61 protein-coding genes, 1 pseudogene and 1 riboswitch (2 of these 63 only partly in view) are annotated in these 55792 nt (G+C 44.9%); of the genes and pseudogenes, 31 read left to right on the forward strand and 31 right to left on the reverse strand.

Translation table 11 applies throughout. The features are described 5' to 3' along the window. Positions 1–639, forward strand: partial view of a hypothetical protein gene (locus ACE1CM_RS47845; RefSeq protein WP_374886678.1) — the 3' portion only. The gene continues 594 nt to the left of window position 1, outside the view; only the last 639 of its 1233 coding nucleotides appear in the window; its start codon lies beyond the left edge, outside the window; the stop codon is at positions 637–639. Positions 640–688: 49 nt separating this feature from the next. Here ACE1CM_RS47845 and ACE1CM_RS47850 read toward each other — a convergent pair whose 3' ends face one another. The 3 genes from ACE1CM_RS47850 to ACE1CM_RS47860 all read right to left on the reverse strand — a co-directional run bounded on the left by ACE1CM_RS47850 (position 689) and on the right by ACE1CM_RS47860 (position 3561). Continuing rightward, on the reverse strand, positions 689–1396 hold the full coding sequence (locus tag ACE1CM_RS47850; protein WP_374886679.1) for an RNA-guided endonuclease TnpB family protein: 708 nt from the start codon (positions 1394–1396) through the stop codon (positions 689–691). A 127-nt stretch (positions 1397–1523) separates the two neighbouring features. Further along, a complete protein-coding gene (locus ACE1CM_RS47855; protein ID WP_374886680.1) occupies positions 1524–1910 on the reverse strand; it encodes a hypothetical protein in 387 nt (128 codons plus the stop codon). 217 nt (positions 1911–2127) lie between these two features. After that, a complete protein-coding gene (locus ACE1CM_RS47860) occupies positions 2128–3561 on the reverse strand; it encodes an NADP-dependent isocitrate dehydrogenase (protein ID WP_374886681.1) in 1434 nt (477 codons plus the stop codon). A 200-nt stretch (positions 3562–3761) separates the two neighbouring features. Between ACE1CM_RS47860 and ACE1CM_RS47865 the strand changes: the two genes are divergently transcribed. From ACE1CM_RS47865 to ACE1CM_RS47875, 3 genes are all read left to right on the forward strand, one after another. Beyond that, positions 3762–4250: an adenylyltransferase/cytidyltransferase family protein gene (locus ACE1CM_RS47865; RefSeq protein WP_374886682.1), complete on the forward strand. Its 489-nt coding sequence runs from the start codon at positions 3762–3764 to the stop codon at positions 4248–4250. 34 nt (positions 4251–4284) lie between these two features. Beyond that, positions 4285–4989, forward strand: coding sequence for a GUN4 domain-containing protein (locus ACE1CM_RS47870; protein WP_374886683.1), 705 nt, complete (start codon positions 4285–4287; stop codon positions 4987–4989). 104 nt (positions 4990–5093) lie between these two features. Continuing rightward, positions 5094–6626 carry a GAF domain-containing protein gene (locus ACE1CM_RS47875; protein WP_374886684.1) on the forward strand — a complete coding sequence of 511 codons (1533 nt, stop codon included), beginning with the start codon at positions 5094–5096 and terminating at the stop codon, positions 6624–6626. Here the strand turns inward: ACE1CM_RS47875 and ACE1CM_RS47880 are convergent. Next, entirely contained in the window at positions 6585–6737 is a 153-nt protein-coding gene (locus ACE1CM_RS47880) for a hypothetical protein (RefSeq protein ID WP_374886685.1), read from the reverse strand. The genes ACE1CM_RS47875 and ACE1CM_RS47880 overlap by 42 nt on opposite strands. Before the next feature lie 35 nt (positions 6738–6772). On the opposite strand from ACE1CM_RS47880, the gene ACE1CM_RS47885 reads away from it, so the two are divergent. Then, complete coding sequence (locus tag ACE1CM_RS47885) at positions 6773–8173, forward strand: IctB family putative bicarbonate transporter (protein WP_374886686.1); 1401 nt, start codon at positions 6773–6775, stop codon at positions 8171–8173. Positions 8174–8288: 115 nt separating this feature from the next. Here the strand turns inward: ACE1CM_RS47885 and smpB are convergent, their stop codons facing one another. Then, entirely contained in the window at positions 8289–8756 is a 468-nt protein-coding gene (gene smpB / locus ACE1CM_RS47890) for an SsrA-binding protein SmpB (RefSeq protein ID WP_374886687.1), read from the reverse strand. Positions 8757–9007: 251 nt separating this feature from the next. Beyond that, positions 9008–9079: riboswitch (Glutamine riboswitch) on the forward strand. A gap of 37 nt (positions 9080–9116) precedes the next feature. Between smpB and ACE1CM_RS47895 the strand changes: the two genes are divergently transcribed. Next, positions 9117–9257 carry a hypothetical protein gene (locus ACE1CM_RS47895; RefSeq protein ID WP_226573630.1) on the forward strand — a complete coding sequence of 47 codons (141 nt, stop codon included), beginning with the start codon at positions 9117–9119 and terminating at the stop codon, positions 9255–9257. Between the two features lie 94 nt (positions 9258–9351). Here ACE1CM_RS47895 and ACE1CM_RS47900 read toward each other — a convergent pair whose 3' ends face one another. From ACE1CM_RS47900 to ACE1CM_RS47910, 3 genes are all read right to left on the reverse strand, one after another. Then, on the reverse strand, positions 9352–9960 hold the full coding sequence (locus ACE1CM_RS47900; protein ID WP_374886688.1) for a cytochrome b N-terminal domain-containing protein: 609 nt from the start codon (positions 9958–9960) through the stop codon (positions 9352–9354). Between the two features lie 137 nt (positions 9961–10097). Continuing rightward, positions 10098–10319: a helix-turn-helix domain-containing protein gene (locus ACE1CM_RS47905; RefSeq protein ID WP_374886689.1), complete on the reverse strand. Its 222-nt coding sequence runs from the start codon at positions 10317–10319 to the stop codon at positions 10098–10100. 92 nt (positions 10320–10411) lie between these two features. Next, positions 10412–11803 (reverse strand): RNA-guided endonuclease InsQ/TnpB family protein, encoded by a 1392-nt coding sequence (locus ACE1CM_RS47910; RefSeq protein ID WP_374886690.1) that lies wholly within the window; start codon positions 11801–11803, stop codon positions 10412–10414. A gap of 43 nt (positions 11804–11846) precedes the next feature. Between ACE1CM_RS47910 and tnpA the strand changes: the two genes are divergently transcribed. Both tnpA and ACE1CM_RS47920 read left to right on the forward strand, forming a co-directional pair. Next, positions 11847–12257 (forward strand): IS200/IS605 family transposase, encoded by a 411-nt coding sequence (gene tnpA / locus ACE1CM_RS47915; RefSeq protein ID WP_374886691.1) that lies wholly within the window; start codon positions 11847–11849, stop codon positions 12255–12257. Continuing rightward, the gene (locus tag ACE1CM_RS47920) at positions 12254–12442 is read left to right on the forward strand and encodes a hypothetical protein (protein WP_374886692.1); all 189 of its coding nucleotides are present in this window, start codon (positions 12254–12256) and stop codon (positions 12440–12442) included. Before tnpA ends, ACE1CM_RS47920 begins: the two co-directional genes overlap by 4 nt. A gap of 612 nt (positions 12443–13054) precedes the next feature. Here the strand turns inward: ACE1CM_RS47920 and ACE1CM_RS47925 are convergent. Both ACE1CM_RS47925 and msrA read right to left on the reverse strand, forming a co-directional pair. After that, entirely contained in the window at positions 13055–14242 is a 1188-nt protein-coding gene (locus tag ACE1CM_RS47925; protein ID WP_374886693.1) for an MFS transporter, read from the reverse strand. A gap of 89 nt (positions 14243–14331) precedes the next feature. Then, positions 14332–14802, reverse strand: a complete 471-nt coding sequence (gene msrA / locus ACE1CM_RS47930; protein WP_374886694.1) for a peptide-methionine (S)-S-oxide reductase MsrA — start codon at positions 14800–14802, stop codon at positions 14332–14334. Positions 14803–14866: 64 nt separating this feature from the next. Between msrA and ACE1CM_RS47935 the strand changes: the two genes are divergently transcribed. From ACE1CM_RS47935 to ACE1CM_RS47950, 4 genes are all read left to right on the forward strand, one after another. Next, complete coding sequence (locus tag ACE1CM_RS47935) at positions 14867–15520, forward strand: hypothetical protein (RefSeq protein WP_374886695.1); 654 nt, start codon at positions 14867–14869, stop codon at positions 15518–15520. A 2-nt stretch (positions 15521–15522) separates the two neighbouring features. Continuing rightward, a complete protein-coding gene (locus ACE1CM_RS47940; protein WP_374886696.1) occupies positions 15523–16902 on the forward strand; it encodes an FAD-binding oxidoreductase in 1380 nt (459 codons plus the stop codon). Positions 16903–16983: 81 nt separating this feature from the next. Next, a complete protein-coding gene (locus tag ACE1CM_RS47945; protein ID WP_374886697.1) occupies positions 16984–18333 on the forward strand; it encodes a (Fe-S)-binding protein in 1350 nt (449 codons plus the stop codon). 677 nt (positions 18334–19010) lie between these two features. Beyond that, a complete protein-coding gene (locus ACE1CM_RS47950; RefSeq protein ID WP_374886698.1) occupies positions 19011–19793 on the forward strand; it encodes a Uma2 family endonuclease in 783 nt (260 codons plus the stop codon). A gap of 168 nt (positions 19794–19961) precedes the next feature. On the opposite strand, the gene ACE1CM_RS47955 is transcribed toward ACE1CM_RS47950, so the two are convergent. Beyond that, positions 19962–20609: a PEP-CTERM sorting domain-containing protein gene (locus ACE1CM_RS47955; protein WP_374886699.1), complete on the reverse strand. Its 648-nt coding sequence runs from the start codon at positions 20607–20609 to the stop codon at positions 19962–19964. 586 nt (positions 20610–21195) lie between these two features. Beyond that, a complete protein-coding gene (locus ACE1CM_RS47960) occupies positions 21196–22587 on the reverse strand; it encodes a cytochrome P450 (RefSeq protein ID WP_374886700.1) in 1392 nt (463 codons plus the stop codon). Positions 22588–22711: 124 nt separating this feature from the next. On the opposite strand from ACE1CM_RS47960, the gene ACE1CM_RS47965 reads away from it, so the two are divergent. After that, positions 22712–23968, forward strand: coding sequence for a cation:proton antiporter (locus ACE1CM_RS47965; protein ID WP_374886701.1), 1257 nt, complete (start codon positions 22712–22714; stop codon positions 23966–23968). A 389-nt stretch (positions 23969–24357) separates the two neighbouring features. Here the strand turns inward: ACE1CM_RS47965 and ACE1CM_RS47970 are convergent, their stop codons facing one another. Continuing rightward, positions 24358–25947, reverse strand: coding sequence for a mechanosensitive ion channel family protein (locus tag ACE1CM_RS47970; protein WP_374886702.1), 1590 nt, complete (start codon positions 25945–25947; stop codon positions 24358–24360). Between the two features lie 294 nt (positions 25948–26241). Here ACE1CM_RS47970 and gor point away from each other — a divergent pair, with 294 nt between their 5' ends. After that, positions 26242–27642: a glutathione-disulfide reductase gene (gor, locus tag ACE1CM_RS47975; protein ID WP_374886703.1), complete on the forward strand. Its 1401-nt coding sequence runs from the start codon at positions 26242–26244 to the stop codon at positions 27640–27642. 179 nt (positions 27643–27821) lie between these two features. Here gor and ACE1CM_RS47980 read toward each other — a convergent pair whose 3' ends face one another. The 7 genes from ACE1CM_RS47980 to ACE1CM_RS48010 all read right to left on the reverse strand — a co-directional run bounded on the left by ACE1CM_RS47980 (position 27822) and on the right by ACE1CM_RS48010 (position 32921). Further along, a complete protein-coding gene (locus ACE1CM_RS47980; RefSeq protein WP_374886704.1) occupies positions 27822–28013 on the reverse strand; it encodes a hypothetical protein in 192 nt (63 codons plus the stop codon). A 137-nt stretch (positions 28014–28150) separates the two neighbouring features. Continuing rightward, the gene (locus ACE1CM_RS47985; protein ID WP_374886705.1) at positions 28151–29293 is read right to left on the reverse strand and encodes an AAA family ATPase; all 1143 of its coding nucleotides are present in this window, start codon (positions 29291–29293) and stop codon (positions 28151–28153) included. Between the two features lie 206 nt (positions 29294–29499). Further along, positions 29500–29859 (reverse strand): aspartyl protease family protein, encoded by a 360-nt coding sequence (locus ACE1CM_RS47990; RefSeq protein WP_374886706.1) that lies wholly within the window; start codon positions 29857–29859, stop codon positions 29500–29502. After that, a complete protein-coding gene (locus ACE1CM_RS47995) occupies positions 29852–30079 on the reverse strand; it encodes a hypothetical protein (protein WP_374886707.1) in 228 nt (75 codons plus the stop codon). The genes ACE1CM_RS47990 and ACE1CM_RS47995 overlap by 8 nt, the downstream gene beginning before the upstream one ends. A 100-nt stretch (positions 30080–30179) precedes the next feature. Next, entirely contained in the window at positions 30180–30923 is a 744-nt protein-coding gene (locus ACE1CM_RS48000; protein ID WP_374886708.1) for a DUF1995 family protein, read from the reverse strand. Positions 30924–31049: 126 nt separating this feature from the next. After that, complete coding sequence (locus tag ACE1CM_RS48005; protein ID WP_374886709.1) at positions 31050–31730, reverse strand: Uma2 family endonuclease; 681 nt, start codon at positions 31728–31730, stop codon at positions 31050–31052. A 24-nt stretch (positions 31731–31754) separates the two neighbouring features. After that, a complete protein-coding gene (locus tag ACE1CM_RS48010) occupies positions 31755–32921 on the reverse strand; it encodes a cysteine desulfurase family protein (protein ID WP_374886710.1) in 1167 nt (388 codons plus the stop codon). A 152-nt stretch (positions 32922–33073) separates the two neighbouring features. Here ACE1CM_RS48010 and ACE1CM_RS48015 point away from each other — a divergent pair, with 152 nt between their 5' ends. From ACE1CM_RS48015 to ACE1CM_RS48040, 6 genes are all read left to right on the forward strand, one after another. Further along, positions 33074–34678, forward strand: a complete 1605-nt coding sequence (locus ACE1CM_RS48015; protein WP_374886711.1) for an AAA family ATPase — start codon at positions 33074–33076, stop codon at positions 34676–34678. A gap of 324 nt (positions 34679–35002) precedes the next feature. Next, a complete protein-coding gene (locus ACE1CM_RS48020; RefSeq protein ID WP_374886712.1) occupies positions 35003–35416 on the forward strand; it encodes a DUF1257 domain-containing protein in 414 nt (137 codons plus the stop codon). 155 nt (positions 35417–35571) lie between these two features. Beyond that, the gene (locus ACE1CM_RS48025; RefSeq protein WP_374886713.1) at positions 35572–35946 is read left to right on the forward strand and encodes a DUF1257 domain-containing protein; all 375 of its coding nucleotides are present in this window, start codon (positions 35572–35574) and stop codon (positions 35944–35946) included. Between the two features lie 111 nt (positions 35947–36057). After that, entirely contained in the window at positions 36058–36327 is a 270-nt protein-coding gene (locus ACE1CM_RS48030; protein WP_374886714.1) for a type II toxin-antitoxin system ParD family antitoxin, read from the forward strand. A gap of 133 nt (positions 36328–36460) precedes the next feature. Beyond that, entirely contained in the window at positions 36461–36622 is a 162-nt protein-coding gene (locus ACE1CM_RS48035) for a hypothetical protein (RefSeq protein WP_374886715.1), read from the forward strand. A 119-nt stretch (positions 36623–36741) separates the two neighbouring features. After that, on the forward strand, positions 36742–36876 hold the full coding sequence (locus tag ACE1CM_RS48040; protein ID WP_374886716.1) for a hypothetical protein: 135 nt from the start codon (positions 36742–36744) through the stop codon (positions 36874–36876). Between the two features lie 85 nt (positions 36877–36961). Here the strand turns inward: ACE1CM_RS48040 and ACE1CM_RS48045 are convergent, their stop codons facing one another. The 5 genes and pseudogenes from ACE1CM_RS48045 to ACE1CM_RS48065 form a co-directional block, all read right to left on the reverse strand. After that, entirely contained in the window at positions 36962–38056 is a 1095-nt protein-coding gene (locus tag ACE1CM_RS48045) for a formylglycine-generating enzyme family protein (protein ID WP_374886717.1), read from the reverse strand. A gap of 140 nt (positions 38057–38196) precedes the next feature. After that, complete coding sequence (locus tag ACE1CM_RS48050) at positions 38197–38763, reverse strand: Uma2 family endonuclease (protein WP_374886718.1); 567 nt, start codon at positions 38761–38763, stop codon at positions 38197–38199. A 279-nt stretch (positions 38764–39042) separates the two neighbouring features. Beyond that, positions 39043–39762: pseudogene (locus tag ACE1CM_RS48055) on the reverse strand (formylglycine-generating enzyme family protein). Positions 39763–39764: 2 nt separating this feature from the next. Further along, positions 39765–40166 carry a hypothetical protein gene (locus ACE1CM_RS48060; RefSeq protein WP_374886719.1) on the reverse strand — a complete coding sequence of 134 codons (402 nt, stop codon included), beginning with the start codon at positions 40164–40166 and terminating at the stop codon, positions 39765–39767. A gap of 100 nt (positions 40167–40266) precedes the next feature. After that, positions 40267–40692 carry a helix-turn-helix transcriptional regulator gene (locus ACE1CM_RS48065; protein ID WP_374886720.1) on the reverse strand — a complete coding sequence of 142 codons (426 nt, stop codon included), beginning with the start codon at positions 40690–40692 and terminating at the stop codon, positions 40267–40269. A gap of 298 nt (positions 40693–40990) precedes the next feature. Here ACE1CM_RS48065 and ACE1CM_RS48070 point away from each other — a divergent pair, with 298 nt between their 5' ends. From ACE1CM_RS48070 to ACE1CM_RS48115, 10 genes are all read left to right on the forward strand, one after another. Then, positions 40991–41635 (forward strand): hypothetical protein, encoded by a 645-nt coding sequence (locus ACE1CM_RS48070; RefSeq protein WP_374886721.1) that lies wholly within the window; start codon positions 40991–40993, stop codon positions 41633–41635. A gap of 61 nt (positions 41636–41696) precedes the next feature. Beyond that, positions 41697–42449, forward strand: coding sequence for a VOC family protein (locus tag ACE1CM_RS48075; RefSeq protein WP_374886722.1), 753 nt, complete (start codon positions 41697–41699; stop codon positions 42447–42449). Next, positions 42446–43012 carry a hypothetical protein gene (locus ACE1CM_RS48080; protein WP_374886723.1) on the forward strand — a complete coding sequence of 189 codons (567 nt, stop codon included), beginning with the start codon at positions 42446–42448 and terminating at the stop codon, positions 43010–43012. The genes ACE1CM_RS48075 and ACE1CM_RS48080 overlap by 4 nt, the downstream gene beginning before the upstream one ends. Positions 43013–43019: 7 nt before the next feature. Continuing rightward, a complete protein-coding gene (locus ACE1CM_RS48085) occupies positions 43020–43610 on the forward strand; it encodes a DJ-1/PfpI family protein (protein WP_374886724.1) in 591 nt (196 codons plus the stop codon). Then, a complete protein-coding gene (locus ACE1CM_RS48090; RefSeq protein WP_374886725.1) occupies positions 43607–45415 on the forward strand; it encodes an AGE family epimerase/isomerase in 1809 nt (602 codons plus the stop codon). Before ACE1CM_RS48085 ends, ACE1CM_RS48090 begins: the two co-directional genes overlap by 4 nt. A 4-nt stretch (positions 45416–45419) precedes the next feature. Further along, on the forward strand, positions 45420–45752 hold the full coding sequence (locus ACE1CM_RS48095) for an anti-sigma factor antagonist (protein WP_226574680.1): 333 nt from the start codon (positions 45420–45422) through the stop codon (positions 45750–45752). Positions 45753–45895: 143 nt separating this feature from the next. Next, positions 45896–47998, forward strand: coding sequence for a glycogen debranching protein GlgX (glgX, locus tag ACE1CM_RS48100; RefSeq protein WP_374886726.1), 2103 nt, complete (start codon positions 45896–45898; stop codon positions 47996–47998). Between the two features lies 1 nt (position 47999). Then, on the forward strand, positions 48000–48305 hold the full coding sequence (locus ACE1CM_RS48105) for an STAS domain-containing protein (RefSeq protein WP_374886727.1): 306 nt from the start codon (positions 48000–48002) through the stop codon (positions 48303–48305). 25 nt (positions 48306–48330) lie between these two features. Beyond that, positions 48331–48753 (forward strand): ATP-binding protein, encoded by a 423-nt coding sequence (locus ACE1CM_RS48110; RefSeq protein ID WP_374886728.1) that lies wholly within the window; start codon positions 48331–48333, stop codon positions 48751–48753. 2 nt (positions 48754–48755) lie between these two features. Then, positions 48756–50390 carry a PP2C family protein-serine/threonine phosphatase gene (locus tag ACE1CM_RS48115; protein ID WP_374886729.1) on the forward strand — a complete coding sequence of 545 codons (1635 nt, stop codon included), beginning with the start codon at positions 48756–48758 and terminating at the stop codon, positions 50388–50390. A gap of 147 nt (positions 50391–50537) precedes the next feature. On the opposite strand, the gene ACE1CM_RS48120 is transcribed toward ACE1CM_RS48115, so the two are convergent. After that, entirely contained in the window at positions 50538–51743 is a 1206-nt protein-coding gene (locus ACE1CM_RS48120) for a WD40 repeat domain-containing protein (protein ID WP_374886730.1), read from the reverse strand. A gap of 124 nt (positions 51744–51867) precedes the next feature. On the opposite strand from ACE1CM_RS48120, the gene ACE1CM_RS48125 reads away from it, so the two are divergent. After that, the gene (locus ACE1CM_RS48125; protein WP_374886731.1) at positions 51868–52530 is read left to right on the forward strand and encodes a DUF29 family protein; all 663 of its coding nucleotides are present in this window, start codon (positions 51868–51870) and stop codon (positions 52528–52530) included. A gap of 31 nt (positions 52531–52561) precedes the next feature. Here the strand turns inward: ACE1CM_RS48125 and ACE1CM_RS48130 are convergent, their stop codons facing one another. The 5 genes from ACE1CM_RS48130 to ACE1CM_RS48150 form a co-directional block, all read right to left on the reverse strand. Beyond that, positions 52562–52987 (reverse strand): DUF5615 family PIN-like protein, encoded by a 426-nt coding sequence (locus ACE1CM_RS48130; protein ID WP_374886732.1) that lies wholly within the window; start codon positions 52985–52987, stop codon positions 52562–52564. A 2-nt stretch (positions 52988–52989) separates the two neighbouring features. Continuing rightward, positions 52990–53223 carry a DUF433 domain-containing protein gene (locus ACE1CM_RS48135; protein WP_374886733.1) on the reverse strand — a complete coding sequence of 78 codons (234 nt, stop codon included), beginning with the start codon at positions 53221–53223 and terminating at the stop codon, positions 52990–52992. Positions 53224–53410: 187 nt separating this feature from the next. Then, on the reverse strand, positions 53411–54967 hold the full coding sequence (locus tag ACE1CM_RS48140) for an Hsp70 family protein (RefSeq protein WP_374886734.1): 1557 nt from the start codon (positions 54965–54967) through the stop codon (positions 53411–53413). 72 nt (positions 54968–55039) lie between these two features. Further along, complete coding sequence (locus ACE1CM_RS48145; protein ID WP_374886735.1) at positions 55040–55576, reverse strand: nucleotide exchange factor GrpE; 537 nt, start codon at positions 55574–55576, stop codon at positions 55040–55042. A 96-nt stretch (positions 55577–55672) separates the two neighbouring features. Then, positions 55673–55792: the 3' portion of a DUF2997 domain-containing protein gene (locus ACE1CM_RS48150; protein ID WP_374886736.1), read on the reverse strand. The gene runs 99 nt beyond the window's last position; 120 of the gene's 219 nt are visible here — the last part of the coding sequence; its start codon lies off the right edge, out of view — the gene reads right to left on this strand; the stop codon is at positions 55673–55675.

Below are 55792 nucleotides of genomic sequence, written 5' to 3' on the forward strand. Positions count from 1 at the left end.
GCAGCATTAGACCGCTTGGGTAATAATTCTCCTACTGCATCTGTCCAAACTCAGACACCGATAGAGACGCCGCCAGCATTTACCAACAGCTTGGGGCAGCCCACCCAACCCAACGCAACTGCCCCCGGACAAGTAGCCCAACCCGGTACTCCTGGTAACTCAGCCCTTCCCGGACAAGTAGGCCAACCCGGTACTCCTAGTTCCTCATTCCTTCCCGGACAAGTAGCCCAACCCGGTACTCCTAGTGCCTCAGCCCTTCCCGGACAAGTAGCCCAACCCGCCTCGCCCTACGCCGGTACTACCAATTACTCTAATATGCCCGTACAGGTGGCTCAACCAGGCTCCCCCTATCCCAGTTATCCGGGATACGGTGTTACACCTGCTACCAGTAGTTCAGGTAATTATGCCAATAATTTACCTCAAACCCTTCCAGTTCCAGGAACACCAGCCGTGCAGCCGGTCGTACCTCAAGTAGTACCTATTACACCTGAGAACTACTCCGTTCCTACTTACCAGAACCCTGCACCTGTAAACGGGGTGCCCAATACAGGGTTATCCAGTTTAAGCACTTCGCAATTGCAACCTTCTCAACTACAAACCTCGCCTTTTTCAGTTAGCCGTCCCACTTCAGGACGATAAATTTGCCAAGGTCAGATTAACTACAACATTGACACTCTGCGAGCTAAAGCTACGCAGATTCTTGCGTATACAGACATTCTCCACTAGGGAGAATACCCTTCATCAAGTTAGGGGTTGTGCCAAACAACCCATTCTCTAGACCGGATGAAACCATTACAGCAGCATCTCTCTTTAGGTCTAAAGAACAAGAGAAACCATCCCATCCGGAAAGGTTTCTAGCGGCGTTCAAATCAGCGTTGTGGTAGTGACCGTTAGGGCAGTTAAAATGATGTCCCTTTCTATCGCCAAGAGTGCCGCAAGTTGAACAAGATTTAGAGGTATATGGAGCCGGACGCTTAATTAGTTTTAAGCCTAAGAGAGCTAACTTATAATCCAGGAGTTGCTCTAAAGAATAGTACGCCCAAGAATGTCTTGATTCACCACTATCAGCACGATTTTTTTTACTCTGCTTCATGGTGTTTCTACAACCTTCTAAGTCCTCAATCACCACATCAGCATTGAGATATTCAGCAAATCTGACAATCCTTCTGCTAATGGTATGATTGACGGCTTCCATCCATCTACGCTCTTTCTTGTTCCACTTCTTTAACGCTCTAAACTTAGAGGCTTCTTGCAAAGATTGACGGCGTTTTTGAAAGTAGCGACGGCGATGTTTTACATATTTGCCGTTAAAGAATTTGCCGAAACCTTTCGCGGGTGCTACCACCGCTAGATTATTCTGCCCTCGTTCGCGTAGCGTGCCGGAGGCATATCGCATCCTATTCTGGTAGTCGCTTCGACTTGTGGAACTTCCAAAGTAACTCCAGATATAGGCATACCATTTATGACGATATTTAATCAACTTTGCAGAACCTTTGTCAATCAAATTATCGCCAGCTAACAACCTATCTAAGATTGGTTGCCAATGAAATGAGGCTACTTCTACAGGTACTCGCGCAAGTCCCTTTGATGGTTGGGAAACTCAAACTATAAGTTTCGCCAACTTTATGGATTGACCAGTTCTGTTTATTGATTTCTGGAGGTAAAGATTTATATTGTTTGACTTTCTTGCCTGTTCCAGATGTGGTATACCGAATAGTTTGATTCGCCAGAGCAGACATGAGCGAAGTTTCTATTTTGGCTGTGGTTAACTTCCTTCTTTCTGGGAGAGGAATAGTTAACAGCCAATTAGCTAAACGAGTATTTTCCTCTGTCATCTCGTTAAACATAACTGCTTTAGCGAGATTGAGAGCAGAAAACTTTAGTTTTAGGGTGATAGTTACCTGGCTCATGCTATTATTTTAACACCTCTTTACCCGTTTCAGTAAAGACAGCGAATAAATTCGCTCGTGTCCGTTTTCATCCCTGCTCTAAAGAGACAGGGCTTTCAACGTCCCGGTCACTTAAGGTAATGGCGTTCCCAGGCAGCAGCCGTGGGAACGAGGGTAATTGTCAGGAATCCATCCCCCTATCATCCAATTACCAATTACCAATTACCAACGATCGCAGCTAGCTATGGAAGTGCTTGATGACGGCTAGGGCAAATTCAGAACACTTCAGAGGGGGTTCGACTGGCGGGGTCATTAAGCGGGCTAGGTCGTAGGTGACTTCGCGGTTAGCGATCGCACCCCCAATCCCTTTTTTAATCAAATCCGCCGCTTCTTGCCAACCCATAAATTCCAGCATCATCACCCCAGACAAAATCACCGATCCGGGATTAATCCGATCCAAACCGGCGTGTTTGGGTGCCGTGCCGTGAGTTGCTTCAAAAACAGCGCATTCATCGCCAATATTAGCACCAGGCCCCATGCCCAACCCACCGACAATCGCAGCAGCAGCATCGGATAGATAATCTCCGTTCAAATTCATCGTCGCCAGGATGGAATATTCATCGGGTCGCGTCTGAATTTGTTGGAAAATACTATCGGCAATGCGGTCATTTACCATGACTTTATTTTTCCACTGACCGTTACCGTGGGTTGACCAAATTGCGTTGAGAACGCTTTCAACTTCGCCGCAAATTTGAGCTTTCTTTTCAGCGGTGAGATTGTCATACCCCGGATCGATTTGACGGGCATTGTCTTCTAAGGAAATATCTGGATTTCTTTCCTTATTACTGAGAATCCATGATTCCCGTTCGGTGACGCACTCGGCCCGAAACTCGGTGGTTGCTAGTTCGTAACCCCAGTCGCGGAAGGCTCCTTCGGTATACTTCATGATATTGCCTTTGTGTACCAAAGTGACCATCTGCTTGTTGGGAGGCAATCGCAGGGCGTGTTTCATCGCGCGGCGCACCAGGCGCTGAGAACCAGTTTTGCTGATAGGTTTAATGCCAATTCCGGCATCGAGGGGAATTTGTTTTTTCCCGTGTTCCGGCGTCGCTGGAATTAAGTCATTATTGAGCAAATGAATCAATTTGTCAGCAATTTCGCTGCCTTGCCGCCACTCGATACCCAAGTAAATATCTTCGGTATTTTCCCGATAAACAATGACATCTAGTTTTTCGGGATTTTTATGGGGTGAAGGCGTGCCTGCATAGTAGCGACAGGGACGGATACAGGCATAAAGGTCGAAAATTTGCCGCAGCGCCACGTTTAAAGAACGAATACCGCCGCCAATGGGTGTAGTCAGCGGCCCCTTGATAGCGATACCGTATTCTTTAATCGCTTCCAGGGTGTCTTGGGGGAGATATTGGTAAGTGCCGTACTTTTCGCAGGCTTCGTCCCCGGCGTACACTTTAAACCAGCTAATTTTCCGCTTGCCACCATAGGCAGCTGCCACCGCAGCATCAAAGACTTTCTCCGCAGCGGGCCAAATATCTACCCCAGTTCCATCGCCGCGAATAAAGGGAATAATTGGATTGTCGGGGACATTGGGTTCCCCGTTAGAGAAAGTGATGCGCTCCCCCGTATCGGGCGGTGTAATCTTTTCGTATGTACCCATAAGCTCCTAATCGCTACGCAGCACTGGTTAAAACAGTGCAATTTTACAGCCCTGGCAAATAGTAGAGTTTAGGGTTTTATGATCTTTTCGGGAACAGGGTGTTCTTGAGCAGGTGAGCTAGTGAGCAGGTGAGAATATATATTGGAATTCTTCTTTGCTCCTCTGCTCACCTGCCCCTCTGCTCACCTGCCCTCGCGCCCATGCCCATTTATCACTTGAGCGAACTTCACAGTGCGATCGCTTCCTCCCCGTCACAATGGCGTCCGTTGGTATTCACCAATGGCTGCTTTGACTTGCTCCACGTCGGACACGTCAGGTATTTAACAGTAGCCAAGTCGTTGGGGCGAAGTCTGGTTGTAGGATTGAATAGCGATCGCTCGGTACAAACCATCAAACCTACACTCCCAGGATTCCCCAGCCGCCCCATCGTACCCGAAGCCCAGCGAGCCGAATTACTCGCCGCCTTAAAACCCGTCGATGCAGTGGTGATTTTTGCAGAAACCACCGCCACCGATCTGATCGCAATCCTCAAACCCGATATTTACGTCAAAGGCGGCGACTATCGCCTAGAAACCTTACCCGAAGCCTCAACGGTTCTAGACTATGGAGGCAAAATCGAATTAGTCCAGGTAGAAATTCCCACTTCCACCACTGCGATCGTCAATCGCATTTTGCAGGATAACCGCTAGTAGTGAGCGGGTGAGCGGGTGAGCGGGTGAGCAGGTGAGCAGAGGAGATCGGGAGCAGAGGAGAATATACATTCAAATTCCCCTGGAGCCCACCTGCCCACCTGCACTCGCCCCTGGACCCCCAACCCTGAAGATTTGCCATGAAAATGCAGGTGGCTGCAACGGCTCAAAAGCTTGGTGGTACAATAACTTTAGTCCTACTGCCTACAACACCTTGTTTAACCCCAGCTCATCTCAAGCCAGGGAATTTATTCCAAATCAATTGCCGACCCGTAGCGTGCCACTTCTATCAGATCGCCACATAGATTACACCCCACTCGAACAGCTGCTAGCTCAACAAGACTTTCAAGCAGCTGACCGCATCACCCTGCAAAAAATGTGCGAATTGGCAGGGCCAGATGCGGTTCAACGAAAATGGCTGTATTTTACAGAAGTAGAAAACTTCCCGATCGCTGACCTGCAAACGATTAATACCCTCTGGCTGCTTCACTCCCAAGGCAAGTTCGGCTTTTCCGTGCAGCGGGAAATTTGGCTCTCGACCGGGAAAAACTGGGATAAGTTCTGGCTCAAAATCGGCTGGAAAACCGGAAATACCTGGACGCGCTACCCGAATGAATTTACTTGGGATCTTTCGGCTCCTAGAGGTCACATACCCCTGTCTAACCAGTTGCGCGGGGTGCGAGTCATTGCGGCGCTGCTGAATCACCCAGCTTGGTCTAGCACGCCAAGTGGCGGCTAATTTAACAGCCAAACAAAAATCGCAAATTTGTACTCAGCAACTGTTTGTCAGAGGTGGAGCTTGGGAACCTTAAGAATAGTCAATCATCCTTTGATGGCAGCGAGATGGAAATTACACAAATAGCAGGTATGAAGGTGGCAGTAGGCATGGTAGGTCCAGAAAACAGACTTTCTTACAGTCTGGACAATTTGACAGCAACAGCGCAGGAACAGCAACGCCTCAAAGCTTTGGCAGAGTCGCGCTTGCTCGAAGCAGAAACGATCGCCGTGTTCGAGGAAGCGACTCAGACAGCGGCTCACTTTTTGGAGGTTACCATCTGCATTTTGGGCTTGATGGATAAAGACCGTCAAGTATTCAAGTCAGCGGTAGGTTTATCTCGCCTGGGACTGATGAACCAACTAGCTTCCTCGCGTCAGCTACCCCGCGAGGAATCTTTCTGTACCCACGTGGTAGAAAGTCAAAAAGTTTTGGCAATTAACAACACCGCTAGCGCTCCGCTTTATTCTAAAAGCGTGCTAGTCCAGCAATATGGCATCCGCGCCTACTTGGGAGTGCCGCTATTTACTTCTTCCGGACAATGTCTGGGTACGCTTGAGGTCATGGAGCAAGTACCGCGTAGTTTTACCACCAAGGAGATTGAGTTTTTAGAACTCATGGCGCGCTGGACGATGAGTGAGTTTGAGCGGAACCGTCTTTTGGAAAACAGCACCAAGTCCCAAGTGCAGGTGAATCTCAGCGCACCCATCCGTCTGAGCAGTACTTCTGCCAACCAAATTACCACCAATCAAGTTCAAGTCAAATTGCTCTCGGCGCTGACCCAGGAGTTGCGGACGCCGCTGACAAGTGTAATGGGTATGGCAAGCGTTCTGGGTCGCGAAATTTACGGCCCGCTGACGACTAAACAGAAAGAATACCTGGAAATTATTCAAACGAGCGGTCAGTACTTGCTGACGCTGGTGAATGAAATTTTAGCTTTGGGAGCCCTCGATGCGGAAAACGCCCAACTGAACCTGACGGCGACGGATATTGAAATGCTCTGCCAGCAAGCGATCGCTTCTTTAGAAGAAATGGCGCACCGCCGCGAGCAACAAATTCGCCTCTCGGTAGAGCCTGGAAATCGCATCTGGCAGCTGGATCGAGAAAAAGTACGGCAAATGCTCTATCACCTGGTATCGAGCGTGCTGCAAAAGGCTGAAGCTGAAAGCATAATTCGCATCCACGTTTCTCGCAAAAGTGATGGATTAAATATTGCGGTTTGGGTGTCTCACCCCTGGATGGGAGAAGGATTCCAGCAGGTGGAACCTTATTTATACCAATCACAGTTACCGGGTGTATCTCACTATTCGGAGGCAGAATCCCCAGAGGATACGCTGGAAGATTGGCAAGAACATCCAGAGAACTCTCTCTCAGTATCCAAGCGCATGACTCTCGAAGCAGACGGCTTGAGTTTTGTACAAAAGTCAGATGCCCTTGACGATCGAGGTTTCCCACAATCCCGCGACAATCTGGGGCTGTTGCTAAGCTGCCACTTGGCTCAAATGCACAACGGTCAAGTATCGATTCAAGGCTCGCCAGAATCTGGGTATCGCTATGTACTAACTTTGCCAGATATGATGGCTATCGATGAAAGTGTCTAAGCGGTCATGGGTCATAGGCGATCGGTCGTTGAAAAAACACATCGCTACTGTACGGGCGATCGCATGAGCGTAGATAATCAATCGAGAGTTGCGATCAAAAAGAGCGCTCATGCAATCTACTCCTACCGATCGCTGGCAACTAACATATGAATGCTGTTTGGCAACAACTAACCCTGTCTAATCTGCCGCTGTATCAGTGGCGCAGTGTTAGTTATTTATACCGTTTGGTGGGGCTGCTGCAAAGTTGGCGGCAAGGTAGCTGGCTAATCCCCCACGGCGAATCCATCGGGGCAATGTTGATCGGTTTGGTGTTCGCTTTAGCACCTTTTGTATCTAACGATTTGATTGGGGTGTTATTGCTCGCCAGCGCTGGCTTTTGGGTGCTGGTGACTGTATCCGATGACACCGGCACTAAAACTACTCCGATTCATTTGCTGGTGTTACTTTACTGGGGCATTGCTACGGTGGCAACGGCGCTGTCACCCGTAAAGGTGGCAGCCTTGAGTGGCTGGGTAAAGCTAACGTTGTATTTGCTACTGTTCGCGCTGATGTCGCGGGTGTTGCGATCGCCTCGTCTCCGCCGTTGGCTGATCGCCCTATACTTACACGTAGCCCTAATTGTCAGCGTTTATGGTTTGCGGCAATGGTTTTTTGGCGCAGCAGCGCTAGCAACTTGGGTCGATCCAGAATCTCCTTTGGCTAAAACTACGCGGGTTTATAGTTATCTGGGTAATCCCAATTTACTCGCTGGTTATCTACTACCCGCGATTGCTTTATCGGCGGCAGCTGTTTTCGCTTGGCGCGGTTTATTTCCCAAAGCTTTAGCCGTGACGATGTTAGCGATCAATACAGCTTGTCTGATGCTAACTTTCAGTCGCGGCGGCTGGATTGGTTTTGCGATCGCTGTTTTTATCTTCTCAATTTTGCTGCTTTTCTGGCTCAGCGTCCACTTACCTCGCTTCTGGCGCACTTGGTCGTTACCGCTGTTACTTTTAAGTTTGGGTTTTGTGGTACTGGTGGCATTATTATTTGTCGAACCAGTGCGCGATCGCGTTTTGAGTATGTTTATCGGTCGGGAAGATAGCAGCAATAATTTCCGCATTAATGTATGGGTGGCTGTAATCGAAATGATACGCGATCGCCCCATCCTGGGTATCGGTCCCGGCAATAATGCTTTTAATAAAATCTACCCGCTTTACATGCGTCCCCGCTTCAGCGCTTTGAGTGCGTATTCTGTTCTATTAGAAGTGGCGGTGGAAACTGGTTTTATTGGACTAGCCAGTTTCTTGTGGCTGCTGTTGGTAACGCTTAACCAAGGATGGTTGCAATTAAAACGCTTGCGTGCATTGGGTAGTAGCGAAGGATATTGGTTGATCGGAGCGATCGCTGCTTTACTGGGTATGTTAGGTCACGGTGCATTCGATACAGTTTTGTACCGTCCCGAAGTCAATACCCTGTGGTGGCTAATGATAGCTTTAATCGCCAGTTACTATCAGTTCCCCCAGCCAACAGAAGCTTTGACACCTACAGATTCACCTGCTAACTAGATCTGCTAATGGCTAATGGCTAATGGCTAATCGTAGAGGCGGAGAATATTCTCATGACCAATTAGCAATTGGCGATTAGCTATTTTTAGTTATAACTAGCAACTTGAGTGAATCACTAATACCGCTTCATCGCCCGTTCCATCTCGCGCTTGTCTTGACGTTCTTTGATGTCATCGCGCTTATCGTGTAGCTTTTTACCTTTGCCCAGACCCAGGGTAACTTTAACCAAGCCATTCTTCAAATACATCTTCAACGGCACTAAAGTTAAACCCTTTTGTTCTACCTTGCCAATCAATTTGCGGATTTCTTGCTTGTGCAACAGCAGTTTCCGGGTGCGCCTGGGGTCGTGGTTAAAATACTCGCCGCTGCTTTGGTAGGGCGAGATATGGACGTTCAGCAGCCACGCTTCGCCATTGCGAATTAAACCATAGCCGTCTTTCAGGTTGGCTTTGCCCTGCCGTATCGACTTTACCTCGGTCCCCTTTAACTCTATCCCGGCTTCGTATGTTTCCAGGATTTCGTAGAGAAAGCGGGCTTGGCGGTTATCGCTAACGATTTTGATCCCTTCTTGTTTTTCTGCCATATACCCTCTCTATCCACCACCAGAAACAGCCGCGAAACTAGCTTAACGCAGCCTTAAACCGATCCTGCCACAAAAGATCGGCGCAAGACGGGGAAACCCGATTTTTCCAGCAAAGTCCTCAAACTCCCAACTCGTGGGTCAAGCGAGACAAAGCAGGTTGGTTGGTTGCTTCCTGAACCGCGCTAAATTGTAAAGATTTGTTACATAGTTGACATTTACTCGAGAAACAGTAACAATAGATACAGAAACAAATCGTTCATCTCTTCAACACAACAGAGGGCTTGGAGAGACGGAAGTAGGGAGTTATCCCGAAGGAACGCGCCTCCGATCGAGCAAACAAGTACATTAGAGGCGAAACCTATGCAATCCACCAATCCCATCGTCAACACCGAAGTATCGACTCAAGACAAAGCCCGTTTGTTGATGAGCAATCATCAACGGCATCTGAAGACTCGTCAGCAGGCTATGTTGAGTCGTGCTGCGGCAGAAGTTGGGCAATAAGCCAACATAATGGAAACGCGATTCGCCCAAAGGCGATCGCGCAAGCACCAGCAGAAACCCGGTTTTTGTAAAAAACCGGGTTTCTTTTGGTAAATTACTCGGATTGAAGCAGTGCTTGTTTGTCTTCTTTTTCCTGTAGGAGTAACCCGCCTAAGTGAATCAAGGCGAGAACCATAGCACCCATAGAAAGAACGTAGCTATGCAAGGTATACAGGTGCATGACTGTTGTGGTATTGATTGCGCCACCACCTGTAATTATGTCTCGCAGCAGGGAACCAACAACGGGGATAGCTTCAATCGTTCCTAGTTCAATGGTGAAACGCCAGTAGCCAAGCTGCGTCCAGTCGAGTATCATCGCCGTCCAGCTTAAAGCCATCGCTGTCAATGTTAACAAAATTCCGCTAATCCAAGCGGTGAGCCAACTGGGGCGAAATTTCTCACCCAGAAACATGACAACGATTTGTACTAAAGATACGGCGATTAAACCATTACCTGCAATTTCGTGCATCCGCTGAATTAACCAGCCATTGGGTATTTCAGATTTGATTGCCTGCAATGAATTATACGCCCCGCCCGCCGTGGGTTCGTAATAGAAAGATAGTAGAATTCCCGTGGTGGCTGCTGTTAGACATAGCGAAAGAACTACCACAGACAAAATAGTAGCCAGCCGCCGAAGTACGAAACCATACGATACGTTTTGCATGGCTAGCACCAACCTTTTTGGGTTGAATGTGTATTTATACTTAATTATATTAAGTTTTTCTCAGGAAGGGGCAATAGAGCGATCGCCTCACCCAGAAACCCGGTTTTTTAGAAAAACCGGGTTGCTTGAACTACCAGCTACCCATCCGCTTCATCTTCTTCGTACACCATTAAGTCTCCTGGCTGACACTTTAGCGCTTTGCAAAGCGCACTCAGGGTATCTTCGTCAATTTTCGGGAAGGTACGACGAGTCTTTAGCCGAGAAACAGAGGTCGGATGCATCCCAATTAGGGCAGCCAGTTCCTTGTTACTAATGTTGCGTTCAGCCATTACTACTGCCAATTTCCAGCGGATCGTCACTCCAGTACTCAATCGATATCCATTAGTGCTGCAAGGCCGATGCTATCACTTCACATCTATATTTTTCCGTGACGTACCTACACCAAACTTCGTTATGGTGTAGGCTTCTTTCCCTTAAGGGCATTTTTGAGTGAGGCAACGCCCAACCCCACTTTCTTGATCAAGATGGCACTGTTATGGTCGCGCTGCATTGACACTCCACAATTGGAGCAGTCATGCCAGCGATCTGACAGTGCTTTTGGTGTTTTATTGAGACAGTTATGACAATGTTGAGAAGTTCCCCACGGGTCAACTTCAATAACTCGTTTACCCAGTTTCCATGCAACCCACTTGAGGATGCTGACAAACTGACCGTGAGCAGCATCAACGAAACTCTTGTTGAGTCCAGCCCTAGCAGATTGCCCATTAGCCACGTAATTTCCCTCACTATCTGTCTTGGGTTTGTTACGTCTAATTAGGTTCTTCAGACTCAAGTATTCAACAAAAATAATCCTAGTCTTATCCAATATCTTGTAGGCTATCTCAAAATGAAACTGCATCCTACACCGTGCAATATAAGCATGTAGTTTAGCAATTTTCTGATTAAGCCTACGCCTTGGATAAGACCCATGAAAGTGTTTTTCTCGGTTTCGTTGCAGTTTGGCTAGTCGAGATGCTGCTTTCCTCAAAAACTGAGGAACATCAACAAAGTCACCTTCACTTGTTACCAGGAAGTCCTCCAGTCCCAAGTCAATCCCAACACTGTTAGACCAAGTGGGCTGAATTGCTTCATCCTCTTTTACTGGCACTGTATTATCTTCCAAACTGAAGGTGATGTACCAGCTATCAGCTTCACATCTTACAGTTGCCGTTTTAACTTTGAACCCAGTTGGAATTGGTCGGTGTAGCACCAATGAGACTAATCCGATTCCTGGTAAATCGACTAAATCTCTACCTTTTTCATCCTTAATTAAATGAGCATTGGTTAGCTGTGAATATGTGAAAGACTTGTAGTAGACCTTTCCCTTGAATTTAGGTCGTCCAGAACGCTTCCCATTTTTGTCAGGAGTAGTATAACGAGAGAATGCATAATCTACTCGATTCACTACATCCTGAAGTACCTGGGAATGAAGTTGCTTGTATTCAGGAAACTTCTTCTTGGTATTCTTTAGGTCTGCCAACTGAACGGACTGCCATTCAACATAGCCGCAAACAATATTAGGATGCGTGTCTCCTTTTTTGGTGACAGGCTTTCCATCTTTGTCTTTCTTCCTGCCATCCCTAACTTGTACCCGATATTCGGGAATGTCCTTGTAGATTTCCTCTACTGGGACAATGGAGCAAGTTAGGCGACAGGCATTTACGGGTGTGCGAGTTGCCTCCCACCAACGCAAACCCTCGCCCAACCGATAGTTATATTGCCGACGGCACAGTTCAAGCCACGTTCTTAGCGTGACTCTTTGCTGTGCTGTCGGCTTTAACTTGTATCGGTGAGCGAGCTTCATAGTGGCAACTCGTATGCTAATAGCATACCACTAATTAACGACAATGAAAAAAGATTGGGTAAGTAAAGGACGTTCCGTTTCAGACCTCAAGGCTCACTTAGTCCTCGTAACTAAGTATCGACGCAAGGTATTTACCCTTGAGATGATGGCTAGGCTCAAGGAAATCCTCAATGATTTATGTCAGAAATGGGACTGTAAACTTATTGAATTCAACCGGGAAGAAGACCACATTCATCTGTTATTCCAGTACTACCCTCAGATGGAAATCCCCAAGTTTGTCAACAATATCAAAACTGTCACAAGTCGTCGGCTTAGGAGTGAATTTACCGAACATGTTGACCAGTTCTACTGGAAAGATGTTTTATGGAGCAGCTCTTATTTCATTGCTTCTTGTGGCGGCGTTACTATCTCTATTCTTAGGCGATATATTGAGAATCAAGAGACGCCAGATTGACCGACTCCGTACCTACGTCGGTCGCGGCTTTCAACGAGAGCGCCAAGCAACGCTTGAGGCGTGGGACTTCCCGCCTAATTGTTAAATACAGACATGACAAAGCGATCGCCCCCTCTAGCCTGGAAAACTTGAGAGCGATCGCTCAGATAGTTCCTTTTCGGATGGACAATCATGGACACGGTTGACCACCTACTGGGGCTAATAGCAACGCCATCGCAGAACCACATTTTGGTGGGGACTATGACGTTATATGCCTTGGATGTACTACCAGACACCCCCTATCCCTCATCACGCCTTTGAGTGAATTGGGATTACTTTTGAGTGAGATTAAGATCTTTTCTTAATCTTTGTTGAGGTGGCTTTTGGGCTCTCAAGTAATAAAATACCATACTTGACCATTGTCAGTCAATGTTGAGTGAAGTTTTACAATACCGGAGGGGAAGACACCCGTGCGCCTGCTTGCTTGCGGTGTTCCTTTTGCAGTTAATAGCGTTGTCCACCACTTGCATGTAGTTCGTTTTGCAGAAGTCGCTGCATGGAGTCCACCCTCTCCGATCCAAGGTGAGATAATTCGGATTTTGACTCGCTATATTAACATCAGCCGGTAGATTGCTGTTGGTAGATCGCTTAACCGGAAGCAGATCCCCCTAAATCCCCCTTCCAAAGGGGGACTTTGATGGGGGTTCCCCCCTTTGGAAGGGGGGTAAAGGGGGACTTTAATTCCGGTTCCCCCCTTTGGAAGGGGGGTTAGGGGGGATCGGATTTTAGAGAGTTGATATAAGCGATCGCAACGTTCGTCAGGAAGTCGGGATTGGTGCGTACTGACGGCGAGTTGCGATCGCAAACAACAAGACTGAAAAAGTCAGCGCCCCCGCCAAATACAGCGGATAACTATAGGTAATCGGATTGGTTTGATTGACAATAATTCCAGCAATAATCGGGCCAAAAGCGTTAGAAACATTGAGATAGGAAGCATTCAAACCCATCACAGTTCCTTGAGCTTCTGGTTTGGCATTGAGGGAAATTAGCGTAGAAACCATTGGTTGTACCAAGGCATTAAATAAGGCAAAAACACTGCTGACGATCGCAAAGTAAACGATGTTTGTAACGGCTGGCATCAATAGAAACGATAAGCTGCGAACGGATAGACCCAAAAATAAAATATTCACTAAACTGATCCGGTCGGTTAATAGAGCAATACCTTTGACCTGCATCGCAACGGATAGGGTTCCAAATGTGATAAATAAAAGCGTCAGCGAGGTGCTGTTCTGACCGAGTATTTGGATATAATACGGCTGAAAGGCGAAGGTAAAAATTGTAAAAGTAGTGCCGATGAGGAAGTTAATAATTAACAGTATTCCCACTTTTGGGATTACCAATCCAGTAATCAAATTACCTAAACCGAGGTCGAATATATTCCTGGCTTTATCGGCTTTTGTGCGTAAAGTTTCGGGAAGGTTGGTAATAGTGGCGAGCAAGGCGATGGATGCGATCGCGCTCGACACCAAAAAACCTGTTCCCAAGGAAAACTGCTGCGCTAATAAACTCACCGCTGGCCCTACCACAAATCCTAACCCAAAAGTTACTGCACCAAACATTCCAAACGCTCTGGCACGCCCTTCAGGTGGAGTAATATCTGAAATAATCGCCTGAGCAACGGAAATATTTCCACCAGTGATACCATCAAGAAATCGGGCGAAAAATAACATGCTCGCATGGGTAGCCGTTCCGGCGAGGAAATTTGCAATAACAGTTCCTGTTAAACTGATAATTAGCAGCGGCTTGCGTCCAAAGCGATCGGAAAGTTTGCCAATCACTGGCGTAGCAAAAAACTGGGAAGCGGCATAGGTAGCAAATAAGAGACTTGTTTGGAAATCGTTCAATCCAAACTGCCGACTATACAAATAAAGGATGGGGATGAGAATCGTAAACGAGAGGGAATTCGCAAAGGCGATGAAAAGGGTAATCCAGAAAGTCCGGCTCATAACTTGGTCAGCAGATTGGTTAAATAACAGAATAAAAAATCCGGTTTCTTTGAGTTACCAGGAATAGAAACCGGGTTTTTGAAATCAGTTTACAGCATTTCTGACTTGCGTCGTTTCTTTTCAAAATACTGCTGGTGATATTCCTCGGCTAAATAGAACTCGCTGGCGGGTTTAATTTCTGTGACAATATCCTTATCATATTTTCCCGATATTTGCAAGGTTTGCTTGGATTTCCTGGCAGCCGCCTCTTGCTGCAAATTGTGGTAAAAGATAACAGACCGATATTGTTCGCCTCGGTCTGGTCCTTGTCGATTTAATTGCGTCGGGTCGTGACAATTCCAAAAGACTGCTAAAAGTTGTTCATAACTGACTAAAGTAGGGTCATATTCCACTTGCACCGACTCGGCATGACCCGTTACCCTAGCAGATACATCTAAATAGCATGGATTAGGCCAATGTCCGCCTGTATAGCCAACGCAAGTCGAAATTACGCCTTTGACTTTCCGAAAGGTGTCTTCCACACCCCAAAAACAACCCGCAGCAAAGGTAGCTTTTTCCATATTGTCCTGTGTTTTTCCTGAATACAAATTGTATGGCTGTGACAAAAAGAATGCAATATTAGTTATGTATGCAGCGATCGCATCCACAAAATTTCATTCCCTACTCGCACCTTTCGGTGTTAATCCAGTTATTAGCCAGGAAATATTTACTGACATAGCCTCCGCTTATTCCAGCGCTGACAGACATTATCACAACTTGACGCATATTTTACAAGTTTTACAGATAATTGACGAGATGCGCTTGCCAGCCGAAAACCCCGCCGCACTCGAATTTGCTGCCTGGTTTCACGATATTATCTACGACCCGAAAGCCAAGGATAATGAAGAAAAAAGTGCTGAATATGCAACTAATATTCTAAGAATTATAAAAATTACATCTTCAACTATAGATAAAGTTGCTAAAATAATATTAGCGACTAAAACCCATCAAGCACCAGACAATGATATTGATACTTATATATTCTTGGATGCAGACTTATCTATATTAGGGGCATCTTCGTTCGAGTATCATATTTATGCTCGGGCAATTAGAAAAGAATATTCCTGGCTGTCCGAGGTAGAGTATCGATTGGGCAGAATACAGGTATTGCAGAAATTTTTAAAACGCGAAAGAATATATTTCAACGCTCAAATATTTGACACCAGAGAAATCAAGGCTCGACAGAATATCCAAACGGAAATAGAATCTTTATCAGCAGTAAACATTAAGAAAATGTAATAGTGATACAGCAAACCGAAGCGATCGCGCAAACCCTAGAACCCATTATCGGCACTTCTGGCGTCTCAAAGCTAGACACCGATTGGCAAGAAAAGATTACCACAGCAGTCACCCCGGAAACTCAACCCGACTGCATCGCCTATCCCGACGCACAGGAAGAACTCGGACAAGTAGTCGCCTGTGCTTACCGCAAGCGCTGGCAGATTTTACCCACAGGAAACGGTAGCAAACTCGGTTGGGGGGGTTTGGTGCAAACAGATCCCGCCTCACCCCCCTTGGGAAGGGGGATCCCCCCGTTGCCCCCCTTGGGAAGGGGGGTTGGGGGGATCGTCGTTGTCAGTACCGCGCGACTAAACCGACTGGTAGAACACGCCGTCGGCGACTTGACCGTTACCGCCGAAGCGGGAATGAAATTCGGCGACCTTCAGGCAATTTTAGCCAAAGAAGGACAATTTCTCGCCCTTGACCCCGCTTATCCCCAACATGCGACCCTTGGCGGCATCGTTGCGACGGCGGATGCGGGTTCCTTGCGTCAGCGATATGGCGGGGTGCGAGATATGCTTTTAGGAATTTCTTTTGTCCGGTTTGATGGTGAAATTGCTAAAGCGGGGGGACGAGTTGTAAAAAATGTTGCCGGATACGATTTGATGAAGTTATTTACCGGATCTTATGGCACTTTGGGAATTATTTCTCAAGTCACGTTTCGGGTTTATCCGATACCCGATGCATCCCAGACGGTGGTGTTAATGGGTACGGCGGATAATATTGCACAGGCAACGAAAACTTTACTCGCTTCTGCTTTAACGCCGACTGCAATTGATCTGCTATCAACTGGGTTAGTGACTCGTTTAGGTATTGGGGAGGGAATGGGGTTGGTGACTCGGTTTCAAAGTGTAGAGGCGAGTGTTAAAGAACAGTCTGCCCGACTTTTGGAACTGGGTCAACATCTGGGGTTGAAAGGTAGTACCTATGCGGGAAATGATGAGTCTAATCTATGGCAGAAGTTAGGAGAACAAATGCAGGTATCTGCTACAAATGGCGGAATTAGTTGCAAAATAGGAGTGTTACCAACAGGTGCGATCGCAACTCTTACCCTGGTAGATAGTCTTGCCTCTGGGGATGCGATCGCATTCATTCACGCGGGTAGCGGGTTGGGGGTATTGCGATTGGATAACCCTGATGGGGAGGTGGTGGGAAAAATGCGATCGCATTGTCAATCCCATAGCGGTTTCCTCACCGTCTTGGAAGCACCTGTTGCTTTTAAGCAGCAATTTGATGTCTGGGGTTACAGTGGCAATGCTTTGGATTTAATGCGGAAAATTAAGCAGCAATTCGATCGGGAAAATATGTTTAGTCCTCATCGTTTTGTGGGTGGGATTTAGAGGAATTGAACCGCCAAGAAGCCATAGACGCGCAGCGGCTTCCCGTAGGGTAGAACGCCAAGAAAGAGGAAGAAAGAGATTATGCAAATTTCAGAGAATTTGGTTAAGGTTACTGGGGATAAGAATTTGAGTGGTTTTGATAGTGACCATCCGCCAGATCCTAAGTTGATTGATACTTGCGTTCATTGTGGGTTTTGTCTTTCTACTTGTCCGAGTTATCGGGTGATTGGGAAGGAGATGGATTCGCCTAGAGGGCGGATTTATTTGATGGATGCGATTAATGAAGGGGAGGCGGCGCTTGGGGAAGGAACGGCGCAGCATTTTGATAGTTGTTTGGGATGTCTTGCTTGTGTTACGACTTGTCCTTCTGGGGTTCAGTACGATAAGTTAATTGCGGCGACTCGTCCCCAAGTTGAACGGAATTATCCCCGCACGTTGCCGGAAAAGTTATATCGGAAACTCATCTTTTCTTTGTTTCCCTATCCGAATCGCTTGCGCGTTTTGTTAGCTCCAATGTTAATCTATCAAAAGTTGGGGTTGTCTAAGTTAATTCGGGGGACGGGATTGCTTCAGAAAATATCTCCCCAGTTGGCAGCAATGGAATCGATTATGCCAACCATTCCCCTCGATGCTTTTTATGAACCTTTGCCGGAAGTTATCCCGGCAGAAGGGAAGAAACGCTATCGGGTGGGGGTGATTTTAGGGTGCGTGCAAAGGTTATTTTTCTCGAAGGTTAATAATGCTACGGTGCGGGTTTTAACGGCGAATGGTTGCGAAGTTGTCGTGCCGAAAATGCAAGGTTGTTGTGCTGCTTTGCCGGAACACCAAGGACAAAAAGCACAAGCTCAAGCTTTAGCTAGGCAGATGATTGATAGTTTTGAAGCTACGGGGGTTGATTACGTAATCATCAATGCAGCGGGGTGCGGTCATACTTTGAAAGAATACGGTCATATTTTAGAAGATGACCCAGATTATCGGGAAAAAGCTAAAGCATTCGCGGCGAAAGTTAAAGATGCTCAAGAGTTTTTAGCCCAAGTTGGATTAACGGCAAAGTTATCGCCTTTATCAGATAAACCCCTGACAATGGTTTATCAAGATGCCTGTCACTTATTACACGGACAAAAAATTAGCGTGCAACCGCGTCAATTGTTACGACAAATTCCGGGAGTGACGTTGAGGGAACCGATTGATGCGGCTTTATGTTGTGGGAGTGCAGGGGTTTATAACATGCTGCAACCGGAAGTTGCGGAAGAATTGGGACAGCAGAAAGTCGAGAATTTGTTGAATACTGGGGCAGAATTAATTGCCTCTGCAAATCCAGGTTGTACGTTGCAAATTACCAAGCATTTGGAATTGCAAGGTAGGCAAGTTCCGATTATGCACCCGATGGAATTGTTGGATTATTCAATGCGGGGGATAAAGCTTCAGTAGTTTTATCGTAGGGTGCGTTAGCGGTAGCGTAACGCACCTATTATCCAAGGCAGTGCGTTCAAGTACAAAATTAGAAAATCAACAGATATTTCAGTAAAAATTGAAGGATATGCGCGCTAAAACAATCTTTATTTGCATCTCTTTGGGAGCTTCAATCTTATCAATATTCAGCTTATATCTACCCTTCTATAGATGGGACGATATAGACTTCAATGGTTTTGGTAAAGCGATGACTCTCGGTCATGAACCCTACGGCTCCAATCTTATCACCTCCGATGGCTATATATTAGATTGGGATCCCCCCATGATGCCTGTGTTCTTTTTTTTATTGCTTATAATTAATATAACAGGCTGCCTGCTAGCACTTGTACCAGTAATAGGATTTTTTGCCTACTTTCCTCTAATTACTTTTGTAATCTTTGGGTTGGCGATTCCATTATTACCACCAATAACTCCTCTATTCGGTCAATACATATGCTTGCCTGCCTTAATACTAGCCTTTTTTTGCAGCCTTTCTTACTTCTTTGCCTCTAGGTAAAGCGATCGCAATCACTAAAACAAAATTACTCTTTTACAGAAGCAACGAGTGCGATCGCTAATTCTACAGCCTACGCACCCAATCGTTAAAATTTTAGACAAAATTAGATCGTATGTATCAATCGCTGAGATTATCAGGTATGACTGAAACTATTTCCAAAATCGACCTACCCCCGCCATTTCCTGACCATACGCAACTACCAGAGTCGGATGGAACTTTTGTGAAAAATTTCCAAGAACATCCTCAATGCATCATTCTGACTGATTCGATTGCGCCAGTGTTGCAACGTCTGCATCCCGATGGGCAGTATTGCATCGGTCAGGACTGCGGCATTTATTGGCAAAAAACAGATTCCGCAGCAGCAGCAGCAGCAGCAGCACCAGATTGGTTTTATGTTCCTTACGTTTCACCTTTATTAGACGGTCAAACTCGCCACTTCTACGTATTATGGCGTGACTTCATCGCCCCGTTAATTGCAATTGAATTAGCGAGTGGAAATGGTGATGAGGAACGAGATGCTACGCCCTTGACTCCCGCCTTAGTAAAAGCAGGAGGCAGACCGGGTAAATTTTGGGTCTATCAGCAAATTATTCGCATTCCCTACTACGCAATCTATGAAATTAAAAATGACAAGTTAGAGGTTTATCATTTGGTCGATTTTACTTACCATAAACTCCAACCAAATGAACGAGGTCACTATCCAATTCCACTGCTAGACGTGGAAATAGGACTTTGGCGAGGAACATTTTTGAACAATCCCGAACAGCTTTGGTTACGTTGGTGGGATTTAGAGGGAAATTTGTTGCTAACAGGTCAAGAAGAAGCTGCACTACAACGACAGCGCGCCGAACAAGCTGAGCGAAAAGCGGCACAATTAGCAGAACGCCTGCGTGCAATGGGGATTGACCCAGAGGCAGAATAGTGATGAAGCGAGCGCATCTCTTCCCCCCAAAAAATGCGTTCGCGCCAGCGGAAGGGAGGCATATCGCACTCAAGATTAAAACAAAAAAACCACTCTCTTGTGGGGTGGGACGTATTGCCCGCCCCTTTTCAATTTTTTTGCCTTCTATCTATCCTTAGTAACAAGCTTTTATTTACGCAAGGACGCAGCAGCAAAACCACCCAGCGCCAGCAAACCCAGCACCGAAGAGGGTTCGGGAACCGATGTGGAAGGTTGCTCCACAGTTTCGACGAAAGCATCATCCACAGCTAAAAAGGTATTGGTATCGGTGGTGTTCTGGAAGTTGATGTTGAGTAAGGCAGTTTGTCCTGCCAGATCGGCAACATCGAGAACGCTTTCTAACAAGATCCAATCAGTTTGATAAAGTTGCAGATCGGAGTTATAGGAAAAAATAAGCGCATTTGGGTCGAAACCCGCAGTCTGAAATCGCTTGGCAGAAGCAACCCCAAGCGTAATCTGAGTTTGGTCAAAGTTGCCAGCAGGATACCCGGTGAACAAACGGACATAAGCACCGAATTTGAGTTGATTGGCAGCAGGAACAATCAAATTCTGTATGATGCTGCCATTATCTGCCGAAATTACTCCACCAAAGTTGCCAGAACGGAGGAATAGTGAGTCGGAAACCCTGTAAACTCCCCCATTGATTTCCCAAACAGCGGGGAAATCTTCAACTTCAAAACCGGGGTCGTCGAGCAAATTAACCGCACTGACCGATGGGGATAGCCCCAAAATGGTGGCGATCGCGGCTATTGAAGCAAAAGCTGTGAGTTTTTTCATGATAAATCCTGCAAAAATCAACACATATCTTGCACCAATAGACGCAGCAGTTCCTATCGCCCACCCACAATTTCATGTAGGATGGGCATTTTGCCTCGTCCATTTAAGTGCAAGATCTGTGATGTATCGTCAAGTCATATACGTACTTTTACGTATAAAAAAACTAGCTTGCGTTTGAGACGATCTTGCTTTTACGTGAATTACCGGAGAGCGTTTTGGTATATTTGAAGGCGAACAGCCCCTAAATTGGGTGTCGCCTTATGCAAAACTATTAAGAGCGCTAGCGCTCTTAATAGCTCAATAATCCCACGGAAAAATTTTCACACGAAAACCAGGCTCTTGTTTCAGTATTTACGTAAGCTTCATCAAAAATTTACAATTGCACAGGCAACCGCTCCCAGGGTTAAAGCGGTTAAATCCTTTACTCGTTAAGCCTTTCATCGATTTTAAGGCCAAACGAACTATATAAAGAATTTGTAAAGCTCGCTTGGGAAGGTTGACCTAACTCCCCCATACCCCCCTTCCCTACCAGGGAAGAGGGGAGTATTGCTCCCCTGTCCTTGTAGGAGAGGGGCAGGGGGAGAGGTTAACCCGCTTGACTCACCAAACTTTTTGCACTCGCTTGCCGCTGTCCCTTCATTACCATTCCCACGCCGCCAGCAGGTGCCATCGTTATGCCTCGACGCAGAGGTTTGACCGGACGATTTTCTGCAAGTTCTAGTTGATACCGCGACATAATTGTTGCCAGTACCAGCTTCATTTCAAACAGCGCCAACGCCATCCCCAGACAGCGACGATTTCCGCCACCGAATGGGAAAAATTCATAAGGGGAATATTGTCTTTCTAAGAAACGTTCTGGTTTAAACTGCTTCGGTTGGGGATATAAATCCTCCCGATGGTGAGTCAAATAAATACAGGGAGATAGCAAGGTTCCCGGCTGAAATTCATAGCCCATTATCTGGATGGTTTCTTTAACAATCCGAGCAAATGTAAACAAAACTACCGGGTAAATTCGCAGTGTTTCACAACAAACTGCGTTCAGATAAGGCAGTTTAGCAATAACGCCCGGATCGGCATTTTCATCGAGCGTATCTAATTCCTGAAGCAGCTTTTCTTTCACTTCTGGTAAATAGTGAATCCAATACAATGCCCATGCCAAAGCCGTCGCTGTCGTTTCGTGTCCGGCAAAGAGCAGTGTCATTAATTCATCGCGTAATTCTTCATCGGTCATTGGTTCGCCTGCTTCATCGCGTGCCGATAACATTAAGCTTAAAATATCTTCCCTATCAGGGTCATTTTCAGCTTTTCGTTCGCGAATCAGGGCGTCAATCAGTTCGTTAATTTGCTTTTTTTGTCCCACAAAGTGTCCCCAGGGAGTCCACTTACCTAAATCTTGTTGCAGTGCTGGTAAAAAAATAAAGCTGGCACTCAAAGGATATCTGAAAATATCAAATAGCGAACCAATCAGTTGCTTGAGTTGTTCAAAACGCTCGCCTTGAGCAACGCCAAAAACGGCGCGTAAAATAACTCGCAGGGAAATTTCTTGCATTGCTGGACGGGCTAAGAAATGTTCGTCTATCGTCTTTTGGCTCATTACTTGATCGGCTATATCGCAGATTAGATTACCGTAAGCCCGCATTCGTTCTCCGTGGAATGGCGGTAGTAACAGCCGTCGCTGACGTTGGTGATAATCTCCGTCATGCAAAATCATGGAATATTCCCCTAATAGGGGGAGCAAAATTTTGTTGCCTTTACCCGAATCAAACTGTTTTGAATCTGCGGTAAAAATTTCAGATATCGCCTGTGGGTTGCTTACTACTACAACGTTTTGGAAGCCAATAAATTTACTGGCAAAGATATCGCCGTATTGGCGAGCATTTGCTTCTAAAGATTCGAGGGGGCGAATAATTACTTGGAGAGTGTTGAGTAATTTCGGTGTTTTTGGCCCATCAGGTCGTTGCATAATGTTTTTTTTCATGCATTATCTACCCAAGGTAGCAGAAAGCGGGTTTACATGCATCCGAATGTCAAGAAATCTGTCTCAAGGGGAGTAGGAGGAGAAGGGCAAGCTTAGTAAAGTCGAAGGAAAAAGACGAATCGCTATGGATATATACATTCTTGACCTGCTGGTTATCGGCTTGCTTTTGCTGATCGTTACGTTAGGATCTGGCTGGATTGTACGATTACCGCTATCTTTCGCCCTCATCTATCTGCTGGTTGGGATTTTCTTGGGGCCTTATGGAGTGAAATTGATCCAATTGCGCCCCGACGCCCAGTTTCTAGAACGACTGACAGAATTTGTAGTGCTGATTTCCCTATTCAGTTGCGGTTTAAAAATGAATCGCAATCTGTATTTAGGTGCTTGGCGTTCTACGGTGCGGCTGATTGGATTTTTGATGCCAATTTCAATTTTTGCCATTGCTGCTGTGGGCCATTGGCTGTTAAGAATGGAGTGGGGACCAGCTATTTTATTGGGCGCTATTCTCGCCCCTACAGACCCGGTTTTGGCTTCGGAAGTTCAGATATCCCATGTAGAAGATAGGGATGAGTTGCGCTTTGGTTTAACTTCAGAAGGTGGGTTAAATGATGCCCTGGCGTTTCCCTTTGTTTATTTTGGCATTTACGCGCTTAAAGATAGCAACTGGGATAACTGGTTTAAACAATGGGTTGCGGTTGATTTAATTTGGGCGATTGCCGCAGGTTTGGTGATGGGAATTCTGGTGGCAAAGGCGGTGGTTTGGATTGACAAGCGAATGCAAAAAATTGAAACCGTCGATGCATTAATGGAGGATTTTGTTGCCCTCAGTATTATTTTGTTAACCTATTCCTTAACCGAAATTGTCAACGGTTATGGTTTCTTGGCGGTTTTTGTCGCTGGAATTGTGGCGCAGCGCAGTTATCGCGACCCAGAAAAAAGGCATTCTCAGCTTGAATTTATCGAGCAATTGGAAAAACTTCTGGAAGTAGGGACAATTTTGTTATTGGGATCTATTCTGCGATGGCAGGCAATTGTTGCTCACTGGGGTGAAGCACTTTTAGTGGCAGCTTTGTTAATTTTTGTCATCCGCCCTCTGGGTGCTTGGATTAGTACCATTGGCGCGAGATTGCGTCCGGTTACGCGCTGGTTATATGGTTGGTTTGGCATTCGCGGTGTTGGTTCTATATATTATCTTTGCTATGGGTTTGGAAATGGTTTAAAAGACCAATTGGGCGAACAAATTGCTTGGATTACCTACATCACGATTGTGATTTCCGTGGTTATACACGGGATTAGTTCTACTCCGATAATGAATTGGTATGAAAAGCATATCGAGAGGGAGAAAAGTAAATTAGTTGAACCTGATATCGTGGTTAAATAATTCAGCATCAAGGCGGGGCGGGCGAGTTTAACAAAGCCATCACCTTAGTTTCTTCGTATATCTCTAGTTTCCTATCAATGATGTTTCACAGAAACCCGGTTTCTTTACACACATTGGTTGGTAAAACCCGCCCCTACAACACCATTAATATCATGTCCGATTGATTACCCATAATCAGCAGCCGGGACACGGCAAGATTAACGTTATCTGTTTGTCCGAGATATCTCTGATGCCGTGTCCCTACGCAACGACTCTGTGAGGTTTTTTTATTATGGGCAATTCAACGCACATCATATAATATTATGTCCGCTGGCATCGGCATCGCGCGGGGGGGCTACTTTAACTTGCATATCTCGTGCCCTCCACTTAATTGTTGGTAAAACCTGCCCCTACTCTGTTTTACTTTCCTCTCCTTTGCCATTGTTTAACCTGTTGTTTAAGTCAGCTTCGGTTTGAGGAGAAAGTTCTACTGGTAAGCTGCCACGGAAGTGCAAATCTCGCTGGGGAAAAGGTATTTGAATGTTGCGATCGCGCAAACTATTATCAATCCGAAAATACAAGTCGCTCTTGATCTGCGGATGTCGGCGGGGATCGGCGATCCAAACTAGCAATTCAAACTCTAAACTACTTTCACCATATCCGATAAAAAATACGCGGGGTGCGGGTTGCGATACCACATGGGGATAATCTTTTGCCGCATCAATCAACGCCTCCCTTACCTGACTCAAATCCTCACCAAAAGCAACGGGTACGGGTAATCTAATCCGCGATACATAGTTGCCATGATTCCAGTTGACAAACTCTTTTTCTAAGAAGCGGGAATTTGGTACAATCATGGCAACTTCATCGAGGGTGCGAATTTGCGTACTGCGAAGGCCGATCCGCTCGACTGTTCCCATATATTCGCCTACATTAATAAAGTCTCCGACTTCGATGTGACGCTCAAAAATAATCGCTAAACCGCTGACGAATTCTTTGGCTATTCCTTGCAAGCCTAAACCAATTCCTACCCCCAAAACACCCGCAAAGATATTCAAGGAACTCAGATCTAATCCCCATAGTTGCAGCAGCACTAAAGTTCCAATAAAAATTAGCGTGTAGCAAGCAATGAGGGCGATGGTTTCTTGAGCGCCGCGACTGATGCCGGTGAAAAGTAAAATGCGCGTTCTCAGCAGCTTTGTAGCCGAGCTAGAAACAATCAGGATTCCGGCAAATAGTCCCAATAAAATCAGCAGTTGAATCGCCGAGTAAGACTTGTCTCCCAAGGGAATAATCGGCTCAACAAAACTGAAAAATAAAACATCGATTATTCTGCGACTCCAGATCCGCGTTTGGGCAAATTGGTTGCTGATATAGATAACTGTAATCAGCCACAAACAGACGCGCACAAACCCAAGACTTAATGGCACAAACGATTCTATTAACTGTGGCGCGTTTCTTTGGCGCAATTGAATCAACCGAGGTAACCAATTACGCCAGATCCAGCCTAGTGCAAAACTTAGCGCGATCGCTCCCACGACGCAAAAAGCGGAAAGCAAAATCGCTTTGCGGATATATTCGGGACGCCTTTGTTCTTGTGCTAGCTTAATCGCGAACTCAATGCGCGAGATCCACTGTTGCGCTTGTTCTTCCCGCGTCATCCCTTCTGGGGCGTCTTTGCGCGTAACTGTCAGCAAGTTTACCCCGTTTACCTGAATCACGGGCAAATCGTTGATTTGCACCACCCGCACCGTCACCGGCTCGCCGGATTGTACCGCCCGATTTAAGATTTCATTAGCATAATCGGCGCGCGGCTGGGCGTCAAAACCTTCCAAACGGCTGACTCTAAACAATACTCTGCCATCGACGGTAATCGCAGCGGTAGAATTTGCTTGCGCCCAAACCGGCATTAGACTTGTAGAGCAAGTCAAAATAAAGCTAAGGATAAAGATCCAGATGGTTTGAGTTCTATGGGACCAAAGCAGTTTCAAACAACTCATACATCTGAATTAGATAACAGTCCCCATTCAGCAGTCACCTATCGGTGGTTATAAAAAACCAACGACTCACCGGGGGCGGGTTTATAACAATTGTCGATTATTGTATAAATGGTTGGTAAAACCCCCTCACCGGGGGCGGGTTTATAACAATTGTCGATTATTGTATAAATGGTTGGTAAAACCCGCTGAGCGGGGGCGGGTTTATAACAATTGTCGATTATTGTATAAATGGTTGGTAAAACCCGCCCCTACGCAACTGACAACTGACGCATTCATAAGGGAGCAAGTGTAGCTATGACATACGATTATGACCTTTTTGTGATAGGTGCCGGTTCTGGGGGGCTAGCAGCTTCCAAACGGGCGGCGTCTTATGGTGCTAAGGTAGCGATCGCAGAACAAGATCTCGTCGGCGGTACCTGCGTCATCCGAGGTTGCGTACCCAAAAAATTATTGGTTTATGCCTCGAAATTCTCCCATCTTTTTCACGATGCGGTCGGCTATGGTTGGAGCGAAGTGCAAAGCCATTTAAACTGGGAACATTTGCAAACCTCGGTAGATAAGGAAGTCCACCGTTTAAGTCAGCTACATATCAGTTTTCTAGAAAAAGCTGGCGTCGAACTCTTCCCCCATCGCGCCACGTTAGTCGATCCTCATACCGTCGAAGTTGATGGACGTAAAATCACCGCTGATAAGATTTTAATTGCCGTCGGGGGTGAAGCCGTCAAACCAAATTTACCGGGGATGGAATATACCCTCACTTCCCGCGAAATGTTTCTGTTAAAAGAACAACCGAAACGTCTCGCAGTTTTGGGTGCAGGTTATATCGCCGTCGAATTTGCTGGAATTATGCACGGACTGGGAACCCAGGTAACGCAATTGATTCGCGGCGATCTATTCTTAAAAGGGTTTGATGAAGATGTCCGCATCGGCATTTTCGATGGCATGAAACACCGGGGAATTAACATTGTCTGCAATATGACCCTCAAAGGCATTGAGAAAACCCCAGAAGGTTTGATGCTGAAATATTCTGAACTTGGCAAAGATACCGAGTCTACATTAACAGTAGATGCGGTTTTAGTTGCCATCGGTCGCGCCCCTCTTTTAGGCGGATTGGGTTTAGAAAATGCCGGGGTTGAGACGGTCAATTGCGAAGATGAAGATATGCCACGGAACGACGGATACAGCGTTAACTGCGCGATTAAAGTTGACGAATACAGTCGCACGATTCAACCAAATATATTCGCCGTGGGAGATTGCACAAATCGGATTAATTTAACTCCGGTTGCGATTGGGGAAGGTCGCGCATTTGCCGATACTGAATTTGGCAATAACTCGCGAATTTTCAGTCACCAAGATGTGCCGACGGCGGTGTTTTCCCAACCCGAAGCAGCTACCGTGGGGATGACGGAAAGGGAAGCAAAACAAAAATTCGGCGAAGACGACGTGCAAATTTATCGCGCCCGTTTTCGTCCGATGTTTCACAGTTTAACGGGGGCTGATGAGAAAGTGATGGTCAAGTTAGTTATTGACAAAAATACCGACCGGGTGTTGGGCGCGCACATGGTGGGTGATAATGCAGCAGAGATTATTCAAGGGATAGCGATCGCACTCAAAATGGGCGCAACTAAAAAAGACTTCGATGCCACGGTGGGAATTCATCCTTCTACAGCAGAAGAGTTTGTAACCTTGCGATAAATTGACTCTTGATGCACCTTCCCGCCAGGGAATAAATTCCAAGGGCTTTTAGCGAAAGTCCTCGCTCAGAGGACTGAAGATGTTATACGTTTTTAGTCGGTTTTAACCGACTTTAGCTATTAGCCCGGAAATTTATTTCCGGGCGGGATGACAGCGAAGTTAACGGTTTACTAAGTTTTTTACTCAGATATAATTGGAATCAATCTTTCCTCGATTTCATGAATATAGGCTGTTAACCCTGTATGAACGCCTCTTTCTCGTAGAAGTTTCAAACTCGTCTCTTCCCAACATTGCTGTTCGCGTTCCATCCTTCCCCCTGTAAGCTTTTCGACAACAACTTTAGGATTTCTAATTCGATCTGGTTCTTCCAATGAATTAGATCGTAGCCTGTGTGAATCCTCGCAAGGAGCGAAATTTAATTTGGTCTTTATCTCTTCTAAAATTCGTCTTTCCTCTTGATTAAGTGTAATAAACCCATTCAAAACTACTTTCCACGCTCGCAACAAACTCAATCATTTATTTCTCCTGCAACCACCCAATCTTCTCGATCCGCATCCCAGAATTCGCCAGTGGTTAAAGTTTGTTTTGCCCATTCTACATCAGGATGTTCATCCAATCGTTTGCAACAAGTAAAACCTGAATTCGTATTACTTAGTACGTGAATTTGATCAGGTGTAAGTTCATCCACAATATAGGGAGAATGGGTTGAAAAAATAATTTGCAGATTGGGGTTGGCTTGAATAATTTCCTTAAAAACATCGATCAATTCTCGTTGCGCTTTGGGATGCAGTCCCTGTTCAACATCATCTAGTAATACTAAATTAGGTTGATTAGGATTCATCAAAACAGTCAATAATCCCAGCGCCAGCATAGTTCCTTCGCTAATCGCATGGGCTGGAATTCGCTCACCCGTATTCATGTCTAAGACAACTTCTTGCCCTGCCATTTCCTGACTTTCTTCGTAGGAGATAGATTTTCCATCAACTTCGATTAAGCGTTGGCGATTAACTTTTACTTTGGCTCGCCTTACCCCTACCTTCTGTACACCAGGGACAATCCGTTGCAACATTTCTTGTAAGGATTGAAATTTATCTGGAGCTTCGTCACGGAGATAGTCTAAGGTAGGTGCTAACCCTGAACCATCGAACTCAACTCGCGGCGTAATTGCATCACTGTAAGCAGCTTTGGCAAGGTTTGTAGCTACTAGCTTAAGATGAACTGTGTATCTCAAGGCTTGGGGTATTGGATCTGGAGCATTGCTTAATGAGCTTTTCCATCCTTCCACATTTCCCTCATCTTCATCGATTTTCCACGATGCTGTAGGGAACCAAGGAGGATTAACGCTTTGTTGCCATTTATAGGAAGCTTCCCAATTTTTCCGATTCTTGTATCCCCAAAAACCACTTACAGTAACAGACATATTATTTTGCCCAATTGTTGTAATAAATTGAGGCGATCTTTCATACTGTAAAATATGTGCAAATGATGAATTATCGTAACCAGCAAGTCTACCCAGATAATGCAACGCTTGCAAAACTGATGTTTTACCAGAACTATTCTGTCCTACGAGTGCGTGCAGGCGCGAATCATCTAAAATTAGTTTTGTAGCGCGATGACTTTTGAAGTTACGAAGTTCTAACTTTTCTAACATTTGATTGCTAATATCCTTTTATACAGTTTGATGGTCGATATTATGGTAGAGTGGGTTAACTTAGATATTAAATTTTATCCAACTAACTGTCAATCAGCCTCGCATATCCCCCAACTTCTACAAAATATACAGAATAACTGGTTAGCTCAATTTTGCTTGGGACGAACTTCAAAAGCCAATTGAGAGCCATAAAAACAAACATCAAACTATGAAAAAAAATTTACCCGTCCCAGAAGTAAAGGAACTTCATTAGATTGTGACCAAGCAAAAACCAAATTAACCGGATTAAATTCACCAACTTTAGCCGATACAAGCAACCCACGCGCCGGAAATCGAGCCAGATTACCAGTTAAAATAACAGAGGTTGTTTGCTGATCCCAAATAGCACCCAATTGCAGCCCAACTTCATAGGGCAAAACGCTAACACTCGCCCCTGTATCCAACAATCCAGACACCTCTAAAGAACGATTCTGATAGGTCAAAGTTATCGGTAGGTACGGTACGCGGATTGTTGCGCCCACTTCGTTGCGTCTTTCAACAAAAGCAAATCTTTGTGCATTAAGCATTATTAGGATTCTCAGTCTTCTGATGTTCTTCCAACATTTTTTCTAGTGCCTGGGCAGCTTCAAAAGCGTCATAAGGAGACCAAACTTCATAATTTCCTCCATTTTTTAGCTGCTTAAGAGTTTCTTCTTCAGCAATTTCAGAGGATAAAAAATCTATAACCCGCTGTTTATCTTCGCGAGATAGTTCTTTCAGGATTGGCAGTAATTCCGTCAAAACCATAAAATTATGTGGGTATTTAATGACAGTACTTTATCCAACTATATTACCACAATAATTACAAATGCGCGTGGCACAGATGAACCATGCCACACACAATTTATCAACTACTCAAAGCGCGTAAAAACCGCTGCAAACTCTTGAAAACTCCGGGTTTCTTAGGTGGCAGCGCGTCGCCTGCGCTGGCATTCGTATCGCTGGGAGTTGGTGCAGTTGCTTGGAATAAAATCCGATCTAATTCCTCGCCTGTGGGTCTTTTATCAGCTTCGGCAATTAATTTATAATCGTCGCCAACTTCTAACCAAACTTGCCAAGGCGAGGGGTAGCAGCGATATACGGCAGCGCCTTCTAATGGGCGGATATAGTAACAAGATTGCAGGGTTTTGATGAACCGTTCTCGCAATTGCCTTGCTGCATATCCAATCCCCACAATTGCCGCATCTTCTAAGCGGGGAAGCAACATCACCACGGGGCGTCCTTCGGCTGCGTTGCACAGCTTTTCCACTTCTCCTACTTCTACCGCACTCGGTTCGATTAGCAAGAATACCTCATCTTCCGGTGCCAATTTGTCGGCGATGGGGGTTCTACCAGTGCCGATATCGTCGATTTTAAACGATTCAGGTTTCCAATCGCGGCGGGCGAGGGCAGCAGCACCTGTATCGGGGAAGAATACTTTGAGTTGCATTCCCTCGAAAGTTGGCAGGAATTGTTCTGCTATCGGCATCGCTTTGAGTTCGGGAAATACCAATTCAACGCACAAGCGGGTGTATCCATCTGCTAGTGCCGCTTTCGTCGCTTCGCGAGATTGCGCGATCGCATCTTCTAGGGTTTTAGGTAATTCAGCCATTGTTTTGTTATCTGCCTACATTAATAAGGGTAATCGGTAATGGCGTTCCCAGGCAGATCCGTGGTCACGAGGGTAATTGGTGGAAGGGTTAATTTTTGGAATTTTAACCAACCTACTTTAGAACTTTCAATTTGACGGCAAGTTGTCTGGATCGACACCTAGCGATCGCAAGTACGCCGCCATCTGTTGGGCCCGTTGTCTTTCTTGTTCTAATAACAACTCCGCTTGTTCTAACCGTTGTGCCAATTCCACCGAAGTCAAAAATCTCTCTCCATCAAGACGATAAATTACTAACTCGCCCCCACTCGTATCAAACCGAATTCCTAGTCTAGGACTAATCCAATTATTCAGTTGCCAAAGTTTAGCTAAATGTCCATTTTGGCGCTGCCATCCATCCAGTTTAAAATTGTCTGGATTGTATAAATAATACTCTTCCACCCCGTAGGTATCGTAAAACTCTAACTTGCGTTCCATCTCTTCAGCATCGTTGCTAGGAGAAAGGATTTCAAACACAACTTGGGGTGGGATATTCTCTTCTTGCCATTGTTTATAAGACCCTCGTTTTCCTTTTGGTCTACCGAATACTACCATCACATCGGGCGCTGCTGGCGAAACTAATTGAGAACGGACAGGATACCAAAGCAAATCCCCGGCGATGAAAGCATTAGGATCGCTAGCAAAGAGAATCTCCAAGTTCTCTTTAATAATGACAATCCAACGATACTGTTCTGTGTTATCTGCCATTGGTTTACCATCCCTATCGGGATAGCGGCGATCGGAAATATCTGTAGAATAAAAGGTAGTCATCGCAATTTTACCCAGCTTTTTAGATTAGATTTTACATAAGGCAGGTTCTGGCATCAATCTTGCCAAAACTTGCTTTAATACCATCGCCGTCCAGTCAATATCTGCTTCTTCTGTATGGCGTCCCAAAGTTATCCGAATTCCGCCTTTTGCCACATTTGAACTGTATCCCATTGCTAACAAAGTCGGACTGGGATTGAGTTTCCCACTGTTGCAAGCAGCACCCGCGCTAATACCAATTCCCGCTAAGTTCATCTGACGCACAATTGTTCTGCCGCTGAGTTGTTCCCCATCCGCGTCTTGCAAGCAAAAACTCACGTGATGGGGTAAGCGGTGCAAGCGGTGTCCCGTGGGGATTAATCTGGGTGTATCGGCGAGGAGATCGAAGAAGCGATCGCGCAACGCTATCAACCTAAATGTCTCCGTTGTTACAAGATCCGCCGCCAGTTCCGCCGCCACGCCAAAACCGACGATATTCGGCACCGCTTGCGTCCCGGAACGCCAGCGCATTTCTTGTCCCCCGCCACCCAGCAACGGCACCAATTCCACCCCCGGACGCAGGTAAAGCGCCCCCGACCCTTGCGGGCCGTAGATTTTATGACTCGAAAGCGAAAGCAAATCTACGGGTAACTGTTGCACGTCGAGGGGCAACCGTCCCGCGACTTGCACTGCATCTGTATGAAATAACACGCCTTGGTTACGTGCAATCTCTGAAAGCGCTTCAATCGGTTGCAGCGTTCCAACTTCGCTTTGACCAAAAATAATCGAAACTAGAACCGTATTCGGTTGCAAGGCATTTTCTAAATCGCAAGGATTCACCCGTCCCCAATTATCCACAGGTAATCGCGTCACTTGCCATCCCCATTTTTCCAGCAAGCGGGCGGGTTCGGATACGGCGGAATGCTCGACGCTGGAGATAATGATATGTTGGGGTTGGCTGTAACGTCGCGCCACGCCCATTATTGCTAGATTATCCGCTTCCGTCCCGCCAGAGGTGAATATAATCGACTCGGCGGGGGCGTTAATTAACCCAGCAACTTGCATTCTCGCTTGTTCCAACAAGGTTGCAGCCCGCCCTCCCCACTCATGTAAGCTGGAAGGATTGCCCCACTGTTGGGTCAGGACATGCTGCATTGCTGCGATCGCTTCTTCACGGGTTGGTGTTGTCGCGCTATAGTCCAAGTAAATTTGCATCGGTTTTTGGGGGGCTAGGGAATAGGGATTTCCTCTTCTATCTTCCCTCTTACTTGTCTCTGTGATAGTACACCATGGTATATAATACAAAATATTTTACAAGTGTAATCATAAAAAACAGATGTACGGGGTAGCGATCGCGTAGAGGTCAGATGAACAAACAGCAGCAGTCACATGAAAATACACCGCATCAGGCATTAGTGCAACAGCTAGATTTAATGATTCGGGCGCGTTATCCGCTGCTGTACGTGGTGACGGCGGAAGAAGACCCGGTTGAGGAAGTATTGTATCAGGTTGCCGAACAGCAGGAGCAGCGCAAATTATTATTTTGGGATATTGTACGCGGGTGGGATGATAACGGTGCCGATAAAGGATCGGTGATGGCGGCGTTGGGGAGAATTGCTAAAGCCGCTGGGCAAGATTCTACTATTTTTGTGCTGCGGGATTTGCACCCTTATTTAAGAATGCATTATCCTTACAGCGATAAGCATTCTCCGATTGTCCGGGAGTTGCGGAATTTGATGGTGGGGTTGAAGACTTCGCGTCAAACTTTAATCCTGACTTCTCACGTTTTAGAATTACCCGCCGAATTGCGAGAAGAAACGACAGTAATTGATTTCCCGTTACCAGATGTGCGGGAAATTGATTACTTAATCAACCTATTGGTAGTCAAGAGCAAACTCAAAGTTAGCGGATTAGCCAAAGAACAGTTAATAAAAGCATGTCAGGGATTAAGTCGCGCCAGAATCAGTCGAGTTTTGGCGAAAGCATTGGCGGCGAAACAACAAGTAGACGATACGGATATTGCCCTGATCTTGGAAGAGAAAAAGCAAGCGATTCGCCAAACGGAAATCTTAGAGTTTTTCACCACCAAAGAATCCCTCAAAACTGTGGGTGGATTGGACAATCTCAAACAGTGGGTGCGGATGCGGCAAGAGGCATTTACCGAAGAAGCCAGAAAATACGGAATTCCTAACCCTAAAGGCGTGTTACTTGTGGGAATTCAAGGCACGGGGAAATCGCTTTCGGCTAAAACAATTGCCCACGAATGGAGGTTGCCTTTATTGCGCTTAGATACCGGGCGATTATTTGGCGGAATAGTCGGGGAAAGCGAAAGCCGCGTGCGACAGTTAATTCAAATTTGCGAAGCCACAGCACCCTGCGTCTTGTGGATCGATGAAATAGATAAAGCCTTCGGAAATATCACCGCCGGATATGATGGAGATTCGGGAACTTCTCGCCGGGTTTTTGGTAGTTTGATTACCTGGATGCAGGAGAAAACCACGCCGGTATTTATCGTAGCGACGGCGAATAACGTGCAAATATTGCCAGCGGAGTTGTTAAGAAAAGGGAGATTTGATGAAATATTCTTTTTAAATTTGCCTACAGAAGCAGAACGGCAAGATATATTTAAAGTACAATTGCAGCGCTTGCGCCCCAGTCGTTTGCGGGAATTTGACTTAGGATTGTTAGCCAGAAATGCCAAAGAATTCAGCGGGGCTGAAATTGAACAGGTAATAATCGATGCGATGTATCGGGCGTTTGGGAATAATAAGCAAGATTTCACCACCGTGGATATTTTACGGGCAATAGAAGAGACAGTGCCATTGGCTGCGATCGCGCGTCACCAAATCCAAGAATTGAAACAATGGGCAGCCGAAGCAGGCGCGCGAACAGCATCTAAAGATACCCACTTAGCGGAGGAATTAAAACAATACACAATTCAAAAAGGAATCGGGCCATTAGAAGTAGATTAAACTAACATCTTGCGCCTGTAGCCTACAGCCTGAAGGCTGTGGCTACACAAACAAAGTCCGCCTGCGCGGACTGGGAAAACTAACAGCCTACAGCCTGAAGGCTGTGGCTACACAAACAAAGTCCGCCTGCGCGGACTGGGAAAACTAACACAAAAGCCTGCGGAGGCAGGCTTCGGTTGTGTAGCCCCAGCCTTCAGGCTGTGGGCGATCTAACACAAAAGCCTGCGGAGGCAGGCTTCGCTTGTGTAGCCCCAGCCTTCAGGCTGTGGGCGATCAAACGCAAGATAGCAATTGAACCAACTATCGCAAAGGAGAATTAAAATTATGTCTCACTTTACCGCTATCAAAACCCAAATCCGCGATGTAAATGCCCTAGTAAAAGCCCTAGAAGATATCGGCTTCAAAGATCAACTCGAAATTCACCAAACAGCCCAAGGACTTTACGGCTTTCAAGACGACTTGCGGAAAGAAACCGCAGAAGTAATTATCCGCCGCAAATACCTGGGTGCAGCAAGTAACGATCTCGGCTTTAAAAAGCAAGAAGATGGAACCTATGAAGCCGTGATTTCTTCCTACGATCGCGCCTACAATTATGGACAGCAATGGGTGAACGAACTAACCCAACGCTACGGCTATCACATGCTGATGGCAACCGCACCCGCCCAAGGGTTTACCATTGAAGAAGAAGAAACTTTAGCAGATGGTACGATTCGGGTAGTTGTAGGACGCTGGGTGTAGGAAAAACCTATCCCCCCAGCCCCCTTCCCTGCAAGGGAAGGGGGGGCAAGAATGCCCCTCTCCTCCCAGAGGAGAGGGCAGAATTCTTGCCCCCCTCTCCTCGCAGGAGAGGGGCTGGGGGAGAGGTCGATCTCAAATCTGAAATTGGAGAAATTATGTCGCATTTCACCACAATCAAAGTCCAAATCAAAAACGGCGAAATCTTGCACCAAGTCTTAGAAGAATTGGGGCATAAAGTCGAGTGCAATACCTTCGTGCGCGGATATCAAGGCGATACCACTGAGGCAGAATATGTCATTCGCCAGACAAATGGTTACGACTTGGGCTTTCGCCGCCAGGGTGAAAATTATGCATTGGTAGCAGATTTTTGGGGCGCGAGAATTAATCAGCAAGAATTTATTAATTCAATTTCCCAAAAATATGCTCACAAAACCTTGATGGCGACGGTACGCGACCAAGGTTTTAACGTCGAAGACGAAGAAATCCTAGAAGATGGAACCGTGCGCGTAGTTGTAGGGCGCTGGGTGTAAGGAATTGCAGATTTTAGATTTCAGATTTCAGATTTTTGAATTAAATTTGAAATCTGAAATCGCAAATTTTCAATTGCAGCTAGTGGCTCAAAATTAAAGGAGACTAAACTGATGAATATATCCTTTACTCTAGAACAGGAAAAGTTCGTTCAAGAAAAACTCAAAAGTGGTAGATATGAAACAGTTGAACAGCTAATCTCGCAAGCATTACAATTGTTAGAAGAACGCGATCGCGCCTTGGATGAGAGGCGACTTGAAGAACTCCGTCAGAAAATCGCCAGTGCTAACGAGCAAATTGCTAGGGGACAAGTCACTGATGGCGAGGTTGTCTTTGAGAGATTCCGCGAGAAAATTCGCAGGATTGCGGAGTCTCAACCATGAGCAGTTATGCGTTCTCCGATGATGCAATTCAAGATTTAGATGAAATTTGCGAGCCTTGCCACGCCAGTAGGGTGCGTTAGCGGTAGCGTAACGCACCATTAATTTTAACTTGTATCAATCAAATAAATATTATATGGCTCTATCCTATAAAGCAACGAAGTTTATTATCGAAGCCATTGAATATCAGATGAAAGCATACCAAGAACGTCTTGATATGAACAATCTTGATGAAGATGAAGCTGCCGATATCGGCAATGATTATTGGTTTTTAGACGCTCGACCTACAGATTTATAGCACTACGCGCTGGTATCGTTACAGATTAGATAGATTACGCTCTCGCTATACAGAGGTTCAATTGAGCATTTGTAAATACGCCAGCAGGTAGCGCTATAGTTAAAAGTCTGGATAAATGGGTGTCGCCCAAAGTACCACAGTCCGATGAACAGAATTCTGAACCCGCCTTCGAGGAGGCTACCCAAACAACGATGCAAATTCCCATAGAGTTAGTTCCTGTGGTGCAAGAACTGATAGCCAAGCATCAAACCTAAACCGGGTTTCTGAAAAAAAATTCGCTCCGCCTGCGGCGGAAAGGGAAAAGAAGGGTAAAGGGCAAAAGGGCAAAAGGATAAAGGGCTAAAGAGTCCACGCAACGGAACAGGCAACCCGAAACCCGATGTCGAAGCCGTGCTTAAAGTCCGCATCGCTCCCCTTGTCACGATACGCCGAACGGCAGCGCCTCGGATAGTTGAGCCACGAACCACCGCGCAGCTGCTTACGATTATTTTCACCAGACCCCCAAATACTTCCATCATTCGGTGCGCCGTTATAATTGTTATGCCAAGAGTCGGCACACCATTCCCAGATGTTTCCGTGCATGTCGTAGAGTCCAAAAGCGTTGGGTAGAAAACTCCCTACAGGTGTTGTTTGATTACGACTGTAGTAATTAACCAAATCTTTTGTAATTGTTTCACCAAGGTGGAAAGGTGTAGTCGTTCCCGCACGACAACCGTATTCCCATTCGGCTTCGCTTGGCAATCTATAAGTTTTCCCAGTTTTTTTAGACAGTCGCGCACAAAATTCTTCCGCTTCGTACCAGGATATTTGTTCTACGGGTCGATTTTCCCCTTTGAAGTAGGATGAATCGGGGTTCAGGGATCTTTTAATTTGAGGTAATGCTGCAACTGCTTGCCACTGTACCTGAGTCACGGCATATTTGCCCATAAAGAAGGGTTTGACAGTGACTTGATGTTGAGGACTTTCGTTTTTCTTCCGACACTTCTCAGTTTCCGGTGAACCCATGAGGAAAGTTCCACCTGGAATTGCAACCATTTCCAGTTGAACTCCATTACCCAAGTCTTCTGTAAAGTATCGGGCATAGTGACGGCGACGGCTGTTTATTTGCCCAAAAGCATCAACTGTCACCACTTCAAATTCAAAGAAATTGTCTAACTGCTGTTTTACTCTTGGCTCCTGTCTATCTTTGACCAAGGAATAGGCAGTTAATTGCACCTCGATTGATTCATCTTGCAACGCTTGCAGTACTAAGTCTAATCCTTCCTCTCCATACTTGATGGCGTCATAAAGTGCATTTATGCGTACTTCTACAATTGAACTGGCGAGGCGTTTTTTTATTCCCTCAATTCCGCCTAAGACAGCAGCATTGATGGGCGGATTTTGTCCTCCCAAGACGGCATCGTATTCTCTGGGTTGATTGGGATTTTCGGACATGAGACTTTTTCCTTTATATTAATAGACTGACGCAGCAACACTAAATATGGAGCGATGGTGCCGTACTCTGCTGGCTAACGCACCCTACAGATAGAGGCTGACGCACCTGGGGCAGAAACCAGATTTCTCATTTATCCTACTTAAGCTGCCAAAACTTGCTCAACCGTTAACGTCAATTCAGGGAAAGTCTGCGATATAATTACTTGATTGCCCGTAAATTCTGTAACTTCATAAAAGCCTTCAACCAGTAGCAATACAGAAACTTTAGACTGAATCGGATCGACGATCCAATATTCAGGAATTTCTCGCACGGCATATTCAGAACGTTTGTAGCGATAATCATCTTGGGAGTTTCCCGGACTGACAATTTCCACTGCCAGGATAGGGGGAACTTCTAAAACAGCCGACGACATCGTTCTAATTGATTCCCTTTGAACTTCCGAGAGAATTACTAAGTCGGGAATTCTAGATTTTGTTTCCCCCGTGCGAACGCCAACATTCCCAGGCATGGCTAGCCAATTTAAACCTAGCCTTTGGATTTCTGCATTAAATTGATTGAGTAAAAACACCAGAATCAGTGCATGTATTCCGCTGGCAGGTGGCATGGGAATTAGCTCTCCATTAAACAGTTCGTACTTCAAATCGGTGCCATCATGGTAATTCAGATATTCTGCAAATGTGTAAATTTTTTTCTGAGTCTGAATCATACTTACCATTTCCTCTAGCTAGTTGAGCGCAGGGTAGGACTTATACAAAATCCGCTTCCATGACCCCCCTTTTAATTGAACCGCCAAGAAGCCAAGAACGCCAAGAAGAAGATTATAGGGGTTGTCGAAACGGATTTAGGATTACGCATCGACGATAACATATAGGGGGCTGGTGCGTTACGCTAGCGCTAACGCACCCTACAGATAGAAGCTTTGTGTAAGTCCTATAGACATCATGCTCGATCGCAACGCAAAAAGAAAGGAAAAGAGTTAATTAATCTAAGCAGAGGAACAAGCAACCCGAAAACCCATGCAGGGGTATCTAGAATTTGGTTCAGCTTTGAAACGAAACGCTGAACGGCTGCACCTGGGATAGTAGCACCAGGCACCACCGCGTAGCTGTCGATATTGATTATTTCCTCCATAATTCCAAACGCAGCCATCTTTCGGTGCATCATGATAATAATTGTGCCAAGGATCGGCACACCATTCCCAAACATTCCCGTGCATATCGTATAGTCCGAAAGCATTGGGAGGAAATTTGTCTACAGGTGTCGTTTCTTTACGATCGATTCCCTTTGGTTCCTCGCGATATATCTGCACTCCAATGTAATTACCCAAATCGCTTGTAATGGTTTCACCAAAGTGGAAAGGTGTAGTCGTTCCTCCACGACAAGCGTATTCCCATTCTGCTTCCGAAGGCAGGCGATAAATCTTCCCCGTTTTTTCCCAAAGTCGCTTACAGAATTCTTGTGCTGAGTCCCAAGATACATTTTATACAGGTAAATTTTCGCCTCTGAAACAGGATGGATTGGGATTGAGGTTGATATTAATTTTAGGCAGTGCGGCAACAGCTTGCCACTGTGCCTGAGTCACGGGATATTTGCCGATAAAAAAAGGTTGGACGGTTACTTGATGTTGGGGAATTTCCCAATCTTGCCTCTGTGTTTCAGTTGCGAGGGAACCCATTAAAAAAGTTCCACCAGGAATTGCAACCATGTCTAGTTTAACTTTATTGCCCAAGTCTTCTGTAAAAAATCGGGCTGGCGGTGGCGACTATTTATCTGTCCTTTTATATCAACTGTGACTACTTCAAATTCAAAAAAAGGGAGAAATTTATCTAGCTGCTGTTTTACTTTTAGTTCCTGTCTATTTTTAAGTAAGGAATAGGCAGCAATTTTTATCGGAATCGATTCATCTTGCCAGGCTTGCACAACTAAGTCTAAGCCTTTTTCTCCATACTTGAGAGCATCTGTGAGTGCAGCGATGCGTAATTCTAATATTGGGCTGGCGAGGCGCTTTTTGATTCCTTGAATTCCGCCTAATACGGCTGCGTAGGTGGGTGGGTTTTGTCCTCCTAAGACGGCATCGTATTCTCTGGGTTGGTTGGGGTTTTCTGGCATTGTGTTTTTTCTCTTAGGGGCGATCGCATCGCCCAATTTGTATTCTATGATACTTGTTTTGGAGTGCGATCGCTGACCTAACTAGCGCAGATACGATCTGCTAATTCCTATGTTCTCGCCATGTTTTCGGAGGTAAAGCGTGATGTTGGCGAAAATGCTTGATAAAATGCCCCGCATCCTCGTAACCGACCGATCTAGCGATTTGATGAACGGGCAGATCGGTGTTTAATAACAAGTAGCGTGCTTGAAACATTCTGCGATCGATTAACCATTGATAAAGGGTTTTTCCTGTCAAACGACGCACCAGATTGGTGAGATAGGAAGGGGAATAGCCGAAAACCTGGGATATATCCTTTAAACCAATGTTTTGGCAGTAATTAGCGTCGATATAGCTAAAAATTTCACTTAATTGCGGGGGATCTGGGAAAGGGAAAGGGCTAGAGATTGTTTGTCTCGAAAGACACAAGCACCCTTCGGTGCGATCGAATGAGGACATTGCTGCATCAAGATTATCTATGCTCATCATTGCGATCTTTTTCTCGGTAACAAGTTGCCATAACTACTACTACGCTGAAAAAGTTGTTTTGGATTTGTCGATAGAGAAAGTTGGGCCAAAAACCCGGTTTCTGCCTCAATCTCGCGACTCTAAACCCACGATTTTTCAGAGAAACAGGGTTTTTTTGCTTAATTCCTGTTTACTAAATCAATATTTTTTCCATTGTCATTCCGCAGGTGCAGCTTCTAAGCTGAATTTTAGTTGGGGGATTTCAACTGTTCCCCCCTCCCTATGTCAGGGAAAATTTTATCATTAGGAGATAAGTTGTATGAAATTTACGACATCTTTAGGCTTGGGCAGTTTAGCCGCTACCAGCGCTTTACTTTTAGTCGGAATGCCTGCTTACAGTGCTTCTTTAAGCCTAGTTCCCAGAGGGACGCAGTTAGATAGCGATTCAATTTTCGATCGATCGACTAATATCGAAGATCTGATCGATTTTACTTTTCGCCTCAATACTGATGGATTAACAGCCAATTTAACTAATTTAGTTTTTAGCGTTGCTCGCGATCCGGCTGAATTACCGTTAATCGGTTTAGATAATAGCAGCAGTCAGGCAGTATTTCCCAATCTAAATATTTTCACCATCGATCTTTCCGATCCCAGATCTGAGGTGAGAGGCGCAACTTTAAGTGGTTCTGGTGTTGCGCCGAATACGACAATCGATTTATTCACGACTAGCTATCGAGTCGGATCGGCTTTAATCGATGATGGTTTGTCGGATCTGAGAATTATCGAGATTCTAACCGCAACCGATGCCAATGGAAACGATGTACGTAGTGCGTTTCAAGTTGACAATTCAGGGGTTGATGTTCAGCAACCGATTCCCGAACCTTCTTTAGTCATGGGTTTAAGCGTTTTAGGCATCGGCTTGCTGGTGAATAAAGCAAAAAAGAAAAATTCTGAAACTGTCTAAATCCAAACGAGCATAATCCTCGTATAAACGATCGAGACACCCAAAAAACTATTACTAGGCTATGACTACTATGCCATCCTCACACATGCTTGAATCTCAGCCTGTATCGGCTTTAAGTCAACAAATTCAAGGATTGCATCACTTTGGTATCACCGTCGAAGATATGGGAAAAGCCTTAGAATTCTATACCGAGGTTCTGGGAGGTAAAATTATTATTCCCGAAATCGGTTTAGCCGGGTATACAATGCACAATACCCTATTTCAAAAAGAAGAAATTGAGGCAATAGAAAAGGGGGTCGATCCGAAAAGTCTTGGCGTGCCTAATCTCAGAGATGGGACGGAAAAGTTAGACCTTTATTTTATTCAGTTCGATAATGTGGTTCTGGAAATTCTTCAGTATCGAGATGCTAATGCTGCACCGAACGGAAGTAATGCTTTTCCGGCAAAACATGCCTATTCTAGTCCTGCTTTTGTCAATTCTATGCACATCTCTTTTTATCTCAAAGATGATGTAGATGTGGATAAATTTGTCAAGGATTTAGAAACAGAATGTCATAAACGGGGGATGGATCAAGTCAAGTGTAACCGGATTGTGACAGTGCGATCGCAAGCAGAAAGGCAACAGGTTGCATCTGAATATAACTCTTGCAAACTCTACGGTGCCGATTTCGGAGACTTTGAGGGTTGGACGCTGGTTTATTGCAAAGGCCCGAATGGAGAACAGTTAGAGTTTAATCAAGTTTTAAGGAAAGCAAAAGTACTGTTTGAAAAGGCACGGCAAGATTACCAAAAATCAAGGGAAGATCGGCAATGAAAAAGCGAGTTAACTACTACCAAAACTTATCGGCAGATTACTCAAGACCAGGATTAATCTCTGAGGATATGCAGGGTCAATTAATTCAAATTGCTGAAGAATTGAACGCCAAAAAGCAAGCTGAATTGCCCAGGATCAATTCTAGTTATACTGCCGAAAAAATCGAACAAGAAAATCAAGAATGGTGGCCTACTCATTGCGAGGCTTTGAGACAAGGAAGAGGAGATATTTTAAACGGAGAATATCGCGAGGATTTGGTGTATCTATGTCAAGATGGTCGCTATGTTGGCTTGAAAGAACAACAAGAACGAGAAAAACATTGGTGGGCATTGATCGCACAACCAAACGTGACTATGTGTTGGCCCATTGTGATGTTTCATCACGAGGTCGTCTACTTTGAATGGAAATGTGTAGATGACGAAACGAATGAGACATTAGCGAAAGGAAATGTCACCTTTTTAAGGCGGGGACATCAAGGTGGAGTGTATCTGAAAACGGAACAATTAACGTTTTATCGAGATGTTTATGCCCCCGATGAGTTAGTCAATTTGATCGAGTTGTAAGAAAATAATGAACCAGGAAATCAAAGGTAAAATCGGGGTACTGATCGAGGAACATTTTGACGAAACTGAGTACCGACGGTTTAATGAATTCTTCCCTCAGTGGGGGTATGAAGTGGAATATATTTCCCATCTTTGGGGACAAGAAAAACTCACTTTCAAGGGAAACGATCGCGAAGCAGAAGTTACGGTAACAATTGACTTGCAAACGGTTAACCCCAGGGATTACAAAGGATTGATTTTAATCGGGGGTTACGCGATGGATAGACTGCGGTATCAAGTAAATCCAGAAGCGGGGAAACCCAGTCAAGCACCAGCGGTTGAATTTCTGCGCCAAGCGGTACAGACAGAAGGATTGAAAATTGGCACTATCTGTCATAGTTTGTGGTTGTTTTGTGCCGATCGAACGCTTCTAAAAGGTAAAAAAGTCACCTGCGCTCATAATATTATCGCCGATGTGGAGAATGCAGGAGCGATCGCAATTTATGAAAGCGGAGAAACAAGCGCAACTTATGTGGATGGAAATTTAATTTCTGCTAGACATCCAGGTGTCGTCGAAGAATTTATGACTGTGTTTTTGTCTCAGCTAGAAAAATCATGAAAACACCGACTTCTGACCTAATTGCGGGGTATGTTACCTATTTTAATCCCGATGGCGATCGCTTAGGCATCAAAACCAGCGCTGGAGAAGAATTTCACGCTGTCCTCAGTCCGATGGCTTATGCCAAAATGCTACAAAATTTGGATGAAAGTTACATTGATGTTACGGGGAAAATGCGATCGCTTTTAGAATCGGGACGCTATCTTTATGCCTATGGGATTTTTTATCCTAATAGTCCCGATTTCGAGGTGAAATTCCTGGTTTTTGTCGGTTATCAAGTCGAGGGTTTTCTGTTTGAAAACCCTACCTGGTGGGTAAATCAAGTTCGTTCTTTGGCTAACTTTTATCTGAATGCCCAGTTTGGTAAAGATGGCATCGATTATCGTGACTATCGGACTCATCTTAGTCTAGCGGGAATTCGTTCTACGACCAACTACAGTCAAGAAACTGATACTATTTCTCGCTTAGTTTATGGTTTTGCTACTGCTTATTTAATGACGGGGGAAGAACCGTTTTTAGAGGCAGCGGAGAAGGGGACAGAATATCTGCGAGAACACATGAGATTTTTGGACATTGATAACGAGATTGTCTATTGGTATCACGGCATCAATGTCAAGAATAAACTCGAACAAAAAATCTTTGCTTCCGAGTTTAGCGATGATTACTATGCTATCCCTGCCTACGAACAAATATATGCCCTAGCAGGTCCGGTTCAAACCTATCGGATCGCTGGCGATTCTCGCATTCTCAACGATGCCAGATTGACGGTTAGACTATTCGATCGGTTTTTCCGCGATCGCAGCGAGTATGGGGGCTATTTTTCTCATCTAGATCCCGTCACTTTAGATCCTCATAGCGAAGCATTAGGAGACAATAAAGGCAAAAAAAACTGGAATTCTATCGGAGATCATGCCCCTGCTTATCTAATCAACCTTTGGTTAGCAACGGGAGAGCAAAAGTATTTTCAAATGCTAGAAAATACTTGCGATACGATTGTGAAACGCTTTCCCGATTACGGATATAGCCCCTTCGTGCAAGAACGATTTTATGCTGATTGGTCACCGGATCGATCCTGGGGATGGCAGCAAGATCGTGCCGTGGTGGGACATAACTTGAAAATCGCTTGGAATCTGATGCGGATGTACAATATTAAACCGAAATCTGAATATTTGGAATTAGCCTGCAAAATCGCCGATCTGATGCCGGAAGTGGGAAGCGATCGCACGAGGGGAGGATGGTATGATGTCGTAGAACGTCGCTTAAAAAACAACGAATCATATTATCGTTTTGTTTGGCACGATCGCAAAGCTTGGTGGCAACAGGAACAAGCAATATTAGCCTATTACATCCTCGCAGCTTGTCTGAAAAACCCTCGATATCACCAACTAGCGCAAGAAGCTGCATCATTTTACAACGCATGGTTTCTCGACACTGAAGATGGGGGCGTTTATTTCAATGTCCTTGCGAACGGAATGCCTTATTTAGCAGGAGGAAACGAACGCAATAAAAGTTCCCATTCCATGAGTGGCTATCACTCTACAGAATTATGTTATCTGGCGGCAGTTTACACGAATTTACTGATTTATAAACAGCCGATGGACTTCTATTTTAAACCCCTAGCGGATGGATTTGACCAGCGAATTCTCCGAGTATCGCCCGATATTTTACCCCCAAACAGTATCAAGATAGGAGCGTGTGAGATTGACGGAGAAAAATACACCAATTTCGCTCCCCAAGGATTAGAGATCGCTCTCCCCGACAGCAAAGACAGGGTAAAAGTTAAAGTTCAAATCGTGCCGAATTAAACCTATGGAAATCACCATCAATCCCTTAGAAACTATAACTGTTGTCTCCCTCTCAGGAGACATTACCACCAACACAGCGCCCACAATTCAAGCAAAAATTTTGCCCCTAGCAACTTCGGGTAATAAAATTCTCCTCGATATGTCACAAGTCAAGTATATGTCCAGTGCGGGTTTACGCTTTCTTCTTTCTCTCTACCGTCAAACTAGCGCTTTCGATGGAAAGTTAGTGTTAGTAGGACTATCCGAAGAAATCGCCGACACGATGGCAGTTACTGGTTTTCTCAATTTTTTTACCATCAGCGACACTCTAGATTCGGGTTTAGCCCTACTTCATTAAATAAGTAGGGGCGGGTTTTACCAACCATTGATTGGAACCAAGAAATATTTCGTTAAACCCGCCCCTACTGCCAATAAATCCAATTACCAATTACCAATTACCAATTACCAATTACCAATTAGCAATAAACCCAATCTCCTACTATGGAACGCATCGATATCCATCCCACTCATCGTTATCAAAACTTCAAACTTAGACGCGGGAAACCGTTTCCTTTTGGCGTTACTTTAGTGCCATTCGGGGTGAATTTTTCGATTTTTTCTAGTTATGCCAAGTCTTGTACTCTTGTCCTGTTTGAAAAACATGCTGCCGCACCTTTCGCTGAAATTCCCTTTCCCGATGAGTTTCGTTTAGGGAATGCGTTCAGTATGGTTGTTTTCGATCTCGACTACGAAAATTTAGAGTATGGCTATCGCATGGATGGGGAATTTAACCCAGTAGCAGGACATTGGTTTGATAAAACGAAAATACTTTTAGACCCCTACGCTAAAATTATTGGCGGTCGAGATCGGTGGGGAATACCGCCTAATTGGCAGGATATTTATCAACATCGCGCGCGGATTGCTTTCGATGATTTTGATTGGGAAGATGACCGACCTTTAGAAATTCCGGCTCAAGATTTAATTATCTATGAAATGCACGTGCGCGGGTTCACTAATCATCCTACTTCTGGGGTGAAACATCCGGGTACGTTTGCAGGAATTCGTGAAAAAATTCCCGTTCTTAAGGAACTGGGAATTAATGGGATCGAACTGATGCCAATTTACGAGTTCGATGAGTTTGAAAATTCTCGCATCCATCCTGACACGGGAGAATTATTAGTCAATTATTGGGGATATAGTCCCGTCGGTTTTTTTGCCCCGAAAGCGGGTTACGCATCTACAGGAAAATGGGGAATGCAGGTAGATGAGTTAAAAACGCTGATTAAAGACTTGCATCGTGTCGGCATTGAAGTAATTTTAGATGTGGTTTTTAACCATACTGCTGAGGGAAACGAACAAGGGCCAACAATTTCTTTTCGGGGACTGGATAACAAAACTTACTATATGCTGACTCCCGAAGGTTATTACTTTAATTTTAGCGGCACGGGAAATACGCTCAATTGTAATAATCCGATTGTCAGAAATCTGGTTTTAGATTGTTTGCGATATTGGGCAAGTGAGTATCATATCGACGGATTTCGCTTTGATTTAGCAACTATTCTTGGTCGCGATCCTTGGGGTAAACCGCTGTCTAATCCTCCCTTATTAGAATCCCTCGCTTTCGATCCGATTCTGGCTAAATGCAAATTAATTGCTGAAGCATGGGATGCGGGGGGATTGTATCAAGTTGGATCTTTCCCGGCTTTCGGTCGTTGGTCGGAGTGGAATGGCAAATATCGCGATTGTATCCGTAAATTTTTAAAGGGAGATGAGGGATGCGTTGGAGAAATGGCGCAAAGAATTCAGGGTTCTCCCGATCTGTACGCACATTCTGGCAGACCGCCGACGACTTCAATTAATTTTATTACTGCCCATGATGGTTTTACCCTTGCTGATTTGTTTTCTTATAACCATAAGCATAATCATGACAATGGAGAGCATAATCAGGACGGGGGAAATGATAATTATAGTTGGAATTGTGGGGCAGAAGGATGGACGGACGATGCGAATATTCTAAACCTAAGACAGCGGTTGATGAAAAATGCGATCGCTATATTAACGCTGTCTCAAGGTGTGCCGATGATCCTGATGGGAGATGAGATGGGACGAAGCCAACAAGGAAATAATAACGCCTATTGTCATGACAACGAATTAAATTGGTTAGATTGGCAACTTCTAGACAAAAATGCTGAGTTATTCCATTTTTTTAAGACTTGTATTGCCTTTCGTCATGCCCACTCTGCGTTAAGAAATGCCGCTCATTTCCATCATACTGATAGGATGGGCAGTGGCTACGCAGATATATCATGGCATGGCACTAAAGCATGGTCTGCGGATTGGTCTAATTCTAGTCGCGTTCTCGCTTTTCTATTGTGTGGTAAACACGCGCAAGATGACTATATTTATGTAGCCATGAATATGCACTATTCTCCTCTCGATTTTGAGTTACCGGGCTTACCTTCTGGTTTACAATGGCACATTTTCGCTAATACGGGATGTCCTCATCCTCATGATATTTGGCAAGTGGGAAAAGAACCGCTATTAGCGAATCAGACGGGGATGTTAGTAGGCGATCGCTCGATTGTTATTCTAGTAGGCAAATAATATGAATCTGACAACAGAGTTAAAAATCATCGATCAAGTGGCAACGATTACCCTCACGGGCGAAATCGTGACAAATACCGCCGCAATTTTCCAAGAAACTATCGAACAAACTACCAAACAAGCGATCCGAAAACTGATTTTAGATATGGGAAATTTATCCTATATGTCTAGTGCCGGATTGCGCGTTCTTGTATTCGCTAAACAGAAAATGGGTTCTCAGGTAGATATTGATATTACCGGGGCATCGGAAACGATCGTCTCTACTCTGAAAACAGTCGGTTTTCATCATAGTGTCAATATTATTTAGCATTCACGCTCCCGGCATAAACACCATGCAATCTCTAATTTTATCAGCAAGCTTTGATTCTTTAGATACCATCTCTGAGTATGTCTTAGCTGTAGCTAGCAATGCCAAGTTAGATAAAAAAGCAACTTATCGATTACGTCTCGCGGTAGATGAGATCGCCACCAATATTATTAGTTATGGCTACGAAGCGGTGGGAAAGCAAGGCGATATCCATTTAAACGTAGACATTGATGATAATGCTGTAACTATTTGTCTCGAAGATACGGGAATCCCTTACGATCCTATAGAACAAGGAACTCCTGATGATTTAGACAAACCTTTGTCAACACGAAAAATCGGAGGATTAGGAGTTTATTTAGCGATTCAAGGTGTGGATAGATTTATTTACGAGAGAGTGGGCGATCGCAATCGCAATATTTTAGTTGTTTATCGTCATCTGGCTGAATAAATATGTTAAATAAACTCGCTAAACTTCTTAAAACTCGCTTATCCAGACGGGTGGTTTTCTGGTTGTTTACCAGTGTTATCGTCATCGAAGCGATCGTTTTAGTTCCCTCTGTGCTGCGACGAGAACAAGAATTACTCGGTCAATTGAAACAAATTTCCACCGAGAAAGTTTCAATTTTGATGAAAGTTTCTCCTCCCCAAGCTTCTCCAGAAAATGTTTTAAACCTGCTGGCGAATCTGAAAGGAAGTTCTGTAATTGTCGGCGGTTCTCTTTATCAATCTAATGGTCAGAGGGTGGGAACATTTGGCGAACAGCCAGCATTAATGTTTCAAGATGTAGATGCTGCTGAAAAAAAGGATTTATTAGATTATCAACTATCTCGATATGATGTAGCTTGGACAGCTGTAGAATTGGGTAAAGATTATCTGTTGATTCTGCGCCATGATGCCACAATGGTTGATCGAGGAGTACGCGGTTTCATTTTACGAGTTATTGGGTTAGTGATAATTATCTCCTTATTTGTCACAGCCGGAACTTGGATCGCACTCCAGCGAATCGTAATTGCTCCTATCGTTAACTTGAGAAAAGATTTAAGAAAAGCGGCTGAGTGTATTTGTTACGATCAACCCAATCCTCAGTTTTATTCTAATTTCTTCAAACGCCATGATGAATTAGGAGAAGTTATTTTTACTTTTCAGGAAATGTATCAACAAATTTATCAGGCAATCGACCAGCGCAAGCAAGCAGAGTTTGCTCTAAAAAATAGCTACGCTCAAATTGAACTTTACTCAAAAAGTCTCAATTTAGAATTGGAAAAAGGAAGACAAATTCAGCTTAACTTTTTACCAAGCAGCGACGAGATAAAACAAATTTCTCTTAAATCAGGTTGGGAATTTTCCGCCTTCTTTAAACCAGCTAGACAAGTGGCGGGGGATTTCTATGATATTTTTGAATTATCGAATAATGCCATAGGAATTGCCATCGCTGATGTCTGTGATAAGGGAGTAGGAGCTGCTTTATTCATGGCACTCTTTCGCAGTCTCATCCGCATCTTTTCTCAAGAAACAAAATTGCGAGGAACGGCATCTAATTTATTAGAAATGTATCAACCTAAAGCCGGATGGCTCGGTTCTTCTAGTACAGTTAATCTAGCTCATTTAAATGCCTTACAATCTCTGAATTTAACTAATGATTATGTTGCCCGTCATCACGGTTATTTAGGCATGTTCGCCACCTTATTTTTTGGCGTACTCGATCCACAAACGGGACTATTAACCTATATTAACGCGGGACATGAACCAGTTTTTATCCTCAATCCGCAGGCGGGAATCCGAGAGATATTAACTTCTACCAGTCCAGCGCTCGGGATTTTATCTAATGCTAAATTTAGCATTAGTCAAGTCTATCTCCAACCCAATGAAATTTTGTTCGGTTTTACCGATGGAGTGACGGATGCGCGGGATTGTCAAGACTCATTTTTTACGATTGAAAAGTTACGTCATTTGCTTCAGTTTTGCCCCCCGAAAGCGTCCGATATTGTAGACTATATTAGTCTGAATGTCTTATCCCATACTCAAGGGGCGGAGCAATTTGATGATATTACTCTTTTAGCGGTTCAACATTCTGTTTTAGAGTAAATGAGTTGAGGGAAATTATATGCGAACGCGATTGCGTGCCGGAGGCATATCGCATCTTTATTATCACCCAACAATGAGGGCGGGTTTATTCAGATTGTTTGTTTTTTTCATAATCTTCTGGTAAAACCCACCCCGACAAATCAAAAATTATCGCGCCCCCCACACTCTGATTGTTTTATCCCAACTGCTGCTAACAATTTTCCCTCCAGATGGAGTCATAGCAACCGAGGATATGCCATTAAAATGTCCTTCTAAAACCTGTAATGGCGTCCCCGTCTTTAGATGCCATATCCTAATAGTTTTATCCAAATTTCCCCCGCCACTCACCAGGGTGTTTCCATCCCGACTAATGGCAATTGAATTCACTTCATCCCAATGTCCCTCTAGGGTATTTAACAATTCTCCTGTCTGCAAGTTCCACAGTTTTATTGTCCTGTCTTGTGCGCCGCTAACCAGTGTTTTTCCATCGGGAATAATTGCCAAACACTTTACCCATTCTGAATGTCCTTCAAGGGTATGCAATAATTCCCCAGTCGCCATATCCCAAATTTTGATTGTTTCGTCGGCACTACCCGTCGCTAATATATTTCCATCCGCTGTTATGGCAATGGATTTAATCCCATTTTTATGTGCGGTCAAGGTGCGAAAATTTTCTTGATTTTCTATGTTCCACAACCCAATCGTCCCGTCTTCATTACCCGCCGCGAGAGTCTTTCCATCGCAATCTACGCAGATACAATTTACCCCCGCTTCACCCCCCGCGAATGTATGCAATAATCCATCCCCCAAGGCTTTACTCGATTGCAAATTCCACAGTTTTATGGTATTATCCCAACTGCAACTAAAAATGGTTTGACCCGACGGACTAATCGCCACAAATTTGACGCCATCGGTATGTCCGGAGAGGGTGCGAATAATTCTGCCGGTGTAGAGCGATCGCACAACAATTTTCTTATCGCTCCCCCCACTCACAAGATATTGTCCATCCGCACTAATCGCAACAGAATAAGTCGTAGATTGTGCGGTAGAATGTTTGTGCAGGCATTCAAACAATTGATAGGGATTGTATTCTTGTAATGCCCGTTCTAAAGTCAATTCTTCGCAATTTTGAATTAGCAAGTAAGCGGTTTGTCTCACTTGAGCGGATTCATCTTTGAGCGATTGAAAGATTAAATCTAAACCCGCTTGCCCATATTTAACCGCTTCTTGCAGTGCTGCTACTCGTTGGGCAACATTTTGACTGGTTAAGCGCCGCCTGACGCCTGCAATGCCTCCCAAAACGGCAGCATTGACGGGTGTTGGGGTTTGTCCCCCTAAAACTACATCGTAGGATCTTGGCTGATTTTGTGCCATTGCAGCGATTAAAGTGGATGGCCTCTTGTATTATAATTGTAGTTTTAAGGGCGCGTTGGCTGTTTTTTGCTCTGGGCGATCGCTTGTGCCAGCATATTAGTATCGTCAAAGTCGGAGCGATCGTATGTATACTGTAGAATTCCCCGCACTACAGGCAGACTTGACCCAATTGCTCAGTCGAGTGTTGTCAGGAGAAGAAGTAATTATTTCTCAAGCAGGCACTCCTATTGCCCGTATAGTGCCAATTGCTGACCAGTCATTACCGAGAATTCCAGGGTTAGATCGCGGTAAAGTAGTAATTTCTCCTGACTTTAACGAGCCTATACCTAAGTCTTCTGGACTTTATGAAATTGACTTTTATGCCTGGACGCAGGAACAGGTAAAATTTCTTCAAGATCGTGCGTGGGAGCGCTTAGATATCTCAAATTTGGTTGAGGAGATTGAATCTTTGGGCAAGCAACAGCGACAGGAACTGAGGAACCGTTTAGGAGTTTTGCTAGGACATTTGTTGCAGTGGGAGTTTCAACCCGAAAACCGCTCTAAAAGTTGGGTTGCTACAATTCGGGAGCAGCGCTGCCAAGTTTCCGATTTGTTGGAAGAAAATCCTAGTTTGAAGCCTTATTTACCCGAAGCATTGGAAAAAGCCTATCAGTACGGGCTAGCTTTAGCTGTACGCGAAACTTCTTTAAGCTACAAAGATTTTCCGCAAGAGTGTCTTTATGAGGTAGAGCAAGTATTGAATTCCTCATTTTTTCCAGGTCAATCGCTTGAATCAGACCCACTTTAATCAATACTGCTTCTCCTGAATTTTAGCTAATTTACTGAAGTTTCGCGAACGCTATTTTTTGCCCAAGTACGCGATCGCAACTCAAGCATCCGGATTTACAGGCGGGCGTCGCACGCGAACCCGATCGGGATCGACCACAACAACACACCTTTGCTAGCTCGCTCAAATCTGTAGAGCGGACAAATTCTAAAACAAAATTGTTAACAGTTAATGGCCCCATTGTGCGGGGTCGAAATAAAATGACTCCTGGATGACTGCCTGGTGGATATTTGCGTAGATCGGCAAACTCTACATCAAGGGTAAAAAGTATCCGTCCTTCGTTTCTAGCAGTGGCTCCAACTTCAACATCCGGTCTGCCTTTAAGCCCCTCATCCAGAGCAGTTTCTACATTGTATCCCTCAGCTTGAAGTAGATCTTTGAGGTAACGCGATAAATTTTCATCTAACTTGATTTTCACTTTTACGAAACCTTCCAAATGTTTTCTCGTGCTAGTTCAGCGGCATAAGCTACCGCTGCACGAATATCTTCTATGGTCAGGGAAGGATAATGGTCAATAATTTGCTCAGGAGTCAGACCTTCTGCTAAAGCATCCAGAATAATCGCAATATAAATGCGTGTCCCTCGAATCGAGGGTTTTCCAGCGCATATTGTTGGGTCTACAGTAACGCGATCTAGTAAATTTTGAGCAGTCATGGGTAATTTATCTCGGTCTTTCCTGAATTTTAGCTAATTTAACCTAAGTTGCTAGTTATAAAACCGATCCCCCCAAACCCCCCTTGGCAAGGGGGGCTTTGAAGAATTTTAACGTTTCTCCCCCCTTATTAAGGGGGGCTGGGGGGGATCTAAAACCAATATTCTATAACTAGCAACTTGCGTTAATTTACTGAAGTTTAGCGATCGCTCCCCTTTCCACTAACACTTTCCCCGTTACCAAATCTCTCACCGTTGCCAATAATATCCGCTTTTCATTAACTTCAAAGCTTACTTCTACTCGATCCATTCCAGTTTGTCCCGGCGGATCTAAATGGGCTACGCAAACTTGTTCGTGATGGGTTTCTAATGACCGATATTGTGATTGATGCTGTAGGTGGCTGCTTGTCATTCGCCCTCTGGCATCAAAGGTTACTTCTGCTTGGGATATATCTGCAACTTCCCCAATATCTAAACGAATTTCTCGCTGTCCATCGATTGCTGTTTGCAATATCAGCGATTCATCTCGCTGGCAGGGATATTTGCTGCCTTTTTCAAATAATGGCAAATAAGAATATGTTTTAATTTGCGGTTCCCACAAACGAATTGCATACCCGTGGCGCAAGTAATCTTCTACTTCTACTACTTGAGGTAAGGTTAATGCACCGTGGGCGATTGCTTCAAATGGTTTCCCAACTTGTACGCGCGATTTACCAAAATATGATATAATCAACTTCTGCACTGCGGGTATTAAACAACTTCCCCCCACCATTGCGACTAATTCTATATCGGATTTACTCACGCCTTTACTGTAAGCGATCGCCAAAACTTCATCTAAAGCTTCCCGCAGTTGCTCTAGTAATTGTTGATTCTCTAATATTTCTTCTAATTCGTCTCGGTTTAAACTCACATCGTGGGCAATAAAATTCTCATCGTCAAACCAACTTTCTGACGCTGACTGTGCAGTTGAAAGTTGAATTTTCAATCTTTCGGCAATTTCTAATAAATTCTGCCTGCCGATTTCTTTTATTTCTGAACGCGAAGACCCAATTTTCCTCAAATAATGTTCTACGATCCAAACATCAATATCAACTCCGCCAACGTAAGCATCTGATTTAGCAATTACTTCGGCTTTTAATACTTTTTTTCCACCACTTGTTGCGGCGGTACGAACTAAGCTTAAATCCAAAGTTCCGCCGCCGAAATCTACCACTAAAACCACAGAACCCGGTCGGTTTACCGCATATCCCAACGCGGCGGCGGTGGATTCATCGACGATTTGAACTTCGGTTACGCCTAATTTTTCTGCAACGTCGCGGAACCAGTCTAAATAGCGTTCAAATGCACCAACTGGGACGGTAAATATTACCTTGTCTGGGTTGATTTGTTCCGATGATAGCTGTTGCCAAATTTCTGTTAAAAACAGTTCCGATACGTATTCTGCCGAGTAACTATTGCCATCAATTTGACGGGGTGGCGGCTGAAAATCGGCGGCTAAATCGCGTTTAAATGCTTGAAAAAATCGCTCTGTTTGAGTAGAGGAGAGGCGTTGCGATCGCACGATTTCCCCAAACGCAATCTTGTCTTTCTGAACATACACTAAAGTCGGAACAACCGATACCGAACCACCCGGCGTTTCAAACAACCGCGAAATCCCATTAAATCTCAACGTCCGTGGCGTCTGCGTCACCGGATCTAACGTACAAACAACCGTATTGCTAGTCCCAAAATCAATGGCAATAATCATTGGGTAATTGCTAATTGGTAATTGCTAATTGCTAATTGCTAATTGGATAATTCTCTCCCGCTCCCCTGCTTATTATTTAGAGGCAATAGGTAAAGTGCGGCTAACTTTGGCGGGGGAAAGGATGCGCGAACCGTCTCGGTACCCGACAAACCGGACATAAACTAACTCCCCTTCCCTCATATCATCCGTATCGCCTTGATGCAGTTGGGGATTATATGGCACTTGTTCCCAAGGCGAACCTATCGGTTCGTATCCCCAACTTTTCAACATATTATCCAATGGGATAAACAGCGAAATTATATTTTTAGCCGGTAAATCTGGTTTCGCTTTCACCATTTGGCGAACGCTGGGATAGTTGGTTAACAAAGTTTGTAATTGCGAGAAGGTAGTACTCTGAAAATCAACAGTTAGTTGGCGAGATTGCTGCTGCAATTGTTCCCGAAGTCGCAAGCATTCTTGCCGCAATTCTTCGATTTCTCTACTCGCAGTAATCCTATCGTTGATCCCGCTATCCTCAACGTCTTTCGGAGAACGAAAGAAGCTGAAACCTAGCAAAATAATCACCAACCACAGAACCAAACCGAACCAGAATAAATTGTTGTCATCCATATTAGGTAATTGCTAATTGGTAATTGGTAATTGGTAATTGGTAATTGGTAGCGGGTAATTATGACCCATTACCCATTACCCATTACCCATTACCCATTACCCATTACCCATTTTCTGCGATTGGTTTTGGTCAATCGTCACATTTTCTTCATCTTGATAGTATTCTGGCAGTAGTTCTTGAGATTCTACTTCACCCAGTGCTTGTTCGAGTCCCGC

Source organism: Microseira sp. BLCC-F43 (assembly GCF_041929235.1).
Taxonomy (GTDB): Bacteria; Cyanobacteriota; Cyanobacteriia; order Cyanobacteriales; family Aerosakkonemataceae; genus Microseira.

What these genes read in the sequence shown, in the direction of transcription:
- ACE1CM_RS47855 (WP_374886680.1), bottom strand. Translation starts at nt 1,910, where the DNA reads ATGAGCCAGGTAACTATCACCCTAAAACTAAAGTTTTCTGCTCTCAAT.
- ACE1CM_RS47850 (WP_374886679.1), bottom strand. Translation starts at nt 1,396, where the DNA reads ATGCGATATGCCTCCGGCACGCTACGCGAACGAGGGCAGAATAATCTA.
- ACE1CM_RS48045 (WP_374886717.1), bottom strand. Translation starts at nt 38,056, where the DNA reads ATGTCCGAAAATCCCAATCAACCCAGAGAATACGATGCCGTCTTGGGA.
- ACE1CM_RS47895 (WP_226573630.1), top strand. Translation starts at nt 9,117, where the DNA reads ATGCAATCCACCAATCCCATCGTCAACACCGAAGTATCGACTCAAGAC.
- ACE1CM_RS48060 (WP_374886719.1), bottom strand. Translation starts at nt 40,166, where the DNA reads ATGCCAGAAAACCCCAACCAACCCAGAGAATACGATGCCGTCTTAGGA.
- ACE1CM_RS48105 (WP_374886727.1), top strand. Translation starts at nt 48,000, where the DNA reads ATGAATCTGACAACAGAGTTAAAAATCATCGATCAAGTGGCAACGATT.
- ACE1CM_RS47900 (WP_374886688.1), bottom strand. Translation starts at nt 9,960, where the DNA reads ATGCAAAACGTATCGTATGGTTTCGTACTTCGGCGGCTGGCTACTATT.
- ACE1CM_RS48085 (WP_374886724.1), top strand. Translation starts at nt 43,020, where the DNA reads ATGAACCAGGAAATCAAAGGTAAAATCGGGGTACTGATCGAGGAACAT.
- smpB (WP_374886687.1), bottom strand. Translation starts at nt 8,756, where the DNA reads ATGGCAGAAAAACAAGAAGGGATCAAAATCGTTAGCGATAACCGCCAA.
- ACE1CM_RS48005 (WP_374886709.1), bottom strand. Translation starts at nt 31,730, where the DNA reads ATGACTACCTTTTATTCTACAGATATTTCCGATCGCCGCTATCCCGAT.
- ACE1CM_RS47990 (WP_374886706.1), bottom strand. Translation starts at nt 29,859, where the DNA reads ATGCTTAATGCACAAAGATTTGCTTTTGTTGAAAGACGCAACGAAGTG.
- glgX (WP_374886726.1), top strand. Translation starts at nt 45,896, where the DNA reads ATGGAACGCATCGATATCCATCCCACTCATCGTTATCAAAACTTCAAA.
- ACE1CM_RS47995 (WP_374886707.1), bottom strand. Translation starts at nt 30,079, where the DNA reads ATGGTTTTGACGGAATTACTGCCAATCCTGAAAGAACTATCTCGCGAA.
- ACE1CM_RS47970 (WP_374886702.1), bottom strand. Translation starts at nt 25,947, where the DNA reads ATGAGTTGTTTGAAACTGCTTTGGTCCCATAGAACTCAAACCATCTGG.
- ACE1CM_RS48015 (WP_374886711.1), top strand. Translation starts at nt 33,074, where the DNA reads ATGAACAAACAGCAGCAGTCACATGAAAATACACCGCATCAGGCATTA.
- ACE1CM_RS48120 (WP_374886730.1), bottom strand. Translation starts at nt 51,743, where the DNA reads ATGGCACAAAATCAGCCAAGATCCTACGATGTAGTTTTAGGGGGACAA.
- ACE1CM_RS48075 (WP_374886722.1), top strand. Translation starts at nt 41,697, where the DNA reads ATGACTACTATGCCATCCTCACACATGCTTGAATCTCAGCCTGTATCG.
- ACE1CM_RS47935 (WP_374886695.1), top strand. Translation starts at nt 14,867, where the DNA reads ATGTATGCAGCGATCGCATCCACAAAATTTCATTCCCTACTCGCACCT.
- ACE1CM_RS47965 (WP_374886701.1), top strand. Translation starts at nt 22,712, where the DNA reads ATGGATATATACATTCTTGACCTGCTGGTTATCGGCTTGCTTTTGCTG.
- ACE1CM_RS48050 (WP_374886718.1), bottom strand. Translation starts at nt 38,763, where the DNA reads ATGATTCAGACTCAGAAAAAAATTTACACATTTGCAGAATATCTGAAT.
- ACE1CM_RS48065 (WP_374886720.1), bottom strand. Translation starts at nt 40,692, where the DNA reads ATGATGAGCATAGATAATCTTGATGCAGCAATGTCCTCATTCGATCGC.
- ACE1CM_RS48140 (WP_374886734.1), bottom strand. Translation starts at nt 54,967, where the DNA reads ATGATTATTGCCATTGATTTTGGGACTAGCAATACGGTTGTTTGTACG.
- ACE1CM_RS48010 (WP_374886710.1), bottom strand. Translation starts at nt 32,921, where the DNA reads ATGCAAATTTACTTGGACTATAGCGCGACAACACCAACCCGTGAAGAA.
- tnpA (WP_374886691.1), top strand. Translation starts at nt 11,847, where the DNA reads ATGAAAAAAGATTGGGTAAGTAAAGGACGTTCCGTTTCAGACCTCAAG.
- ACE1CM_RS48115 (WP_374886729.1), top strand. Translation starts at nt 48,756, where the DNA reads ATGTTAAATAAACTCGCTAAACTTCTTAAAACTCGCTTATCCAGACGG.
- ACE1CM_RS48070 (WP_374886721.1), top strand. Translation starts at nt 40,991, where the DNA reads ATGAAATTTACGACATCTTTAGGCTTGGGCAGTTTAGCCGCTACCAGC.
- gor (WP_374886703.1), top strand. Translation starts at nt 26,242, where the DNA reads ATGACATACGATTATGACCTTTTTGTGATAGGTGCCGGTTCTGGGGGG.
- ACE1CM_RS47865 (WP_374886682.1), top strand. Translation starts at nt 3,762, where the DNA reads ATGCCCATTTATCACTTGAGCGAACTTCACAGTGCGATCGCTTCCTCC.
- ACE1CM_RS48125 (WP_374886731.1), top strand. Translation starts at nt 51,868, where the DNA reads ATGTATACTGTAGAATTCCCCGCACTACAGGCAGACTTGACCCAATTG.
- ACE1CM_RS48025 (WP_374886713.1), top strand. Translation starts at nt 35,572, where the DNA reads ATGTCGCATTTCACCACAATCAAAGTCCAAATCAAAAACGGCGAAATC.
- ACE1CM_RS48080 (WP_374886723.1), top strand. Translation starts at nt 42,446, where the DNA reads ATGAAAAAGCGAGTTAACTACTACCAAAACTTATCGGCAGATTACTCA.
- ACE1CM_RS47960 (WP_374886700.1), bottom strand. Translation starts at nt 22,587, where the DNA reads ATGAAAAAAAACATTATGCAACGACCTGATGGGCCAAAAACACCGAAA.
- ACE1CM_RS47910 (WP_374886690.1), bottom strand. Translation starts at nt 11,803, where the DNA reads ATGAAGCTCGCTCACCGATACAAGTTAAAGCCGACAGCACAGCAAAGA.
- ACE1CM_RS47945 (WP_374886697.1), top strand. Translation starts at nt 16,984, where the DNA reads ATGCAAATTTCAGAGAATTTGGTTAAGGTTACTGGGGATAAGAATTTG.
- ACE1CM_RS47875 (WP_374886684.1), top strand. Translation starts at nt 5,094, where the DNA reads ATGGAAATTACACAAATAGCAGGTATGAAGGTGGCAGTAGGCATGGTA.
- ACE1CM_RS47985 (WP_374886705.1), bottom strand. Translation starts at nt 29,293, where the DNA reads ATGTTAGAAAAGTTAGAACTTCGTAACTTCAAAAGTCATCGCGCTACA.
- ACE1CM_RS47925 (WP_374886693.1), bottom strand. Translation starts at nt 14,242, where the DNA reads ATGAGCCGGACTTTCTGGATTACCCTTTTCATCGCCTTTGCGAATTCC.
- msrA (WP_374886694.1), bottom strand. Translation starts at nt 14,802, where the DNA reads ATGGAAAAAGCTACCTTTGCTGCGGGTTGTTTTTGGGGTGTGGAAGAC.
- ACE1CM_RS48090 (WP_374886725.1), top strand. Translation starts at nt 43,607, where the DNA reads ATGAAAACACCGACTTCTGACCTAATTGCGGGGTATGTTACCTATTTT.
- ACE1CM_RS48135 (WP_374886733.1), bottom strand. Translation starts at nt 53,223, where the DNA reads ATGACTGCTCAAAATTTACTAGATCGCGTTACTGTAGACCCAACAATA.
- ACE1CM_RS48030 (WP_374886714.1), top strand. Translation starts at nt 36,058, where the DNA reads ATGAATATATCCTTTACTCTAGAACAGGAAAAGTTCGTTCAAGAAAAA.
- ACE1CM_RS47880 (WP_374886685.1), bottom strand. Translation starts at nt 6,737, where the DNA reads ATGAGCGCTCTTTTTGATCGCAACTCTCGATTGATTATCTACGCTCAT.
- ACE1CM_RS48000 (WP_374886708.1), bottom strand. Translation starts at nt 30,923, where the DNA reads ATGGCTGAATTACCTAAAACCCTAGAAGATGCGATCGCGCAATCTCGC.
- ACE1CM_RS48095 (WP_226574680.1), top strand. Translation starts at nt 45,420, where the DNA reads ATGGAAATCACCATCAATCCCTTAGAAACTATAACTGTTGTCTCCCTC.
- ACE1CM_RS47860 (WP_374886681.1), bottom strand. Translation starts at nt 3,561, where the DNA reads ATGGGTACATACGAAAAGATTACACCGCCCGATACGGGGGAGCGCATC.
- ACE1CM_RS48020 (WP_374886712.1), top strand. Translation starts at nt 35,003, where the DNA reads ATGTCTCACTTTACCGCTATCAAAACCCAAATCCGCGATGTAAATGCC.
- ACE1CM_RS47955 (WP_374886699.1), bottom strand. Translation starts at nt 20,609, where the DNA reads ATGAAAAAACTCACAGCTTTTGCTTCAATAGCCGCGATCGCCACCATT.
- ACE1CM_RS48110 (WP_374886728.1), top strand. Translation starts at nt 48,331, where the DNA reads ATGCAATCTCTAATTTTATCAGCAAGCTTTGATTCTTTAGATACCATC.
- ACE1CM_RS48035 (WP_374886715.1), top strand. Translation starts at nt 36,461, where the DNA reads ATGGCTCTATCCTATAAAGCAACGAAGTTTATTATCGAAGCCATTGAA.
- ACE1CM_RS47950 (WP_374886698.1), top strand. Translation starts at nt 19,011, where the DNA reads ATGACTGAAACTATTTCCAAAATCGACCTACCCCCGCCATTTCCTGAC.
- ACE1CM_RS48145 (WP_374886735.1), bottom strand. Translation starts at nt 55,576, where the DNA reads ATGGATGACAACAATTTATTCTGGTTCGGTTTGGTTCTGTGGTTGGTG.
- ACE1CM_RS47885 (WP_374886686.1), top strand. Translation starts at nt 6,773, where the DNA reads ATGAATGCTGTTTGGCAACAACTAACCCTGTCTAATCTGCCGCTGTAT.